The organism is Marinomonas piezotolerans, from assembly GCF_003362755.1.
In the GTDB taxonomy this organism is placed as follows: domain Bacteria; phylum Pseudomonadota; class Gammaproteobacteria; order Pseudomonadales; family Marinomonadaceae; genus Marinomonas; species Marinomonas piezotolerans.
The window spans coordinates 459,750-514,259 of sequence record NZ_QKRA01000003.1; the positions used below are offsets into that span (position 1 = coordinate 459,750).

Below are 54,510 nucleotides of genomic sequence, written 5' to 3' on the forward strand. Positions count from 1 at the left end.
CCTATTGGAAGTGTTATGTAAGTGTATCAAGTCCGAAAAGATAGCGGTATCAAGCAGTTGCTTGATTGCTCGGACGTTAAGTGAGATTTATACTTGCTGCCATGAAAAAACAATCCCCCCAAGCCTCCAAAAAACGCACAGCTAAAGCCCCTCAAAGTCGTGGTAAGCAACGACCTAAGAAAAAGCCTAAAGGGAAGCGGTTGCCTTGGTTACGCTTTTTATTGAAGTGGCTTGTGCTGCTTGGGGTTGTTGCCAGTATTCCTTTTGCTTTATGGGTTTGGTGGTTAGATAGCCAAGTTGTTGCGCGCTTTGAGGGGCAAAAATGGCAAGTGCCCGCTGAAGTGTACAGTGCACCAACAGTTCTGCGTGATGGTTCACCGTGGCGCAAGGAAGACTTAGAGTCATTATTGGAAGATGTAGGGTATCGGTTTGGACGGAATAGTCAAAACGTTGGTTGGGCAGCGCGGAGTGCTTCAAAGGTTAGCGCTCACCTGCGTCCGTTCACAGATCATGATGGCTACCATCCACAATCAAGGCGGATTTTCTCGTTTGAGAATGGATTATTGCGAATTTCAGGCCTGAATGGCGAGCGATATGAAACAGCGGTATTAGAACCTCAAAAAATTGGTTATCTCTACAGTGGTAATACGGAAAGCCGAGATATTCTTTCTTATGAGCAAATCCCCGAAAGTCTTATCAATATTCTGATTGCCACAGAAGATAGAGATTTTTTTGATCATATCGGCATTTCTTTTACAGGGATAGCACGTGCCGCAATGGTGAACATGACCTCGGGGGCTCGTCGTCAGGGTGGGTCAACGTTGACTCAGCAGTTGATCAAAAATATGTATTTGACCTCTGAGCGTACCTACACCCGAAAATTAACGGAAGTGATAATGGCGTTGTTATTAGAGCGCCATTACAGCAAGGAGGCGATACTAACGGCTTATGTAAACGAGGTGTATTTGGCCCAAGAAGGTAACAGTGCTTTGCACGGTTTTGCTGCAGCGAGCCAATTCTTTTTTGCACGGCCATTGAATGAGCTCAATATTGATGAGCAAGCACTGTTGGTGGGGATGGTTAAAGGGCCGTCTCTGTATAATCCGCGGCGTAATCCGGAACGCTCGAAGCAAAGGCGTAATGTGGTTTTAGACCTGCTTTATCAACAGGGTAGATTGTCCAGTCAAAGTGTCGCTGTATTAAAGAAACAACCTATCCGTCTAGCGAGCAAAACCAAACGTAAAACGATTTTTGGCGATTATTTAGATTTAGTCGCGATGCAGCTGGAAAAAGATTTTAGTTCGGCTGAGCTGGCAACGGAAAACTTGCGAATCTATACCGGGCTAGATGTCAGAGCACAAAAGGCGGCAATAGACGTCATGCATGCTCAGGTTGCTCAATTAGAGCACCAAGACAGCAGTTTAAAAGGATTACAGGGCGCTATGGTCGTCACGGATCGCCGCACTGGACAAGTGCGAGCAATAGTTGGTTCGTCGGACGACTATTACAGTGGCTTCAATCGTTCCCTTGCAGCGGTTCGCCCAATTGGCTCATTGGTAAAGCCGTCTATATATTTGGCGGCAATAGCCTCTGGTCGATATTCATGGTGGGACCGTGTACAGGACGAGCCAAAACAATTTAAGGTCGGCAATACGCTGTGGGAGCCTCAAAACTATGGTCGTACTTCTCATGGTACTGTTCCCCTTTATTTGGCTCTTGCAAAGTCCTATAACTTAGCGACTATTGATTTAGCAAATCAGTTAGGGTTTGACCGGGTGGGGGATACTTTGCGTCAGTTAGGGGTCAAGCGTCCATTTACAATGTACCCATCTGTTGCTTTAGGTTCTATTGAGCTCTCACCATTTGAGGTGGCTCGTCTGTATCAGCCCATTGCATCGACTGGTGCAAGCAGTGAATTAGGAGTCGTGCTTTCTGTCATGGATCAAAGTGGAAAAATCTTAAAGCGATTCGACCGTAAAACAGATGTACCGTTTACGGATGCGTCATTGGCGGTCACATTGGCTGGTATGACAAAAGTACCACAAATCGGCACGGCGAAAGCATCGCAAGCGGTCTTTCCCAGCTTGCGATTTGCGGCAAAAACAGGAACCACGAATGATCAGCGCGATAGCTGGTTTGTAGCGATTACAGATGAATATTCATCAACTGTTTGGCTAGGGAAAGATGAGAATGTCCCGATGAGCATTACAGGTAGTTCTGGAGCGCAGCGTGTATGGATTAATTTTGCTAAACAGCTTCCTCAGGGCTCATTGCCACGAGCATTACCGACAGGAGCTCGATACTTTACTGTGGCAAACGATACGTTTGAATTAGCAGCGGAGCGATGCGACGATAAAATAGAATTGCCGTTTATCCGCGGGACGGAGCCACGGTCTTCAACCTCTTGTCTTTGGCCTTTTTGATCTCTATCCAAATTTGGCGCAGGAGTGTTTGTAATTTACTGATATATATGGTTTTCTGTTAACTTGATTGTTACTTAATTTAAGTGATTTGCCATCTCGCTTTTTACGGCGTAAGTGAAGTATATGTCAGCCATCGTCCAAAAAATAAATGCCTTAATTCTAGTTTGGTTTATGTTGGGCCTCAGCTCTTTTTCGGCAGCGGCCGCTCCTGCATCGGCCTCGTGCAACTCCCTAACTGCGACGGGCAATGCTGAGTATCCACCTTTCTTATGGCGTGCCGATACTGGGCATGCTTTGGACGGTGCCGTTTCCCATTTGTTGGAGCGCTTAAGCGACAAAATAGACATTCCCATTGTGACAAAATATGTTGGTCCTTGGTCTCGTTCTCAGCAAGAAGTGCGTAGCGGGCGAGTGGACTTAATGGCGGGTGCGTTCTACACCTCTGAGCGAGCCGATTACATGGAATATTTTTCCCCTGCTATAATGTTTACTAAGAGTGTGGTTTGGCAATCAAAAGAGAGTCGGTTTGACTATCATTACCGAGAGGATTTGATTGGACGCTGGGGGGTAACGGTAATAAATAACAGCTTTGGCCAACGATTTGATGACTTTGCTAAAACTAACCTCAACTTATTGACTGTTGCCAGCTTGAAACAGGCATTTGAGATGTTGGTTAACGGTAGAGCAGATTACGTTCTATACGAACTTGCTCCTGGTGAAGCGTACGCTGAACGCTTAGGCATCGCAGATCAAGTCATGGCTATGACGCCTTCAATTAGCAGTGAAGGGCTGTTTTTAGCGATATCAAAATTCTCTGACTGTAATTCTCCAGAAGTAAAGCAGCGTATTGCGGATGGTTTGAGAGAGTTAGTTAATGCAGGTACAGCGCAAGATTCTCTATTTTACGGCTTGGATGGTTGGAAAAGAAGTTCTCAATAAGGTTGCCTGAAGCGTTGAAGCAAGAAAAAAGAGCGCATACTGCGCTCTTTTTTATTATTTATTCTCTAAAAGCTTTCTGTAAAGTGTGATCCATTGCTCTGTAACACTTTCCCAGCTGTGATCTTTACTCATAGCGCGATGCTGTAGGTCCCGCCACTGACCAAGGTTTTTAAAGACGTGAAGTGAGCGTTCTATCGCTGCCGAGAAGTCTTCGATATTGGCTTTGTCAAAGACAAATCCATTAGCGTCCTCTCCTGTCTCAAATACCGTGTCGGCAAGGCCCCCAGTACGACGCACTAACGGTAATGTACCGTATTTCAATGCGTAGAGTTGAGTTAGGCCGCACGGTTCAAATCGTGAGGGTATTAGAAGGATATCGACCCCAGCTTGGAGACGATGTGCATAGGCTTCATCATAACCTATTTTGATAGCAACTTGTTCTGGGAAGCGTTTTTGAAGTGCTAAGTACTGCTCTTCTAGAGTTTTGTCACCGGAGCCTAGAAGAATAAGCATGGCACCTTGTTTGAGAGCGGTCTCCATCGCCGCGGGAACTAAGTCTAAGCCTTTTTGCTCTGTTAGGCGGCTAACGATGCCATAAACGGGTACGTCGTCTTTTTCTGGGAGGTTGTTTTCCCGTTGAAGAGAGCGCTTATTGGCAAGCTTTTTATCCAATGAATGTATATCGTATGAACATTCTATATGGGGGTCTTTCTCAGGTGACCATTCATTGTAATCAACACCATTTAAAATGCCTGATAACCGATGACTGAGAGCGGTCAATGTGCCATCTAAACCATCACCGTAATCTGGTGTTAATATTTCTTTGGCATAGGTAGGACTCACAGTGGTAATGGCGTCAACAAAAACCAAGCCAGCTTTTAAGGCAGAGAATTGTCCATAGAACTCCATTCCGTGTAATGATAGTAAATCGTTGGGTAAGCGGACGTCGCCGTAGCGTTCTATTGGGAAACTACCATTGTAGCGAAGGTTGTGAACCGTCGTGACAATTGGAGGGTGTTTTAACTTCCAAGCAGCTAAATACGCCGCGGCAAGACCAGTTTGCCAATCATTTAGATGAAGCAAATCGGGTTGCCAGTTGAGTATGCGTCCGTATTGAGTGATAAAAGCGCAGACCCAAGAGAATGCCGCAAAGCGAATATGGTTGTCATTGTAGTCATATCCGTAGCTATCCAAATAGGGGCCAGCGTCACGTTCAAATAAACTTTTGCATTGGACCAGATACATGGGAATATCAGAATTTGGTAAGGAGGTTTCTAGTAGTATCAGATCACCGACCCCAAAAGGGTCACCTAAGTTGGTTGTGTTAGTAATTGCGCCTACTTTATCGACCATGCCAGTATAGGCAGGCATGATGAGTTTTACATCAATACCTTTATTGCGTAGGGCAATCGGAAGTGAGCCAGCAACATCTGCAAGCCCGCCAGTTTTAATAAGAGGATGTATTTCGGATGCAGCGAAGAGGACTTTCATAATTCCCTTTTCATGTTGATTTACTAATATGACCAGAGTATACCTAATATACGCCTATTTTAGTGTTAGGCTTGGATAAAAAGTAAGGGTTAGATATGGATTTAAATGCCGCGCGTATGAATACCCTTTCGCTAATTCTAGCGGGAGGCAGAGGTTCTCGACTTAAGCAACTTACTGATCATCGTTCAAAGCCCGCGGTCCCTATCGCTGGCAAATATAAGATAATCGATTTTCCGCTGTCCAACTGTATTAATTCAGGGATGAGAAAAATAGCTGTTCTAACACAGTATCGCTCCCATACATTGAATCAGCATGTGCAGCGAGGCTGGAATTTTTTGAGGTCAGATTTCAATGAGTTTATTGAATTGTGGCCTGCTCAACAGCAAACGGGTGAAGAGTGGTATCGCGGTACGGCGGACGCTGTCTATCAAAATCTTAAAATGATCAATGAGCTCAACAGTGAGTATATTTTGATTTTGGCAGGTGATCATGTATATCGCCAAGACTACAGTGTTATGCTTCAAGAACATATTGAAAATGGCGCAGACGTCACTGTTGCCTGCATTGAGGTGCCGATAAAAGAGGCCGATCAATTTGGCATCATGCATGTTGATGAAGAAGACAATATTATTGCGTTTGAAGAAAAGCCAAGTGCCCCCCCAACGATGCCTGGTAAGCCAGAGGTGTCACTTGCGAGTATGGGGATATATATTTTTAATACTCAGTTCTTACGCGACAAACTGAGGAATGACTCCGCGGATGACGATTCAAGTCATGACTTTGGTAAAGATCTAATACCACTATTTGTAGGCAACGCTCGTATAAAAGCGCATCATTTCAGTAAAAGTAGTATTCCTAATGAAAGCTATCCTGACCAGCCTTATTGGAGGGATGTTGGTACGTTAACGGCTTATTGGGAATCAAATATGGACCTGACCAAGTTGGTTCCAGAATTGGATTTGTACGATGAGTCATGGCCAATACGTACTACACATTACCAACGACCTGCCGCTAAGTTTAATTACAACTATGAAGAGCGTATTGGTACGGCATTGAATTCGGTTGTTTCTGCAGGCTGTATTGTCTCCGGTTCTACGGTTGAACAATCAATATTATTTAATAATGTCCGCGTAAACTCATATTCATATGTTAAAAAATCGGTCGTTTTACCGCGCTGTGATATTGGTCGTCACTGTCAGTTGACAAATGTTGTCGTGGATTCGGATACGAAAATCCCTGCTCACACCGTTATCGGTGAAGATCCAGAGTTAGATGCTAAGCGCTTTTACCGTAATTCTGATGGGATTGTACTGGTAACGCAGGAAATGATTGACCAGCTAGAAGAATAAGCTTAGATATCAATAGTAAAGCAATAGAAGCCTCTCATGCGTGAGAGGCTTTTTTCGTTTAAGGTGGCGGTGTAAACATAGGGTGCGGGGAAAACCCCTTTTGTTTGAGTTCAACGAGTATGCTGTTGGGGCCACTTAAGTGCAGGGCGCCTACTATCACAAACGTCGTTAGAGGCTTAAGCGGGGCTTGTGTAAGATATAGGTTAATGATGTCGGCCATATGACGATTACGTCGATCAAGTAGTAGTTCTAGCATGGGTTGCAATTCGGGTTGGCGTTCCACATCTTTGTATACAAAATGATATAACTTGTCGGGTTGAGCTGTTCGCCAATATTCAACCATTTGATGCATGTAGTCCAAGTCTTCCAGTTGATCTAGACTGCTTTCGAGCATGGCTAGTTGTGCGTTGAAGGGTGCGCCCGCCATCGCGTTAATTTGCTCTGCCAAGCTCTCTAATTCTAGTATTGGCTTATTTTGTTGTTTGGCTCGCTGTATAAAGTGAAGATCTAAACCAAGCTCTGTTTTGTACCGACTTTGGGTAAGCTGGAATTGTGTTAGCGTATCAATCAGCATCCATGGACGTAGCCTCAACATCTGTTGGTAATCAAAGCCTTCTTTTGAGGCGATTGATTGCAGTAATGTAAGCTGCTCATCTGATAGATACTGCGCGAGTGTGATGCCTTCCGGTAACCACATATGCTGTTGTACCAGGCGTTTTGAGGTATATGGATCAAATGAGGTTGGATCAAGTTCTACCGCTATTCGGTCTGATTCGGAGAAGGCGGAGTAATAAGCGGCTGGTAATGGATAATAGTCTTCTGTTAACGCGTGAATAGAACCCACTAGATACACTGTGGCTCGCTGATGCTGAACTTGCCACATAAAAGGTTGATAAGGCGCTGACAGGCCTCTTACTGATGCGAAGACAACAAAGAGTACAGTGATCTGCTTGAAAAGAGAGATTAGAAGACGCATTTATAGAAGCTCAGCTAAACAAAAACGATAGAGTATTATCCCCGTCGCTTGTGGATAACCCTTGTAGAGATGCCGTAATAACTTCCTCTAAGCCGTGTCATAGAAGGCTTGAGTCGGTATAGTATATAAAATCTTCAGTCGTTTCATGGTTGCCTAGTATTTGGACAACCACAACACAAAATATCGTAAGAGAGGTTCTATTTTATGTTCACTGGTATTGTTCAAGGTATGGCGGAAATTGAATCCTGTCAACCTCAAGGACGGAATAGACGTTTGCGCGTGCGATTTCCTCAGGGAGTTATGCATGATCAACAGCTAGGCGCAAGTGTTGCAATCAATGGTGTTTGTTTAACAGTGGCAGAGATGGATGCTGAGTCGCTTACCTTCGATGTAATCGATACGACATTACAATTGACCAACATTGGTTTATTGGTGGAAGGTTCAATAGTCAATTTCGAACGTGCTGCGAAAATGGGAGATGAAGTGGGTGGTCATGTCATGTCTGGGCACATAATGACAACCGTTACAATTAGTAAAATAGAGCAAATTGATGAGAGCTTCCATATCCGATTTACTGTAGCGAATGATGCTATTAATGCGCGCCGTTACCTATTTGATAAAGGATACGTCGGTTTAAATGGCGCTAGCTTAACGATTAGCGCGATTGGAGATGACTGGATTGAGGTTTCACTCATTCCTGAAACATTACGACTAACAACATTTGGTCTACTGGAAGTCGGTGCGCAAGTTAACCTTGAAATTGATGCACATACCCAGGCAACCGTTGATACGGTTGAGCGCGTTCTAAAACAGCGTGGAATTGTTTTACCCTAAGGCTGGTAAGTAATAGCGCGATTCTAGTGAAAGCAATGGAGTCTAGGATGGATATTCGGTAGAATGCGCGCCATATTTATCCCCGAGAACCTGTTTATAAGTCATTTATTTCCAGATTACAGCTGAGAGCTGTTTTTTGGGCATACCCTGATGCCAACTTAGTTGACTTATCAACAGGTACTCTTATGAGAATCGCTTTTTAAGTGTGAGTGTAAAGTGTCAAATAATTTAAAGCACATCCGAAATTTCAGTATTATCGCCCACATCTATAATCAGCCATATTTCACCTCTTTTCACTCCCTTTCTAATATCCTCTAAGCCCTTTAATTACGTGGCTTTAAGTCTTTCTTTCTGTTTTGTTTGTCGCATAGCATTTCATTGGTTATCATCGCATTTAAGTACATAGTTGAGTACATGGATTTTATGTACTCAACTTTTCGTAATTAAATTACACATAAAATTACAGGCATGGCGATGATTTCAAATGCGTGGCTCAAAGCGAATGCTGGCCGTGAGCGGGATGGTGTCGAGGTGTTCTCCGATCGGGATGGTTTGGGGGTTCGCGCTTCGTCTAAGGGGAAATTGGTTTTTCAGTATCGATATCGATTTGGCGGGAAGCAGCATCGTATCGATATTGGTCCCTATCCAAGTATCTCGTTAAAACGCGCTCGAGAGATCCATGCAGAGTTGCGTGCAGAGTTAGCCGAATCCAGAGACCCTAAAAAGGTGCTTCAACAACAGCGCCTTGGTGCTGCACCTACGAATACCGTTGAGCAGCTTTATGTCGATTATCACAGCAAGTTTGCGTCACACCACAAGAAGAGTGCCGACCAGGTGTTGCGCTCTATGGAGCTGTATGTCTTTCCGATGTTGGGAGAGCAGCAGGCCGAGAATGTAGAGACACATCATTGGATGGCATTGCTGGAAGATGTAGCAGAGTCAGCCCCTTCTATATCTGAGCGTATTCTAAGTGCTGTTAGTCAGATGTATGCGTGGGGAATTCGGATGCGCAGAGTGAGTGTTAATCCGGTATCTGATGTCTCAGCGAAGTACGATTTGCGAGTTAAGCGCAAAGTGAGGGTGCGTAGCCTTGATGATCGGGAACTTAGGCTCGTATGGCAGGCCATTCTAAAGAGCAACTTGCGCCCTCGAAACACTGTCATGCTGCAATTGCTTCTTATGTGGGGCGGTCGAGTAGGTGAGCTGAGACTCTCTGAGAAGGCACATTTTGATTTGCACAACAATGTGTGGACTATCCCGCCCGAGAATCATAAAACAGGTGCTAAAACAGGTAAGCCACTCAAGCGCCCCATCTTGCCTGAGATGGCGGAGCTTATTAAACAATGTCTGCAGCTTAGTCCGCCAAACTATCAATACATGTTTCCTAAAGAGGGGGCAGACGAGCCGACATCAGAGACTAGTCATTTAGGGATCAGTGATAATCTCAATAAGTGGATTAAGCGTCGGCTGGCTCAAGATGTGGAGCATTGGTCGCTCCATGATTTACGATCGACGGCGCGGTCGCGTTGGTCGCAACTTGCGCCGCCTCACATAGCGGAGATCGCCTTGGGCCATGCGTTACCAAAAATGTGGCAAACGTATGACTACTACGATTATTTAGATGAGCAACGAGAGTTGTATCGTGCATGGCTGTCTAAGCTTCGTGAGATTGTTGCTTAGCGTTCTCCCATTGCACTATATCCTCTAATGCCCAGCGGGCGCTTTTGCCGTCCCCGAAACGAGGATCAGGCAGTTTGTGGGGACAGTCAGGCTGTCTCCAACGCCAGAAAGTCGCTGGGCTTATGCTGTAGCGCTTCTGCAAATCTGCGCCGCTAAAAAAGCACGACGGTGCGCCTGCTGCGGCGAAAACATCGATCATGGTTGGTGCGGTTGGTGTTAATGATTGCTCACTCATACTGCCTCCGTTTGCGTTTTGAGTTGTGCTTTTAGCTGCTTGTTTTCGTCATGCAGCATGCGGTTCTTAGCTTCTACCATGTCGATCACGGCCCAAAGCAAACCGCTTTTAATGTCCGCTCCTGACCCGTGGCCAACTGTCACATCGTCGAATTTCTTGATGGATTTGTATTCGCTGGCATCCATCACTTTGGCAAGCTGGTTGGCGATGTTTCTAGCGTGGGTGCTGTTGCCCGTTTGTTGCCAGAGTTGTAGATCTCGTTCTAGGCTCATGACTGTAATACCTGCGTTGCGATGAAGGTCATTTTGACGCTGAACATCAATATGATTGTGAATGAAAAGACCGCTCCTTTAGTGGCGAGCTTGTTGTCTCGACCAGCTATCGGTAGCGCTAATAAAAATAGCGTCAGGGCAAATGCCAGCGCAGCAAATCCGTATAGCTCGATAGCAGCCCAAACGGCTAGAATGTAAAACACACTTCTCATTGCTTATCTCCCTTTAGCGCTTCGATCGCTAGCGTGCGCATGATGCGTTCGCGCTCAGTTTGCGGCACGAAGCTTTTAATCTTTTCCAGCCCGTCACGAAGCGGGTTGGTGGCTTGTTCGTGTAATTCCTGGGCACGGTTGCAGAACGTTCTTACTGTGTATGCGCTGCCTTTTTCACTTGCGGCAAATGCCTCTAGCAGAAGTTTTCCGCCAACATCTAATGACTCAGACATGCCGCCTCCCGATAGCTCGGTGAGCGGCTATGATTTCTTGCATTCTCATACGTGCAATAGCTTGGTCACGAATGACAATGCCCCCTTCATTGCGGGTAGGAGTAAATGTTTTTTTATCCGCCTTGTTGTTGCTTTCTAGGGCTTTGATTTGGCTTGGTGTTGCCAGCTCACGGACGCGCGTCGTTGAGGCTCCTGCATGAAGCGAGCAAGCGGTCAGGCTGTGCCCAAGTCGCAGGGATTCTTCAATGCGCGCCTTAATCCGCTCTTCCGATTGCTGCTTTACCTCGTTTAGGTTTGCTTCACCGTTGCGTTTAAGGGCTTTAAGCTGCTCTTTGGTCGCTAGCCTTTTCATTCTAGCGACTCCCACTTTTATGAATTGAGCGGTTTTGAAAATGCCAAGCCCGTTCTCAATTGCTTTTTCAATGCCTTTCTGCACTTCTTCATCGCTGGGTTTTCTATTCTTTGGCATGCTGAATTCCCCTAAGCTGCTATATCTGATTTAGCTGCGTCGTAGCGTTTGATGATTTCAACGATCGCGTAACAAATCCAAAGAAAATGATGTGTGTACTCAGTACAGTCGTATTCATAAAAGCTATCGAACTGGAAGTCGTGCTTATCAAAATTGGAGATAAAGTCGTTGGCCTCTTCCTTGTGGGAAATGGACTTAAGAGATTCTTCAATTTCTTCGCGAATAGATCGATTAATCTCAGCTTCTTCGCCTTCTAGCTCTTCTAGGGGCTCTAGGTTGCCTTCTAGGTAGTTACTCACGTCACGCTTGAATGCTTCCTCGGACCATTTTTTTCCATATTCTGAGCCGCGAGGTTCTGCCACCAGCTTTTCGCCCCAGTAACCTGGATTGATGCTGGCCTTGCCGCGAAAGAATTCAAACATGTCGCTTAATCGCGTAAATACAAAGTCCCCCATATCGCCAGTCACAGCTAAGTACCCAGGCCAAGTGGTGATGTTGATTGCGTAAAAAGAAGATCCCTTCACGCCAAATCTGATATGGCGATATTTGCCGTCATCCTTGAGAATGGTCAGCTCATGCTTTGCTGTATTTTCTTGGAAGATTTCAAATACTTCTTGTCGTAGTAAATCAGTCATGTCGTTCTCCCTAAGCTGCTGTTTGTTCGTTTAAGCGAGCGGTGGCATGGTTAAGCCCCGCTTCAAGCTCTGCGACTTGTGTTTGAAGTGCGCGAATGGTTTCGGCGCTGGCGTCAAGCGAGTATTGTTGGCCTTCAAGTGCAGCAACGAGCTGAGCAACGGTGATTGGGTTGCTGTCTTCGTCGTGGCCAGCGATAACATCGAGGTTCCAGTTGTGCTTGGTATTCATGCTGCTTGCTCCTGTTCAAAGTCCGCCGCAATCTCAAACCACTTCGCGAAGTGTTCGTTGAAGAACTTTCGAACTGTCAGGGACATGAGTGCGAAGTTTGCATCAAGATCGGACATATCACCGCCTTGGGAATTGTTGAAAGCGGCTTCTTTCAGCATTTCGTCCCACTTCACCTTTTTGATGGTCAGGTCATCATTAAGAACGAATGACGCTTTGTCGCTCCATTTGAGGCCGAGCGATTTCACTTGCATGCCTTGGTCAAGGTGACGGGTAACATCTTCTGAAAGTGGCTCAAGGTTCTTAAAACGAGCCTTGGCTTTGTCTTCGCTGTTGTCAGCTACTTCGCATTCGTCGCCCGTTTCTAAGATCGCTGGCAAGTCGTTTTTCACTAACCAGTCAGTCATGATGCCTGCAGGTGATGCTTGCGCCTGCAGGGGTACCATTGGGAATGATCCGCACATAGTTTGGAGCAGCTTGAACGCTTGCTCTGTCATGCCTGCGTTGGTGGTATTTAGCACCAGTAGGGCTGCTTTCTTATCGATGTAAAGCCAGATGTCAGAGCGCTTGGCGAAGGCTTTCGGGCGCAGCGTAAAGACAAGCTCGTCCTTGATGTCGCCTTTCTCTTTGCGACCAATCTTGCGGCCTTCTACCAGCTCGATTTCTGCGATTTTGGTGTCTAACGCCTCGCGAACGACTGCAGCAGGAAGACTCTTTTCTTCCTTGCCGAAGCGGATCAGCATGCAGTCGTTGCAGACAATGGACCAGCACTCTGAGTTGCGAACGAGTGGCAAGGTGCCAAACGTGAACCAGTCATTTGAGCCAACTTCTTTTAAAGCAAATTCAGGCAATACTGCAGTCATGGCTTCAAAGTCGATGCTTGCAGGCTCTTTGAGCTGGAAGAATTGAAATGATTTGAAAAACATTAGTATTCACTCCAGCTAGTTTCGTAATCGTGAGCGTATTCGCCTTGATCAAGTGCGATCTGGCCTTTCATTGCGTATATGTTGAACAGAATTTTTTCAAAGCCATATAGCGTTCCCACGCATAAATGTTTTCCGGACTCTTCGCCGTTAACTCGTAGATTTAAGATTTCCCATTTCCCGGTCTTTTCATCTTCATAGAGGTGTAGTCTGTAATCACAATTACGATCAGATACCCCTTCATTTTTATCTAGGTAAACCATCATGAAGCGTCCATGGGTTCTCTCTTCGATAATTAGCGTGATTTCACCTTCTGGATCGTCATTGTATGATCTGGCTCTTTCGGTGAGTTTCTCAATAAGCCAAGACAGCGTTACTTCTTCTGGCAGCTCTGTCATGATTTCTTTTAGCTCTGCATCCACGACATCTGCTAGGCGACTGTCGTAGAAATTCTGCGCTGCCAGCTTCAAACGGTTCATAACGAAGTCATGGTAAACGGGTAAATCTTCAAGGCTTTCAATCTGCGGCATGATGGAAGCCGAAAGCTTTTCTTTTAGCGCCTTGCCAACTTCGCCGTATGAACGAAATAGATCGTCCGCAGTCTCTTCGATCAACTTATCAACTCGCTTAGTGATCGCTTGCTCTAACGCTCCAGAGGCTAGGCGCTCATGCAGGACGGCTGTAAACATATCCTGAGCAGTGTCAGTTGCCGGGTTTGTCATTGGTGTGAATTCTTGGTTTTCAGTTGTCATGGTTTGTCTCCTTACATTCCTGCCGCTTTTTTGACGGCTTTTTCAGATGCAACGCTGTAGCTTGACGGCTTTTCTAAGAACACCAGCGTCACGGCGTTAGGGTTGTCTGTTGATTTCTCTAGGCGGATGACCAGCGGGCCGATGTTCATCGTCTCGCCATCGAGGCGGCGGCGTTTATTGCTCGTCGGTTTGCCTTCGATGACAGAGCTGATGGCAATCGTGTTGTCATGCCCGTGTTGTGTGAAGATGCGGCTGGTCAGCGCTAGGCGGAAACGTGGGTCGTTATTTCCATCTAGAACATACACAGCTTGATCCTGAGTAAGAGTGGTTCGGTAATGGTTCACCTTGCTCATGCTGCGTCTCCTTCCTTTGAACTTTTCAAAATCTCGTCTCGGATGATGCTGGTGTTGTGCGGTGCTGCGATGCGCAGGCGCGCACGCGAATGTGTGCATGACAATGTGGTGACGTGCACGATGGTTTCTGTATCAGAGGGCGGTACCTTGATGGTGATGCCTTCATCTTTTGTGCGACTGAGGATCAATCCGCTGTGCATTACTTTTCTCCTATCCAATGATGAAGTCGGTTAGTTCACGGCGGTTACCGCGAACCTTAACCGTGCGAGCGGCACGGGTTGTGTGATGTCGTGCTAGATCAAGGTCTGCGTCGAATGTAAAAGGTGTATCGAGCGCAGTTGTTGTCATGGCAGCTAGCACCATGGCGATCGCTGTCGCTCTTCGGTACGCGGTCTTGATTTGGACTGGCTCGACACAAAACAGGATGTCGCCAAGCGCAATGGCCTTTGCAACAGCTTCAGTTAAGTTGCTGGCGTCGTAGTGCTTGCGAGCTTTGTCTTGATGGAAATGAATGGTTGGAACAGATCTACAAACAGTGTTGGCAATCTGCTTAGAGCGAAGCCCCTGAGCAGTCATTGCCAATATCTCAAGTGCATGAGCGCTTAGCTCTGATGTGTGGCTGGAAGGGTAAAAACTTATTTGTTTTGCGTCTTGCATGATTCGGCCTCTTGCCTATATTTCGATCTGTTGACTGAAATATAGTACAAGATATTGTTAAGCGTCAACAATGAATATAAAATAAAGATAAACAAATATACTGTATGTGTGTACAGTATATTTGTTTAGTTGTTATCGATGAGCTTTGTTAGGCTTGAGATGAGATTGACGGCGTGATCCCGTCGCTGTGAGGGAATTTTGTTAAGGGTGATTTCTAGTTGCTTTAATGCTTCTTGTATTGTGAGTGGTCCGCCGCATAGCTCGCCAGAACATAGATCTAGTGCTAGCTCTACGTTTTGTAGTGTGTGTTTGCTTGGACGATTTCGACCGATCTCCCACGCCTTTACGGTATGCTCAGATCGCTTGACCTTTTCGGCTAACTCTTTCCTTGATAGTCCACGGGCTTTCCTTGCAGCTTCTATCTTTAGGGCTAGATTCATATGCTGCTTTTATGATTTGCGTCAGGGGAAAAATATATTGAAATCAACGGAATGTAGCTGTTTATCATTCGTAAAAAAATGCAATGGAGAGTTTATTTTTCTATTGCTCTCCATATGGGTAGAGTTTACCCAATATTGGATAGACATAGTCCCTTGGGCTTGTAACAACGTTGTGAAACGCCGTTAATATGCGGGCTGGAGCTGTAATATGGAAGACATGGATTTGAAGCTGCAAAGGGAACAATTAGTCGAAAAACTAAAGATTGCTCAAGAACAAGGCGATCGAGGGATGGTTGCGTACTATCGAATTCAGATCAAACTTATTGAGCAGGAAATTATATGTGAAGAGCAGGGGGCTCATAGTGGTCTACTACTACAGCGTAATTAAGTGCACTCCCTGCCGTAAGAGGTGTGAAACAATCAATATAGGGTTAGTGGTTTTCGATCAAGGAGATCTTCAAGTGCATTTGGATACTAATACCAGTAAATTCTTGGCGTTAGAAAATGACCTTATACGTGATGAGCTGGGTGATCTTTATGAGAGATGGAGCTTCTTCACTAGTCATCACAGTTCACCTAAAGAAAAACATGCCGCTATAACTAGCCCTGAGCGCATTGGAGTTTGGTGTGGCGGTCTTGGCTTTTTTACTGTTGAAGGTGCAGATGAGCTTGATCGCAAGATACAGGATTTAATGTTTACACTTGTAGCTTAATCATCCGCCAGCTTTAAATGCATCATCAATTGTTCATAGACACGCGAGAAATCCACAGCATCATCTTGCGGGGTTCTACCTTCCTTCATGGCGATGCGCGCATTGTAAAGCTGGCAAATGCCAATAATGCTTGCATAAAGCTCCTGAGAGTGCATTTTTCGGCCGTCCGCTTCAACAGATGCTACCAGTTCTTTTGCTGTTCTTAGTATTAAGTCGCTATCGATCTGTGATGTTTCAGGGGCTTTATTGGGTTCTTTATCTAGGAAGCCATCAGGTAAGGATAGGGCGTATTCAATTTGTCGGGCAGCTTGGCTGCTGATACGCTTTTTCCCATTTAGAGCATAGCTTAGCCAGCTTGGGCTAAAGCCCAGCCTGTCGGCGACAGCGTTGCGAGAGATTTTGTCGTTGTATTCGATAGCTGCCACTTGGCGTTCCAGTGCCTTTCTTCGCCATTGATACACCCACGCGTTTTCAAACTCGTGCTGGCTCATTCCCGCAATGCGCATAGCCTCATCTATGGTAACGCCCAGGAAATCACAAATCGCTTTAACTTCATGAAAGAGAAATGGTGTCTGGCCTAGTAGTCGTCGATTTAGCTGGTCCATGGATAGCTTGAGGTGGTCCTTGATATCGGACCTATCAAATCGAGAAGCGTCGATTAGCCGCTTGATGGCTTCAGCAGTTTGTTTGACAACATCGTCTTTCTCAGAGGTATCAAGGGTTTTGCTGTCGACGGTCATTATTGAGTCTCTATGTTGATTTCTGTGTCTAGCTAAAGCGGATTGAGATCCGCTAGTTATGGTACTTATTGGAGAAATGAAATAAGTGCATTAATTCTATTACTTAATTTTCCGAAATAACACGATATACGCCTTTTTTAGAAAATTGAGAGCGTCCTTTTAGAGGCTCTGGTGATTGTGCTGATCATATAAAAATGAACGGTTTTATTTTTTATTGATTTTGTTGACCGTTTTGGTGGACTGAGTGGCTTAATATGGTCTATTATCGTTTTTGCTGCCACTATGAAGTTTCATAGTTTTGTATGTGAAACGTAAAAATTTGTGGCAATCAACCATCGTTAGATGGCTCTTAGTCGGCACGCTGTGAAGCGCCCGAGCAGAGTAAAGGGGATGTCCTTGTGAACCTACTGCGCCCATCTGGGTTTAGTCTATTGAATAGTCGTTGCAGTAGTGGAACGACTGACCCGCATTCAGGTGTTACCCTTTTTGTGAACGACTGACATTGCGCCCCTCCGGGGGCTTTTTTAGCAAAGCGCGAATTCATGGATTGGGATGACCCTGAACTTTGTAGTCTCGTTGAGAAGATCAACGAGCGATTCGGACAACTGAGAGATAACATCGAAAGGCAAGACGCCGATCATAAGTAAGACGCTGACGAATCGATGTATCTGTAATTTTTGACAGGTACAGAGCTATGAGTAATAATTTGCCCGTTGCTGCAAAATCGGCAACCTGGATTACCACCCAGTTTTTAAGAGGAGAGCAGACACACCGCTCCGAGCGGTTTTTTTGTGTCTGTTGTATGCCTGTACCTACCATTTATGGTCGGGTTCTTGGCTATGGAGCCGTCTTCGGATGGGCCAGTTCTCCTTTTACTGGTTGTGGTAACTCCTACGCTTTGAATCCGGCCACCCTAATTTCGAAATTACCACTTCGATTGGGTGGCTCCAAAATTAAAAGGAGACCACTCATGGCACAATTACGCCTATTGGTTGACGATCGTTTGAGTTCTTATGCTCAGGCTGTTCGCGACACCATTCAACTTTACGTTCCTATCTTTGGCGATTCGCCACGCTTCTTGCTCGATGAGCAGGAGCTTTCTGAACTATCTCAACTTCCAATCGAAAAAGTACGTTTAGCCATCGCTGAGTTACAGCGCGAAGGCTGGATCGCGCCGTTTTTTAATGGCCGCAAATCCAAGAGCCACGTCTACGCCTGCCAGAACCCAAGCTTCAAAGGTACAGCTATGGAGGTGTGGGCATGAGTTATACCAATTTTCACGCAACCACTTGGACTTGCCAAAATTCTGGCATCAAGATCCAAGTAACAAAAATTTATCCTGATAACTCTATGGCCTTTGCTGTTAGAAACGAGACAGGCAGTTGTTGCCTTGATAACCATACCTCCCTAGCCATGTGGGCGGAGCCAATGCCATCTAATCGATCAGATGAATGGCTTTCCAAACATCGATTTTATGGCTTTGAAGATGCTTTAAAAGCGGCTGATAAGTTTGTTTCCAATAACCTCCAGTATGTTTATGGGGGTGAGTCATGAGTGAAGTAAACGTTATTTCCATAAGCGGTGGTAAAGACTCCACCGCTCTTTCTTTGCTTTCTATAGACCGTGATGTACCAAACAGAATTTATGTTTTCGCAGATACTGGTAATGAGCACTCGATAACCTATGAGTACCTAGACTATCTAGAAGAAACGCTAGGTATTGAAATCATTCGTGTTAAAGCTGATTTCACTAAGCAAATATTACGCAAGAGAAACACTGTTAAAACAAAATGGCGTAAAGAGGGGATATCTCTGCGGGTTATCGCAAGAGTGCTTACTCTTCTTAAGCCTACTGGAAACCCGTTCCTAGATTTATGTATCTGGAAAGGGCGATTCCCATCTATGAAGGCCCGGTTCTGCACTGAGTTTCTTAAAGAGAAAGTCATAGAAGAACAAGTTATCGAGCCATTGATTGGTAAATACAGCACGATTATTAGTTGGCAGGGGCAGAGAGCTGATGAATCTGCCAGTCGTGCCAAATTACCAGAAATGAGCGCTGTTTTTGGGGATATGGAGACCATGAAGGGAATCTTTAATTACCGTCCGATCCTGAAATGGACTGCTGAGGAAGTTTTTGCATTCCATAAGAAGCATGGAATCAGGTGGAACCCATTATATGAGAAAGGCATGTCCCGCGTTGGGTGTATGCCATGCGTGAACGGTAACAAGGGGGAGCTAAAAAAAATCGCTGAGCAGTTTCCAGAAGTTGTAGAGCGTATACGCCAATGGGAAGAGATCGTTTCACAGACATCTAAGCGAGAGTCAGCGACATTTTTCCCAGCTGTCAATGACCCAACCGTCAAAACAGATGACAAGATCTTTTTCCGAACTCACGGCATCAATCGAATGATTGATTGGGCGAAAACATCGCGAGGGGGCCGACAGCATGACTTCCTAAATCAAGAACCTACTGATGCCCAAGTGTGTCAGTCTGTTTACGCGATATGCGAATAGGGGGGTGAGGTATGATCAAAGATACGATTACTCACTTTCATTTTTGCTGCGGCCTTGGGGCCGGTGCAAAAGGTTTTAACATGGCTAACCCTCGTGTTGGGAATGTTGAGGCGCGGTTCGAGTGCCTTGGTGGTATCGATGTTGAGCCCGCTGCGATCCGTGACTTTAAAACGCTGACGGGCACGGATGGCACCGTGATGGATTTGTTCACCCGCGATCAGTACACACGATTTCACGGTGTGGAGCCACCAAAAGAGTGGAAAGAAGCCACTCCTGCAGACGTTCGTGCTGCGGCTCAAAATCGCACGCCTAATGTGGTGTTTATCAGCTCCCCTTGTAAGGGGGCAAGCGGTTTGCTATCTCAAAAGAAAGCGGTCACACCCAAGTATCAGGCGCTTAATGAGCTGACGCTTCGTTGTGTTTGGCTGATGGTTGAGGCATGGAAAGACGACCCAGTTGATTTGATTGTGTTTGAAAACGTGCCTCGCTTAGCTTCTCGCGGTCGTCATTTGTTGGATCAGATTAACCAAGTGTTATCTCACGCTGGCTACGCAGTCGCTGAAACGACCCACGATTGTGGCGAGATCGGTGGCCTTGCGCAGTCTCGCAAGCGTTTCCTATTAGTGGCTCGTCATGTTGAGAAGGTTCCGCCATTCCTATACCAGCCAGCCACTAAAGGGCTTCAAAGTGTTGGCTCTGTTTTAGAGCGCATGCCGTTACCTGGTGATGAGGCTGCTGGCCCAATGCATCGCGTAAGGCCTCTGCAATGGAAAACATGGGTGCGCTTGGCATTTGTTGAGGCGGGTAAAGATTGGCGATCGCTTGAGCGTTTGGTGGTTGAAAACGGCCATCTTCGAGACTTCTTAATTATGCCTGAGCGTCGTAACGGCTTTATCGGGGTAAATGATTGGGAACAATCTATGGGGGTGATAGCAGGTAAAAGCTATGCGACCAATGGGGCGTTTTCAGTAGCCGACCCTCGTTCTCCTCGATCATTAGGTGGTTATGGTGCATACGGAATAATACCGTGGAATGAATCAATGGGTGTGGTGACCTCTCAGTCTGCAGTGGGAGGTGGGCGCTTTGCTGTGGCCGATCCTCGACCAAACTTGAAACGGAAGAAAGGCGATAATTTCTACGGAGGCGGTCACTATGGTGTTTTGCCTTGGGATAGCTTTTCTGGGGCTGTTTCTGCTGCTGCATGTCATGATAATGGCCGCTGGTCTGTGGCTGATCCGCGTTTGCCTGAGGCTAGCGATAATGTCGTAGCGTACATCAAAGCGCTGGATGGGTGTTGGCACCGTCCCTTCACAACACTTGAGCTTGCTGCTCTGCAATCCCTAATCGAGCCAGAGGAATATTTGCTGCTTGATGGCTTAAATGATCGTGAATGGCGAGAACGTATCGGTAATGCGGTACCGCCAGCGGCTTCTCGTGCGATCGCTGAGGTGATGGGTACGACGATCCTGCTTGCTCGACAGGGCGAGACATTCCTTTTAGACAACGCGCCTATTTGGGTCAAGCCTATGGCTGCGGCGTTGAGCGTAGGGGGTGTGCAGTGAGTATCGAGAAGCTTTTAGACCGTCCTATTGCGTTCCAGCGTTCTTTCATGGGATTAGGAGCAGGCGCCTCTGGTGCCTTGTTCCTTTCTCAGGCTGTTTACTGGTCAAACCGTACCTCTAACGCTGATAAATGGTTCTATAAAACCATTGAAGAATGGACCGAAGAAACGGGTTTATCACGCCATGAGCAGGACGGAGCACGTAAAAAACTGAAGGCCAAAGGCGTCCTTGAAATCGTTAAGAAGGGCATCCCTTGCAAAACGTATTATCGCGTTAATTTCGAGAAGTTAGCCGAAGTTCTAGGGGTTATCTCTACAACAAACAAGAATGCCGAAATTCGGCAAACTGGAATGCCAGAAAGCGGCAAACTAGATTGCCAAGAATCGGCAAACAGTTGTGCCGAAAACCAGCAAACTATTACAAAGATTACTACAGAGATTACTACAGAGAATACAACAGAGATTACTTCAGTAAATAACTTGTCCGATTCGGTCGAATCGAACGAAACCGCTCCGGTGGTCCCTGTTGAAAAATTCGATGCCAAAGCCAAACGCGAGTTGTTGGCCCAATCGTTCGATTTGTTCTGGAACGCCTACCAGCGCAAGGACAACCGTAAGGCGGCTGAGACGAGGTGGCTAAAAATCCCATTGCCGAGCGATCGTGAGCAAGCGGTCGTGAAAATTCAATTCATCATCGACCAAGCGCAGCGCTGGGGGAATCTCTACGCCGCGGCACCTGCCGACCAGAAACAATTCCAGCCTCTGCCAACGACTTGGATTAACAACGAGCGCTGGAACGATGAGCAACTGCCAACTATCCGCCAGCAGGCTAAGCCAGGCGGTGCGATTGATTGGAACGATGTGTTTGATCCGGAGGGCTTCTGATGCGAAACGTAAGCGAATTATTACCGACCCAGCAACGCAATTTCCCTGTTAGCCGCCCTGTGGTCCATGAGCAACCGCGACAGTCGGCCGATATCGACGCTGATGCCTTGGCTGCGATGAAAAAGACGATCGGCAAGCTTTTTAGCACCTTGAAAGCGTTTTATCCAAATTACGGCGCATCGATGAAGACGCCAGAAATCGAGGCGGAGATTCAGAAGCAGTGGGCTCGTGAATTGATCAAGGCGCGAGTGAGTGGCGATATGCTGCGCACCGGTGCTGCTCGCGCAAAGCGTTATGCGGTTGAGGATAAGTACACCAAGTGGCCCGTTATTGCTGAATTTATTATGTGGTGTTACGGCCTACCGAGTGTTGACGAAGCCTACCGCGAGGCGGTTGATCACAGTCACGACATCGTGAGCTGGACGCCTAGCCACCCAGCGGTTTACGCCGCTGGCAAGATTGTTAGCTGGCACAAACTCCGCCGATCGGATACTACAGCGGGTAAAAATGCCTACCGCAAAGCCTATGCCGATATGTGTGCCGCTGTGATTCGAGGCGAGAAGATCGTCGCGGATAAACCGCAAATGATTGAGCAAAAGAAACTGACCGAAAGCGAGCGCGCTGAGCTGAAAGAGCTGGGCCGCGCGAACATCGGCGCACTGAAAGCAGCGCTTAAGGGGTAGGGGATGTTTAAGAATGGAGCAGAGTGCGAAAAGGGTGTTTCTAAGCAATATGTGCAGAATCGAAGAGGCAAAGGGCTTAGTTTAGCCGAGCGGTTTCACCTTCGTCGTCAGGGCGCGACGTTAAACCGCCCGACTCATAAGATGGACCGTAAGATTCGTGCTTGTTATCCCCGAGGTAAGGCGTTTTTAAAAATCGTTGATTTACATACTGCGCAATGGTTAAGCGGTGATGGGAGAGTGAGATGAGCACACATTTAGCTGAGTTAATAGACCGCTGGGAGACGGGGGCGATTAGTTTTTCAGAGGCTGAGGCTTTGATCAATATGCTGGTGCGCGAGGTAAAACCACTTGATATTGAAAAGGTCTCCCTATCGGAGGCGTTTAAGCAGGCTCGCGCCGCTCGTGGTGAGACTTTGGATGTGGCAGCTAAGGCCATTGGGGTCAGTAAGCCGCATCTTCATTCCATTGAGTCAGGTAAGAGCAGTAACCCGGCGATTAAAACAGTCGTGCAAGCCGCAATGCATTATGGCGTTTCGATTGAAGTGCTGGCGGGATTAAAAGAAATGACGGGGCGTGTTAATCCTAGCGTCAATACTGGCTGTGTTGTGAAGTTGCCGAGCCCTGAGAACATGCAACGTGTTGAAACTGGTGCTGTGCAGTTTGGTGATGATTGGCCGGGAGTGTTTATTCGCGGGGATAACGCTGCACATTACAGCATGGCTATTGATGGTTTGCTTAGAGGGGAAATTGACCCAATCGCATTAGGCGTTCTTTCTGGGCTGAATGAATTGCTCAAGAGTTGCGATGTACGAACTTAGTTAGCCGGCTGGCTTCGGTCAGCCTTCTTTCACTGTTGAATAATAGCGGGGTGGTTATGGATATTTATGGAATTGGTAGCGCTTTGCGTGGGATGTTTGGTGTTGTGAGTGAAGGTGCTCGTCGATCTGGCCGCACCAGTCGAATGCTTGATTTAGTTCGATCTGGTGATGTGATCTTGTGTCTAAGTACGAGAGAGGCGGAGGGCCTACGCAAAGAGCTAAAGAGACGTGAAATTTCTGATGTACGTGTGATTGATAAAAAGGCTTTTTATGAGGGCGCTGGCCGCGCTAATGCTCGACGTGATATTGGTCGGGTGCATTTTACTCATGAGTTTGTAGAGGATCATTACCACTATGCTTTGCATCGTGCAGATGAAAGCCTTCGTGATATTGAGTTGATCTTGTATCGCAGACCAACGCCGCCACCAGGCCCACCTCCACTAAGAGAAGTTAGATACTGGTAAACATCGCAAAGCGCGTTCTATGAGCGCGCTTTTCAATGCTAACCCATCATCGCCGTGAGGCGAGGAGTCAATCATGCGCTGGATCGATCGTCACAAGCCGCTGTCCCTTGGTGGCATCTCTTGGAATGTTATCAACAGACACATCAATTATCTGATCAGCCCTTCTAAAGACGCTGGCTGGCACGGCCAATCCAATGCGGGAAAGATTTGCGATATGTTGGAGACGGGCATTCAGCCTGATTTTCAGGGTGGGGGTAACTCCAACGCGAAGATGATCCGCGAGGTTGAGAAGCTGACTGTTGGTGATTCGGGATATGGGTATCTGCTGTCGGGGTTGAGCGATATGCAGTTGCTTTGCTTGCTTGCTGCAGTGTTGGCCCAAGGGCGAGTGAATGAGCGAGGAACGCCACCGACTAATGCCGCGATCGTAGCAATGCTCCCACAATATGCGGCTGAGCTGCGGTTAAAGGCCCCACATAAAACACTCCAAGTAAACCGTTTTGAAAAGCATGTGGCTGAAGGTAAGTCACGCTTTGTTAAACGTGTTGAAAAGGAGTTGATCGCGCGTGACATCTAAACGAATTACGGACACGTTGATTAAGGGCTTCTTATCATCTGGTGATAAGGAGTGGTTGTTTGATGCGCGTCGGGTTGAGTTTCGCGCTAATCCGAGTCGTACGGGGGGCACGTTTTACGATGTGCGTTATCAGGGAAAGCGAAAGGTGCGCACGGTGTTGGGCAAGTGGCCAGCGCTGAAGGCGGCAGATTTGTTTAAGCGATTGAGTGCGATTCGTTCGCAGACGATGGCAGGTGAGCGTAACTCGGTGACGGTGGAGCGGATCACGGATGTGCAGTCGCTATTGCTGTGGTTCTCAGGCCACATCGAGGCGGATAAGTCGTTTAGTGATAGTTATACGGCTACGGCCCATGGCTGTATTTATAACCACTTGATGGGGTCGCTGGGCGATGTGGCGATTAAGTCACTGTCTAAGACGGATTTCTATAAGCGGGTGTATATGCCCAAGCAAGAGACGCTTGCGGTGTCCACTCTTCATAAGGTTTGGGGGGTATTGAAGCGTGCGTGTTCGTTGGCGGGCAAGCTGGGTTTGATTGCGCGTGATCCGCTGATGGGGGTGGGCTGGCGTGACTTTACGCAAGATAAAGAGGTTGCGCGATCGGGGCGCCTTAAACCGTATCAATTGCCGGAGCTGGCTCAGTGTATCGGTGATAGCCAGTTTTGGCGGCGTTTGTTCTTTTCGATGCAGTTGTGCCACGGCACCCGCATATTAGAAACAAGTTTAGTGGAGTGGTCCCATATTTCCCTCGATAACGCGGTTTGGTATATCCCAGCGGCGAACACTAAAACGGGGGTAGAGCATAAGGTTCCGATCGCACCTGCAGTGGTGGCGATGCTTCGTGAGGCTAAGGCCAGGCGCGGTGGTCGGTTTGTGTTTTCGCAAAATGGTAAGAAGTCAGTTCATACGAGTACTGCAAGTAAGTGGTACCAAAAGCTTTCGGCTGAGTTCGGCCAGAAGTTTACTAGCCATGATATGCGTAAGCTTGCGCGTGATTATTGGCAGGAGAGTGGTGTCGATAGTCGTGTCGCTGAAATGTTGCTGAACCATGCGCAAAGCGATTTAGAAGGGCGGTACCAAAGCCGCTATGCGTGGCCTGAGATGGTTAAAGCAGTGAGCGCGTTGGCAGGGGCGGTATTCGGGTAATAAAAAGCCCCGCTGGGCAGGGCTTTAGAGAAATCCTGATATCAAACTCACGAAATACGAGAGTTTACCACTTCCATCGCTTTCGCTAATTTAGATTCGGTCTCAGCTGTCCATTCTGCTGAATGTAGGCGAGGCGCTGGGGCAGAAGGAACGGTTTTTCCAGATTTTAGCTGGGCAACTACCTCACTGAAAAGAGGGTGCTCACTAAGTTTAACTGGTTTACTAACAGCTACTTGATTCAATTCCATTATGTATCCCCTTGAAACTATTGCCTCATTGATGATGTTCATATCATAAATTGTAGGCGATAGATTATTTTGTTTAGTGGTATTACACACAAACTTCACTTCTGGGCTTGTGCAATAATCCGAAAAGGCTGCAATTTGAATGGAGGTTTTAGCACATCCACACTCAAATAAGGCTGCCGCTGCAAACTCTCCTCCGCTTCCAGCAGAGAATGCTTTTACAATCTGCTCATCTTGACAATATAGGGCATGACCTAGCCCAAAATCAAATAGAGTTCTACTATCGGCTAGGTCAACTATAGCCAAAGCAACTTGAGGAGTGCCATTCTCGTCGCACACCACAGGTGCGCTTGCCATGTCTCTCGAAACTAACCACCACTCTTTCCACTTAGCTATATACAGAGAACTACCTGCAGTCATCAAGACAAAAGTATCTTGATATGGCGTTAGTTTGTCGAATCCAGTGTCGTCGCAGTAAATCAAGTAGCGCTTTTGGTCTGACAGTATTAATGGAGCTTCAGGGTTTCCGCCAACTGACCATCGAGTATCCGAAGTTACGATTGAATTAGCATAGTCGCATAAAAGAGTTGTCATTTACTTTCCGATGTCGTCCCTGAAATTGGTTGCGAATCCTACTTTATTGAGCGTGATGTGTCTATATTTTCCGTCACAGTACCGTCACGATAGTGCATATGCGTTAAAGGCTAAAGCCTTTTGCGGCGCGGCTTTGCGCTGTGTTGTTATAGAGTTCTATTAAGACCATAGAATTTCATTTTCGCGCGCGCAAGGGTGGAAAAAGGGGAAGTTAGCGGTTACAGTTTGTTCATGCTGTGAGAGTTGTGCTTACTGAGTGAGAAGTGTGACCTGACAACTTTTATCTATGGGATTTCAGTGTGATCAGATGCTGTAGGTTCTGCCGTATTCAAAATAATGGATTATTATATGAGTTCACCAATACTTGAGTTACTACCTTCTATTCACGTGACAATTGTAGGTGTGGTGGCTGCATTTTTTTCAGCATTTGTAGTTTTTGCTTTTCAAAAAGTTCAAGATGCAGAGGATAAAAAAAAGAGGGTGCTTAAAGGTGTTGAGGAATTTGATACTCCCAATAAATACTTAGGATCACCTGCGACTAATGTAAGGATTAATGATGGTCTTCTGAATTGGAAAGAATGTCGGCGTGAAGTATTGTATAGAGCGGCAAGAATGTTTTCTGATTTAGATAAGAAGGCAAGTCATGGAATTAATATCCGTCAGTCAGATGAGCCATCAGATCAAGAAGTTAAAGAAGTTGTAGGTGATCTTATGCTTATGCTTTATTACGTATTTACTACGTATCCTTTTTCCGGAATATCGATGGTCTCCACGAGAGATTTAAATAGAATAGAAGAGCAGAAGAGTAAGCCATTTGATGAAAGTAGGATTACAGAACTTCAAAATCGTATTAATTTCTTAAAGTGGAACTGGGAGAGTGGACGATTATCAATCATTGAGTTAGCAAAGCGTTATGATTCAATCAGGTATAATGAAGAAAAGGAAATAACAGAAAATCTAATTTCTGAAATGAAAGAGAGTTTTTCCGGCGAAGTTTCTGAAAATGATATTGAGGAAATGGTTCAAGATATCAAAAACCGCCCTGTAACTTACTCAAGTGACTCAGTCAGAATAATAACCGATTATTTCGAGAAAGTTTTCCAGTACGAACAACGGGTGATTCCAGCTTTATTCGAAGCTTTGTCTGAATATAAAATGTATAACGAACGTTTCAAAATTAAAAAATGGAGCTTAATCGTTATTAAACTCGTCATCTTCATTTTAACATTGGGAGTTTTTATTCCACTCGTAACGTTAGAAGTTCTTGAAGGGGTGCCTGACTTTAATTGGAATAATTTGCTAATGGGGTGGTTTGAGTTTTTTGTTTTAGTTTCGACTTTAACGCCATATTTTTATGCCTGTTTGTATTTTTATAGAAAAGTAAAGGGTTTAACTTTTGATTGATGATTTCTGTATAAGTTGAGGAACTGATTTTCCTCAAAATTTAATTTTCGGCCTCGCTTTGTGCGGGGCTTTTTCGTTTCTGGATTCTTATATGAAGATGCTACCGGATGAACTAATGCAAACTGCCGTGTTCGTCGTGGTGGCTTCCCTCGGTGGGCTGGTTAAATACCTTCGTCAAGTTCAACAAAACATACGAAATTTCTCGGTAATTCAGATGCTTATCACTGTAATCACTGGCGGTTTCCTTGGGATGCTTACGTATTTCTTAGGTGTGTCTGTGGGTATGGATGGCCCCATGATTGGTTTTATGTCTGGTATGGCTGGCTTGATGGGGGATGAAGCAATCAAGGTATACACAGATAAGTTTAAACGCGGGGGTTAGCATGAGCCTGAACTACTCACAATTACGGGAGTGTGTTGTTGTCCCCGCTTTAAGTCAGCTTGGGTTGTATTCGGAAGCCGCTGAGCAACTGGTGATCGGCACGATAGCTCAAGAGTCTAATGGCACATACATCAAGCAGATCGGAGCAGGCCCAGCGCTTGGTCTGATCCAGATGGAGCCGCTTACCCATAAAGATCTCTGGCTTAACTTCATTAACTACAAGCCATGCTTTCGTGATGCTCTTTTGCAGATGACATCAGATAGCGTTGACGTGAACTACGACCAGCATGGTTGGCCAGATCATCAGGCATTGGTTTGGAATCTTCGGTATGCGTTCGCGATGTGTCGAATGCACTACTACCGCAAGCCTGAAGCATTACCCAAAGCCAATGATATCAAGGCATTGGCTCAGTACTGGAAGATTCACTACAACACAGTGAAAGGCGCTGGTACCACAGCTGAATTTCTCCATAACTTCCCGTATGACATGTACGGGCTTAATCGAGGTGACTACCTATGAGACATGTATTAGCACTGCTTGGAATGTTGGTGGCCTTGTTGGTCATGCCCACAGCGGCTTATGCCACGGAAGTGGTAGCAGATGACGGTGGCTTTATTGCCATGCTGGTTGGGGCGCTCCCGACACTTATAGAACTAACGCCTGCTTGGGTGGGGGTTGTGATCGGTGTGGTGTATGCCCTGGCACATGCTGTGGCTATGTTGCCCACGAAGTTTACTAGCGGCTGGCCTAGTTGGTTGAAATCATTGATTAATTTATTAGCTGCCAACTATGGCAAGGCTAAGAATAAAGATGGCTAGCTTACTTAAATTGATGCTCATTCTGATGGAATGGGCGGTGCAGGTTAAGAGGCGTGATGATGAAGCCCAGAAGCAAGAGCGACTACGTAAGGCGCGCACTGATCCTGCTGGGTATCTGCGTCAGTTTGGCAGGGTGCGGCATGTTGAGTCCAGTGGCTCAGCCGATCCCGTGCCCCGCGATCGAACCGGTACTGATAAACACGACGGTCAATGACCAGGTGTTCATAGTCCCAATAGATGAGATGGGACAGATAACTTCTTACATCGAGCAGCTTAGGCAGTGCGTTAACAATGAATGAAATCGGCTTCAATATCTCCAATGACTTCAAGAGAATGGAGAAGATTCTCCATGGTCTACAAACGGACGTTATTCAGAAAGCCAAGATTCGCGCGCTTAATCGAACCGCTGAACGAGTGAAGGAACACACGGTACGACAGGTGTTGCCAAAGTATATTGATCGCCCGACACGTTGGACGCTGAACTCAGTAATGGTGCGGAATGCGAGCCGAAAAGGCGGCATGGAAGCGAGGGTGTTATTCAAGGACTGGCGATACGTTGCCAAGTCTGCATCGGCAGCGGCGGACTACTTAGACCCAATGATTGAGGGTGGCGATCGTAGGCCAAAGAACTTTGAGCGGCGCCTAAAGAGAAGCGGGTTGATTCGCAAGGATCAGTTTGCATTGCCCGGTGGTGATATACGGCTTGACCGGTTCGGCAATATTCCTGCTCGCGTCAGTGACCATATCTTGCGAGACCTTAAGGCATACAACGACGGTGGCTACGATCGTAATACCAAACGCCAAGCGTTGAAGTATTTCTTGTTACCCCGTTACCCGCATAAGCCGATAGGTGTCTATTGGCGTCAGGGTGGCAAGCTTAAGCAGGCAATTGTATTTGCTGAGGACGCGCCCAACTACGAGGCTCGATTACCATTCTATCTCGAAGCTCAAAAGATGACCGTACGGGTCATAAGTGAGGAATTTCGGGAAGCGGCTCAATATTACGCCGCGCGTATGTCTAAGTAGTTGAAAATTAAGGCTTTGGGTCCTTCCTAGACATAAAACCAATGGGGGTTATTCAGGTCCCATGCTATCTCTAGCTATAAAAGGTTCCTAGGACTTCCTTTCTTTTTGCCGCCAACCAAAGCTTTGTTGGGGGTCTTTTTAAGTTGGGTTTTTAAAAACTCTTTAAATTCATTTGGTTGCAAATTGTCGAGTGCAAATGGCACACGCTCAGGTTGGGTGTTTTAAGCTTTTCAAAAAGCCTAGGGTAATATTTTTCTTTTTATGCAGTTGTCTGCTTCTGCCCGACAGATTCTTTTTGATTTCAGTTGGTTAGTAGGTTTCACATGGGAAAGAAAGTCCAAAAAAAAGAGCTGGCCGACATACTTGGAGTGACTGAAAAGACGCTCACCACGTGGCAAAAAAACGGCATGCCAATCGAAGTAGTTGGAGGTCGAGGTTCGCGAAATATCTACGATACTGAAGCCGTAGTTGAATGGCTTGTAACTCAGCGAATGATGAAAGCCGGAGTGGGGCAGGGTAAGGAAGTTTCGAAGGTCTTTGATGAGAAGATTGAAGGCGCTCGGTTAAAGCACTGGCAAGCCAACGAAAAAGAGATTGCGGTGCGAGAAGAAGCCAAGCAATTGCTGCGCCGCCAAGAAATTGAATTCAAATTAGGTCAGATTATAACCGCCGCAAAATCGGGGCTTATGAACCTAGCTCCACGACTTTCACAGCGATTGGCTCTCACTAAAGAGCAAAAAGCGATCGTAGAAGATGAAGTTAAGTCAGCATTGGTAAGCATGGGTGAACAGAATGTCATTGAGCAATGATAACTTTTTGCCTGAAATCAGCTTTTCGAGCATGGACGAAGTATACAAAGACCTGCAAAGCCTTTGGTTTCCGCCACCAGACGAGAGCATCACAGAATGGGCGGAGCGATACCGCAAGTTATCAGCTGAAAACAGCGCCTTGCCGGGTGACTATCGAATATCGGTAACGCCCTTCCTTAAAGAAATTCAAGATGCTTGCTGTGATCCTGATATCCCGCGTGTTGTGTGTCAAAAGTCCGCGCAGGTTGCTTGGACAGACGGCATTATAAATAACGTGTTGGGCTATCACATACACCGTGATCCATGCCCTGCGTTAGTTTTGTTCCCAACCGAAGATATGGCAGAGCGATACTCAAAAGAGAAGTTCGGCCCCATGATTCGTGATAGCGAGCCACTAGCAGAACGCATCAATCTGCAGTCACGCAATGCAGGCAATACAATTCTAAGTAAGCACTATCGCGGTGGGCACCTTGAGTTAGTCGGCTCGAATGCACCATCTAAACTTGCCTCATCACCGATTCGATTGATCTTAGTTGAAGAACCCGATCGCTGTTCACGAAACTCTGGTGGTGAAGGTAACTCGCTTAAACTTGCTTATGAACGTGGTAAAACCTTCTACAACCGAAAAATCATTTTAGGTGGCTCCCCGACGCTAAAAGGAACCAGCGAGATAGAGCGTGAAATGGCCCTCAGTGATAAGCGTCATTTTTACATCCCATGCCCTCATTGCAGTGAATTTACTCGCCTGCAATGGAACATGGTGGTTTGGGAAAAAGCTGATAAAGAAATTCACGAAGTGTACGAAGAGCACTTGCCAGAAACTGCAAAATTAAAATGCCCGAACTGCGAAGAGCTGTTTACCAACAACCAAAAAAACGAAGCGCTGCAACTTGGAGAGTGGCGAGCAACCGCCCCCTTCACTGGCGTAGCGGGGTTTTACATAAACGAGCTATACAGTCCGTTCCCTAATGCTCGCTTACAAGATGTCGTCGAAAAATTCTTAGAGGCTCACAAGCTCGAAAAATCGGGTGATCATACGCTCATGACAACGTGGAAGAACACTTCCATGGGCGAGACGTTTGAAATAGAGAGCGAAAGTGTAGACGCAACAGGGTTTGAAAACCGCCGCGAAGTTTACCAAGCCGACGTCCCACACGACGGCATCATCATTACCTGTTGGTTTGATACTCAAGACGATCGCTTAGAAGGTGAATTCGTTGCGTGGGGGCCAAACGAAGAGACGTGGTCACTAGACTACGTGAAATTGCATGGCGATCTATCCCGTCCAGAGATTTGGAACGAGTTAGAAAAGCACATGAACCGTGATTTTATCAGTGCGACAGGCGTCATACATCGTGCTCGTTTGTGTGGCATCGATGCAGGCGGTCACTTTACTGGCGAAGTACACGCATTCTGTCGACGAGATATATTTCGCTATATACCGACATTTGGCTCAAAAGAGAACGGATCAACTAAGCCTGTTGCAAGCTTTCCACAAAAAGCCAACAACAAGCACAAAACGTACCTCACAGAGCTTAATACAGTCACAGCCAAGCAGGTCATATACGCACGGATCAAACACCAAAAAGTAGGCCCCGGCTACTGTCATTTTCCACTCAAAGAAGTCTATGACGAGCGGTACTTTCACGGCCTAGTGATTGAAAAAATGATCAAGAAATACAGCAAAGGCCAAGAGTACTTCACGTTTGAAAATCCGCCGGGTGGTCGAAATGAGCCGCTGGACTGTCGTGTTGGAAACTTCGCAATGATTCGTATATTGCAGCAAAACTACGGTATGAATCTGCGGTCACTGCAAAAGCTCATGGAGCAAACAATGCCAAAAGTCGAACCATCAGCACCACAATTTGTGCAAACAGAGATTGAAGCGGAAGAGGTTGTAACTTCAAATCAGCCAGTTCCAAAGCCAGCACAAAAAAGCGAAAAGCCAAAGCCTAAAAAGCGCTCGTTCGGAAAAGTCGGGAGTATCAAAACGTGACAGAGCTACAAGAAGCGGAAGCAGAGCTAGCTGTGCTCAAAGCGGCCAAATCAAAACGCCTGCTAGGCACAGCAACACAAAGCGTATCGGGCGATGGGGATAGTATCTCCTTCGCTGCGGTGTCAATTTCACAAATGAATGCCGAAATCACCCGTCTTAAACGTCGTATTCGTGCGCTAAGCGGTGGAGGTCGAGGCATCACAGCTAATCCGGTGCCACGATGATACTTGACCACACAGGAATGCCGTTTCGTAGTGAGCCTGCGTATCGCGGAGCAAACAACGACCACCATAAAAACTGGCGACCAAGGAAACGCAGTGCGGATGCGGATTTACTCCCTGAAAAAAGCACATTAGACGCCCGCCAAGCGGATCTTTTCCGCAACAACGGCGTAGCCAAAGGCGCAAAGCAAACCATGACCGACCACGTTGTCGGCTCCATGCTCATGCCCACGCCAAAGCCGAACTATCAAGCACTTGGAAAAGACGCTGAATGGGCGCGCGAATGGGCGCGAAAAGCAAAAAACCTGTTTAAACTTTGGGCGAACTCGCAAGATGCATCGCTAGCGCGTAACCAGAATTTTCACTCAATGACGCAGCTGACATTTATGCAGTCGTTTGATGCAGGAGAAAGTTTTGCGATCCCGCGCTGGAAACCCATGCGGGACAATGCATTTTGCATACAAATAATCGACCCTGACCGAGTATGTACGCCATACGGGAAAACGGACGGCGCAGGCATGCGGCGGGGTATTGAGAAAAACAGTGACGGTGAGGCGATCGCATATCACATCGCCAACCGCCACCCAATAGACCTATCTCGAGACCTACTGAAATGGAAAAGGGTGCCAGCGCGAACCCCTTGGGGGCGCCGCAAAGTCATCCATACTTACGACATAACACGGCCAGAGCAATCTCGCGGTGTCGGGGCGCTGGTATCGGCGTTGTCAGAGTTCAAAATACTGGATGACTACTCGCAAGCGGAACTAAAAGCCGCTGCAAACAATGCGTTAATCGCGGCGTTTGTAAAATCGGATATGCCTGATGAACTGATTCGGCAGATATACCAGCCGCCATCAAATGGAGACAACCCTGATGCCACGGTAGCCAGTGAATACTTGGACGCACGGGACAGCATGGATTACACCATGAGTCCTAACTCTGTTATTCCATTGCTACCGAACGAAGACGTTACGCCGTTTTTGCCAGGGCGTCCGAATCCATCTTATAGCGCCTTTGTGGAAAATATCTTTCGTCAGATCGGCGTTTCGTTCGGCATGCCCTATGAAATGCTGATGAAGGATTTCAGCAAAACCAACTACTCAAGCGCCCGCGCCTCTATGCTAGAAGCATACAAATTCGTGAAAAATCGACGGGCTTGGCTTATCTCTGCATGGGCACAGCCTGTGTACGAATTATGGTTAGAAGAGCAAGTCAACAAAGGCGCCCTAGAGGCGCCTGATTTTTATGCAAATCGCGCCGCTTACTGTCAGTGCGGCTGGATTGCCAGCGGCAAAGGTTGGGTTGATCCAGTAAAAGAGGCCCAGGGTGCGAAACTTCGCGTCGAGTATGGATTCTCAACCTATGAGGCAGAGTGCGCAGAGCAGGGCCTCGATTGGGAGGATAACTTAGAGCAAATCGCTCACGAACGCCAAGTCATGGCAGATAAGGGCGTTCAGCTCTCCGATATTTATCAATTAATAGGTGATACAAATGACGCAGAAGAAACAGCACAACCGAATAATGCTACTGCTGGATGAGATTTTTAACCGAAACTTAGCCATCGATCAGCAGTATTTATTGGTAGCTCTTGGTGCGTTGACCAACCTCGGAAAAATCGACTTTTCCATGCTGGAAATGAATGGGGAAATATTCGAGCCAGCTCAATTGGTGGGCATGGCTGCTGAGTTCAGTCGAGAAACCGTTCGGCCTTACCACGTTCGAGATGGAGCGGCCATCATTCCTGTTCATGGTTCTCTGACACACCGCTACGGCAGTCTTCGGCCTTCTAGCGGTATGACTGGTTATGATGGTATTCGTCTCAACATTGAAATGGCACAAGACGACCCGCAAGTCAGCGGCATCATCTACGACATTAACTCGCCCGGTGGGTCGGTCGATGGCCTGTTCGATTTAACGGATTGGGCTAAGGGGTTCGTTACCAAACCAACCCGCGCGATTGTCGATCCGCAAGCATGCAGTGCGGCTCAATTGTTTGCTTCGGTTGCTGACAAGGTCACGCTCTCGCGCACCGATCGCATGGGTTCTATCGGTGCAGTTTCGGCACACACCGATGTTTCTAAGATGATGGAAGGGCGCGGCCAAAAAATCACACTCATCGCTGCGGGCGCAAAGAAAATCGAAGGGAACCCATATGAGGCCCTATCTGAAGAGGTTTACAACAGTCGAAAAGCCTCGCTTGAAGAGTTGCGTACGATGTTCGTGCAAACCCTTGTTGATAATCGTGGCTGTGACTTTGATGCATTGATGGCCACCGAAGCGGCGGTGCTCAGTGCAAAGCAAGCAGTCGAGCTAAAGCTAGCCGACAAAATCATGTCTCCAGCGGATTCGTTGGACGAATTCATTGATCAAATCAACCCAACAAATACCGGAGTAATCCCAATGTCAAAACCAGATACCAACGCAAATGCTCAAGAATCACAAGGTCCACAGCTAGACGAAAGCGCTATTCGCGCCGAAGCAGCGACAGCTGAGCGCGCACGAATCAAGGGTATTATTATGTCGGAACAGAGCGAAGGCCGCTCAGAAATGGCTCAGCATATTGCGTTTAATACCGACATGAGCGCAGAGCAGGGCGTCGCCATGCTGGGTGTCTCGCCTAAAATGTCCGCAACGCTTGAAACAAAGACCGAACCAACGGCAACAACCGACTTCGCCACAGTCATGGCAAACCATGACCCGCAGGTGCCATCGGATGATCAAGATACAGGTTTAGATGCTGAGGCAGCAGCATCTAAAAACCCGCTGATTGCGGCTCACCAGTCCATGCACGCCTAATCACTGGCCGCGCACTTACTTAACTTAATTAGAGGAAAGTTACCATGTCAGATTATGGTATGGCGTCAGTCACTGACGTGTCAGAAAACTTTGTGCCGTTTATCACCGGCGAAAAGCCACAAATCACCGACACCGTTACGATTGCCAGCGGCCACGCTGTTGCGCAATACACGGTGCTAGGTCGCGTAACGGCCACAGACAAATACATTCCATGCGTCAAAACTGCGACAGACGGCTCACAGGTGCCTCGTCGTATTGCTATCTACGCCGTCGACTCAACGGGCGGTGACGCATTAGGTCCGGTCTATTGTGAAGTGGAATGCAACCCTGATGAGCTTGTGATCGACGGTTCGTGGGGGGCACCAGAAGAAATGAAAGAGCTATTCGCAGACCAAGGTATCTACCTGCGTCGCCCGATGTAACGGCAAGCCAACCAGAAATTAACCTTTAAGTTTATAAAGCGCCTCCGGGTGCTTTTTTTGTGGAGAAACCACCATGTCAGTATTTGATCGTTATGAGCTTGCCCAATACATTGAGGAGCAAGCTCAAGTTCCAACCTTTTATTTAAACCGCTTTGCTTCGGCGATCGTCGAAAGTGAAGATGAAGAAGTATTGGTGGAAATGAAGTTTGCCGGTAAAGAAGTGGCACCACTGGTTATGCCAATGGAGCAGGGCCAAGTTATTTACGAGCGACAAACTTCAAGCAAGAAGTTAACGCCGGCTTACACTAAGATGAAAGACATCATCACACCAAAACATGCCATGAAACGTCGAGTGGGTGAAAAGGTTCGTGATAAAGTGACCCCTTTGCAACGCTTGAATGCTGCAACAGTTGATCAATTTGTTACCCATGACCAGCGTCTAACACGTCTGCTTGAGTATATGTGCTCTCGCGCATTTACGGACGGTAAGATTACTCTAACTTACAAAGATGATCGTCAAGCTTTGGTTGATTTCGGCCGTGATGCATCTCTAACGGTTGTTCTTGATGACTCTGCTGGTAACGAGTTCTGGAGTAACGAAAACACCAAAATCGTCGATCAGATCGATACGCATATGAAGCGCATGTCTGATGCAAAAGGCGGTGTGGCGGCAACCGATATGGTGATGCCTTTGGATGTGTGGCAACACTTCAAAAACAACGCCCAAGTCAAGGACACCCTTAACACTGATCTAGCAGGTCAGACTGGAGCCCTTGAGCGTGGGGTCACCATGCCAGATGGTATCGAGCTAAAAGGCACGCTTGGCAACAATCTGCGCGTATGGGTGGATACTCGTACTGTTTCAATCAAAGGTGTGCAAACTGCGTTGCAACAAGCTAAGAAAGTCACCTTCTTGTCAGATGCCGTTGAAGCAACTCAGTACTTTGGGGCCATTCTTGATGTTGAGGCTATGCTTGCCATGCGCATGTACTCGAAGCACTGGAATGAAAATAGCCCGTCAGTTCGTGTGGCTGAGTCTCAATCAGCCCCGCTGGTTGCACCAGGCAATCCAAACGCTACATCCAGCATGACGGTTTTGGCGTAAGCCTAGCGTCTTAATCATAACCACTTAAAGCGGTACCAGTTCACACTGGCGCCGCTTTTTATTGGGGAAATATCATGACTCAAGCTCAAAAAACAAAGGCTGCAGAAGCCAAAGCAGCGGAAGAAGCCAAAGCAGCGGAAGAAGCCAAAGCAGCGGAAGAAGCCAAAGCAGCGGAAGCAGCGGAAGAGGCCAAAGCGGCGGAAGCAGCGGAAGAGGCCAAAGCGGCGGAAGAAGCCAAAGCAGCGGAAGCAGCGGAAGCAGCGGAAGAGGCCAAAGCGGCGGAAGCAGCGGAAGAGGCCAAAGCGGCGGAAGCAGCGGAAGAGGCCAAAGCAGCGGAAGAAGCCAAAGCAGCGGAAGAAGCCAAAGCAGCGGAAGAGGCCAAAGCAGCGGATGCAGCGAAGACCTCTGGTTTGGATATGATCGCGATCAATACGATCGGAAACCACAAGCCCGGAGACAAATTCAAGGCCAAAGATAAGGCGGCATTTGATCGTTTTATCTCTTTAGGCGCCGCGAAAAAGGCGTAAACCATGAAAAAAGTCGAGCTATTTCGGGTCATGGCGGAAAACCTAGGTGAACCGGCTTTTCACGAAAGCGCCCCAGAGACAGAGCTTCAAGTGCGTTTCAAAAATGACTTTCTGGATGGCGGCGACTTCGTTGGAGAAGGCAATGTGCTGACCGTTGCGGATGAGGACATTCCGCCAAACCCGATTGGCTCGATGATTACTGTAGGCGGTCAATCCTACTACATCCGTCAGCCTGTCGGTGGCGGCGCGGGCGTCACCAAGTATCAAGTTGAAAAGGTCGCGTGATGCATAAGATCGAAACCATATTAGAAGCCATCAAAACGGCCCTTTCAGCAGACCTAGCGCCCACGCTTGTTGAACGTTCGCCCGTTTATAAATCTGATAAACCACGAGTCTTGATTCGCCAAGGCTCTGAAAATACAGAGTCCGAGGCTTTTTTTACCGATGCCTCGTTTGAGCTGATTATAGGTCAAATCGTATTAGCGCAGTCGGATCAACTGGAAAGCAAAGCGAATGAACAGCGAGCAGTGGTTCATAAATGCTTGATGTCATTGCAGGGCATAGTACCAGGCATGATGGAGATCAGCGCTCAGCGAGTCGAAGACGCCAATATCAACAGCGAAGCGCCCGCGCTGAGCCGTGATCTTATCTATCTCGTCCGTTATCGCTACAACACGAAGGACCCAAGTTTATGACTAAGAAAACCAAGCAGCCGCCAAAAATGACGCATAAACCGCGTAGCGGCGGCACCGTCACCAAGCCAAAACCAACCCAACCAACACAAAGCGAGGCGGTAGTCGATGAAACTAACAAAGCGTAGTGTGATCGCCCTTGGCATCGAACCAACACAAGGCACAGAAACTGTGCTGTCGGAAGCCACTCATGCAAAACTGGTAGAAGACCTGAAATGGTCGCCAGCCAACGAGCGTATGGCAGAGCGCAAGCCGACCAGAGCAACCTTTGGCGAGCTGAAGAAGATCTATGCAGGTCATCTAATCGAAGTGTCATTTAGCATGGAGATCAAAGGCTCAGGCGTAGCGGGTACCGCTCCAGAAATTGGCGATTGTCTAAAAGCCTGTGGATTGTCTGAAACGATCACAGCCGACACATCTGTTGAGTATCAGCCAGCCACCACAGGCCAACAATCCGCAACGATTTACGTCTGGGAAGATGGCGACTTAATCAAGCTGGTTGGTTGTATGGGCAAGGTGACGTTTGACTTCAGCACGGGCGCGATCGGCAAAGCGTCATTCACGTTTACAGGCCACCAAAAGGGCAATATCGCGGCAACATCGCTGCCCACGCCTTCTTACAGCTCCATGGTACCAGTGCCATTGATTGGCGTTGCGTTTTCGCTCGGCGGCACGGTTGATGTGTCTAAATTGTCCATAGATTTAGGCATCCAAGTGACCACGCCAGACAGCATGACCAGCGCAGACGGCTATGGCGATGTCTTCATCGCTGATCGCAATGTCACAGGCTCCATTGACCCGTTGGCTAAGACCGCTGATGCCAAAGACTATCTTGTCGATTGGAAGGGTGGCACCGAGTCCGCATTGACGACAGGCGGCATTGGTACGCAAGCAGGCAATATTTACACGGTTTCAATGCCAAAAGTGTACAACGCCTCAGCGCCGAAAGCAGGTGATCGTAACGGTCAAGTCAGCCGAGATCTAAGCCTACATGCATTACCGACAAACGGTGATGATGAATTTTCTATTACATTCACGTAGAGGCACACATGGTAACTATCAACCCAGACAGCAAACTGGTCCCCACGTGGTACCAATCCAAGCTGGATAAAAATGATCCTATTGAGTGGCTGTTGAAGCCGCTCACTGGCATGGAATTCATGCAAGTGCAAAGCGGCGCTCGCATGACAGAAGAAGGTGGCATTGTTTACTCTGCTCAAGCTCAACGAGACGCCATGCGCTTCGCGATACGCGACTGGAAAGGCGTTCAGCACGAGCAAACAAGTGAGCCGATTGAATACAGCTATTATCTACTCGAAACACTGCCAAGCCAGTATCTCATCGAAGTATTTCGAGAGATCGCAGACCGAGCAATGTTGCGTGAGTACGAACGAAAAAACTCCTCATCGCAGTCGCAGTCTACAGCAACGCAGAGCAATTCAACTGCGGCAGCTGTGTCTGGGGCCGGCACTGCGATCGGAGCAACCCAGCCCCAATAAAACAATGGAGCATAGAAGGCGTAATCGAATCTGATATTTGCCTAAAGCCCATGATATCCGAGCCATCAAGCGAGTTGATTGGTTTGTATAAACATTTTAAAGACAATCGCAACCCGCTCAGCGGTGGTTTGCTTGATCAGCCACAAGCGTTTTTGAATGCGATGAACGTAATAGAAGAGGCTTTGAGCAACGATGAGTAATACACGCCACGAGTTCGTATTGACAGCTAGCGATCGCACGAAAGCTGCGTTCGCTTCGGCTGTCTCCTCTGTCAATCATTTGCGTCAATCTGCGCTCACAGCAAGCAATCTCATTTCAACAGCGCTTGGCGGCGTCGGTGTCGTGGCGTTCACGACAGAAATGGCAGATATGGGCGAAAACGCGCTATTAGCGTCAGATCGCCTGAATACCACAACCGAACAAATCACCTCTCTGCAGTACGCAGCGAGTAAGTTTGGTGTAGATGGCGAGTCCATGAACGGCATATTGCAAGACATGTCAGTTCGTATCCAAGAGTTTGCAACCATTGGTACAGGTGAAGGCGCCGACTTCTTTGAAACACTCAGCCTCGATGCTAAAGAATTCGCAAATTTAGAGCCTGATCAGCTCCTATATCGAGTAGCCCAAGAGCTAGAAAACGTAAGTGACGCCAGTGCACGTGTATACCTAGATCAACTGGGTGGAGATAACCTAGTTTCGTTATTGCCTGCGTTGCGTAACGGGGCCGCGGGCCTCAAAGAGTTACAGCAAGAGGCATACGATACCAACAAAGTTCTGTCGCAAATTGATGCGGTTCGGCTGGGCAACATTGCCAACGAAATCAACATCATGAAAAACTCAAGCAAAGCCCTATCTTTGCAGCTCGCGGCAGAGTTTGAGCCAGCGGTAAAGGCGATCGGCGCCCGGTTTAAGGAGTTCGCTAGCGATGAAAACGCTGTGTCAGATACGTTGGATAAATTGGCGATCGGCGGCACTCTGGTAGCCAGCGTCTACGGTGGGCGTATGGTTAGTTCGTTGGTCGCATCAACCCAAGCGAAATACGCCGATATGATCGCGGCACGTCAAAGCGCCGCCGCAACATTGGCTGAAGCCGAAGCGGGCCTTGCCAATGCGCAGCAAAAACTAACGATGGAAATGCAAGCTCATGAAGTGAGTATTGTAGAGAAACGTAAAGAAGCCGCCGCGAGCGAGTTGGCCGCCAAAGCCGATCTTGATCGTCTAAAAGCGTCGCGGGCTGCCGCAGTGCAAGATGTTGCCAGTGCGGAACAGGCTAAAGCCTATGCAGCTCAGCTTACGCACAGCAAACAGAGAGCCGAGAAGCTTAAAGAGGCTGAGGCTAATCTAGTCGCAACTAAGAAGACTTTGGCAGCGACAACCAAGCAGGTTGAACGTGCAGAGCAAGCGCATACAGCGGTCGTTACGAGAAACGCGGCCTCAATTCAGGCGGCCACCGATAACACAAAAGCTCTAGATCGAGCGAAACGAAATGTTGAGAAGTCCACTAAAAGCCTGACTAAGGCGCAGTCCCTCTACAACAGCACCGTCAAAGCAGGAACCGTTGCAACGCGAGGCCTAGGGGCTGCGATGTCATTCCTTGGTGGTCCGATTGGACTGTTAACAATGGGCGTCTCTACTATTGCCATGCTGTCCCTGACATCGGGTGAAGCGGCGGGCAATATGAATGCCCTCAATATGAGTGCAGATGAGCTGGGAGAAACGTTTAAAACCAGCGGGACAAGCGATCTTGAAGCAATGCTTCAATCAGTGCGTGGTGAACTCGCGGCAACATCAGCAGCTATAGAAGACTACGACAATCGCAAGGTTGTTGAAGGCTCCATGGCAATGGTGCGAGATCTAGAAAAGTTAGCACAGAAGCAAAATGCGGAACGCCTCACTCAGCAAAGTGAATTGGCTGAAAAAGAGGCGCTGATTACGTCAGAGCTTGAGCGTAGAAAGTCTATTGAGGCTTCACAGCAAGCAGAAATCCGTAAGCAGATCCTGAAACAAGAGCAGCTCGCAAATTTAGAGACGATTCGCACCTCAGCGCAATCAGCAGAGCAACTACAGAATGATGCTCATGAAAAGAACATGGAGACCATTCAAGCAGCGCTGGCCAGCAACGAAATAGATTTTAAGGAAGCGGAGCGACTAAGAGAGTCAGAAACCAATCGGCATGAGCTCGCGAAGAATGCTGCAACATACGCAGCACTTCAAAAGCGTCAATCCATGTTTGCGGATCAGTACACGAAAGAGGAGCAGCTTCGCGTCGAGCATGAGCAACGCATCATACAGTACATGCAGGACAGCGGTATTAATGATCGTGATGACCAGCGTGTACAAGATTTTGCGGCGCAGTCGTTTGCAGAGAAAGAGAAAGCGTACAAAGACTACAAAGAGGAGATCCTTGATCACTATCGTGACCTAAACCGCTCTGCAGTAGAGATAGAACAAGATCGACTCACGGAAGAGTTGGTCCAGCTTAAGAAGTACCAGGCTGATGGCGTACTTTCTACCAATGAGTACAACGATGCAGTAAAAGCAGCCACAGAGAAATCGGAGAAAGCGCAAACTGACCTTTCTAAACGAGAGTGGCGTGAGCGCCTTCATTCTTATGATGAGTTCTCTAACCTGTTTGTAGATATGCAAGACAGCTCTAGCCGCGAACTAGCCGCAATTGGTAAAGCTGCCGCCTTGTATAACATCGGTGTGCGTACTGCTGAAGGTGTCATGACGGCATGGGCAACATCAATGCAGTTAGGCCCTATAGTTGGCCCAATCGTGGGCTCAACCTTGTCAGCGGCGTTAATCGGTTATGGGCTTGAACAAGCCGGGCGAGTAAACAGTCAGACTTACCATACTGGTGGTATCGCTGGTTATGACTCTGATAATTACTCACAGCAGCTCGCTCAAAACGAAGTGCCAACGATACTGCTTCGAGGAGAGGAAGTCCTTACCGAGCAGGATCCGCGACACCGAAACAACCTACAGCTGTCTCGTGAAAGATCGACCTCTCAAACCGAAGGCGCAGTAACCAACACGGTGAGCGTTGGGGATATCTACGTCACCGTACCTGAGGCGAACTCATCAGCTGACCAAATAGCCCAGACGATTGGTGAAAACATCGGCAACATGGTGCTAGGGGTCATTAATACCCGACAAGGCCAAAAGGCCGTGTACTCAGGTGTTGGTGCAGAGGCGCGAAGGAATGGCGGGAAAATTAAGGGCGTTAGTTAATTTTCTAACCTAAAACTTTCTGCGATTTGTCCTACTGCTTCCATTAATTCATTGCTTTCCTGCTGATCATGGGCGGGAGGTTCCAAGACAGCTATGAGTAAGTAGCTGTCTGAGTCAAAGAAGCCGGGGCAGTAAAGTAAGGCCTTATCGCTTTTTCGTTCATACTGAGCTCTAATTTTAGGCCATTTCCTAAAATGAATAGGTAGGTGTGCAAGGTGGATATGGTGAACTTCTTCTTGCAGGCAAATTAATGGATAACGATTATCACCGTCCCGACCAAAGTCATCAGGAGGTATACCAGTTTCCTTGTATAAAGCGAACTTCTCGGTAAGAAGATTAGCGTCTGGGTGGCTGTTTAGGAGGTCACTTAAATAGACTTTAACTTTCCTTGTCATCTGATTTTCTAAATGACTCTAGTCCAGCCAGGTGTTGTTCCATCCTGAATAGCTTTTTCAAGGCCTTCACGAGATAGTTTTTCTAGACCATCAACATCTAAATGGCGAGTCTGCTTTTTAGCCGCAACGAGACTTTCTCTTAATGTCTTGCGCTTTGGCTGTTGTTTATTGCTGACGTTTGCACGTTCAAGGGTTGCGGTACTCATATGTATCACCATTAGTATTGCGTTAGTGAGTTTTTAGTATTGCATTAACTCGATTGGGGCGCAAATCTACCAGAAGGTTAAATTGTGATCAATTGAAACAATGTGAAAAGAATGAAAAGCGTGTTTGCAATCTCTGATTTCCTGATCTACTATCCGTTTTGAGGACTCAAAACCTCTTACAAGCGGATAGAAGCCAACCCCGTCAGTGTTGGATTTTTTGTGCCTGAAATTTATCCGGCGCAAGGATTCTCCTGTTAAGTCGGGAGGGCGACAGCCATACAACACCTTAGGGGAAAACTGTCCGCGGTCTCTTGTAGCCGTTTTGAGCCTCCTGACACCTATCAGCAAATAGGTTAACTCAAAAAAATACAAGGGGATCATGATGATCACAACAGGCAAGAGGCCGACTCTAAACAAGCGTTTTCGCTTAACCTCAACTCATCTTGGAGTCAACGACCCAGCGTCAAACTGGGATGTCACACCAACCGATAACTACCGCTTAGCGTGCCTAAATGGCCGCAGACTGGCGGCATGTTACTTATTGCAAATTCAATCCGATCCGAGTCTCGCTGGCACTGGCCTATTAGGTCATATCGCGGGTGATATTGATTTTCAGGATCAAACGGCCACCAAAGGCCACTGGGTAGGCTTCTTTAGCTATCTCGAAGAGCAGCTTTATAAGGCTGCATCCATTTGCGACATTTATTTAGACCTAGCAAAAGCCCAACAGCAATGGGACGACATCGCTGCGCAGCGCGTACAGCTCGAAAAGCAGGAGGAAAACCTATGAACATTATGCCGTTTCAATTTCATTCTGCACCGGTTCGGGTGGTGGAACGCGAAGGCGAGCCATGGTTTGTTGCGAAAGATGTGGCGGATGTTCTGGGGTACTCCAATACATCTAAAGCGGTTAATACGCATTGTAAGGCAGTTGAGACCTGTCCTACCGAAACGGGAGGTCAGGTGCGTCATGTTCAGGTGATACCAGAAAGAGACGTCTATCGACTAGTTATGCGCTCCAAGATGCCAGAGGCTGAAGCATTTGAGGAGTGGGTGGTGGGTGAAGTATTGCCTGCGATCCGAAAGCAGGGCTCCTACTCGCTAAATAAGCCCGAAGACCTCAGCAAAATGGACGTGCTAAAAATGGCACTAGAGTCCGAAGAGCAGCGGCTAAAGCTGGAGCAAGAGAAACAAGACCTCATCGCCCAGATAGAAGAGGCCGCACCAAAGGTCTCATTTACTGAACAAGTTCAACGAGCGCCCGATACGATCAGCGTTGCCGAAGCCGCTAAGATCATAGGCACTGGCCAGCGGCGCTTATTCGACTTTCTCCGCAATATCGGCTGGATTTCACGAAGAAACGAGCCATACCAAGAGAAAATCGAACAAGGTTTACTTAATGTGAAGCTCAGCAACTTTCAGCACCCAGAGCACGGATTAAAACAATCCGTGACAACTGTGGTGACCGGAAAGGGGTTAACGAAGCTCAAGCAATTGTGGGATAAGCACCACCCGCAGCTTCATTAGGTAATGCAGCGCCCTACGGGGCGCTAATCATTTTTGAGCAGTGTCTTTTATCTTTGTTATGATTAATGGGATGTATGTTAGATTAATTGTGAACAGTGCGATATTTGAATTGAATTGAGTATGCAACTAAAATATAGTTGCATACACCGAAGGGACGACACCTGCTTATGGGAAAGCAAGAAAAAATACAAAAGAAGATCTTCGCTAAACCAACGTGTGCAAACCTAACATGGAGTGAAGCGAAGAGTTTTCTTGAATCAAAAGGGTACAGGGAGTTACAGGGGGACGGTTCAAGAGTGCGTTTTGTTCATGATGAGACGCAGGATGTGATCAGACTGCATAAGCCCCATCCAGGCAATGAATTAAAAAAATATGCAGTTGAGCAGCTTCAAGAGAAGCTGGAATGGATTCGCTAGAGGGGGTTACTATGGCTAGTAAGTATTTTGAGTACAAAGGTTATACAGGAAGTTTAGATTTCGATATCGAAGATAAAATCCTGTATGGCAAAATAGAGTTCATCAATGATTTGGTGAATTACGAAGGGACTACTTTAGAAGAGCTGGAAGCGGAGTTCCGTTTAGCGGTGGATGATTATTTGGAGACTTGCGCTGAGATTGGTAAGGCTCCTGAAAAGACTATGTCGGGAACATTTAATGTTCGAGTAGGTGCGGATTTGCATAAAAAAGCAGCTAAAGCGGCCTTAAAAGAGTCGAAAAGCATAAATGATATAGTTAAGACCGCGTTAACCTATTATTTAGAAAAAGATAGTAAAGAATTTCACCTGCATATTCATAAAGAAGAAAAAGTAGGTGCTAATCGAAATGTTCAAGAGCGCGAAATCCCTAGATGGGCTTCTGATATGAATAATATTGTTGCAGAATCAACAATCAATTGGAGGCACTAAGCTATGCTTGATCAGATTCGATACCTTGGTTACGTATTGAAAGAATCTACGTTTAAAAACCAAGAGGTTGTTTCGGAAGGCGGATTTATCAACTTAAGTTCAACATTGCGTGATGAGGTTGAAGGGTACATAGATGAAGATAAAGATCATTTATTTACGTTAACAGTTGACGCAATGTTACAAGGTATGGATAAAGATAAGGTTACGGTAGTATTTCAATGCGAACAAACACTTCAGCTAGAATTTGTGTGTTTCGATGGACCTTCAAAAAATACTGAAGACGACATTAAAAAATGTGTACAAGATGAGTCTTGGTTCTTTCAGAACTTCGTTGATCTTGCTGTGAAAACATCAGTAGAAAAAACACTTTCCGATACCAGCTTCGAAAATATATCTATTCCTCCGTTCTCAAGGCGTTCGTCAGAAAGCTAGAGGATATTAACCAATCAAATTGAAAACCCGCCCTGTGCGGGTTTTTTTATGCCCGAGAGGTGGCGATGCTCCCATACATTCAAGAAGCGGAGGTGTCGATCATCTCCAATGATCCCTCTGTTGTGTCGCGCTCCCGATCAGGGCGCAAGCATGTGCGCAACTTAGAGCGTCAGCATTGGTTACTGGATATTAAGTGGCCAGATTACCTGCGCGATAAAGCAAACGAAATCACAGTGCAGCTCGATGCAATGCAAGGCCAAGCCGAGACAGCCGATGTCATTCATCCAGTGCAAAGCTACCACCCCAATGCGGGGGCAGATTTTACCGCCACATCTGGTGTGGCGGCAGGGGCTGACTCGGTAGCTGTGTCTGGTACGGGCGCATTAACGATCGGCCACCTAGTTCGCTTTCGTGACCACTCTAAAGTGTACCGAGTTATTGCGTTATCTGGCTCCACCGTGACGCTTTACCCCAAGCTACGCCGTGCTTTGTCGGCTGCTGAAACCATCACCACGCAGTCGGTTCCCATTACTGTGACGCGAATAAACGATGAATTAACAGCCAAGCAAAAGGGGCCGTTGTCGTCTTTGTCTGCAAGCTTTGAAGAGATGTTGTAAATGATCATTCGCAATCTAATCAAAATGAACTTCACCAATGGCGGCGAGCTGGCCATGACAGATGGCGGTGTGCCGGTGCAGTTTAATGGCACGCTATACGAGCCTGATTTGTATCTCGATGAAGACGGCATCACTGAGGTTGAAGAGTCTCTAGAGATCACAACCAATGATTGGAATGTCTCGCTTAATGTCTTATCACCCGATGATCCGGTGCTATTGGCCTTCACGAGCCATGCGTACTTAAACCAACGCGTGAGCTATTACCGTCAATACGTTTGGGATGATGGCACAGAGCAGATCCGCAAGCTGTTTGAAGGCTTAATGATCGACTTTGAAGCTATCGACGCGGAAGACGGCTACACCATCCAAGTGACCGCCAGTGCCAACATCGTCCATTGGCAGCAAGTGCGCGGCCGCACGACCAATAGTGACTCACAGCAGCAGCTCTATCCAAACGACAAAGGCTTTGAATTTGCTGGCACCGAAACACAGGATATTAAATGGGGTAAAAGCTGATGAGTATTGTGGATAAAATTAAAGAGAGGGGGCGTAAGTTTGGGAGATGGGCTGGTAAGACTGTTACTGACCCTATAGGTGCATGGCAGGATGTTGGTGAAGGGATTTACCACGCTTGGAAAGACGTTGGCGATTGGATCGAGCAGCTTTGGAACCAAGAAGAGCCTACCGAAGGGCTTACGACCAATAAAAGCTCCGCCTCGGCCAACATTCCTATTGCCTACGGCACTGTGAAGCTGGGTGGAACGCGTGTATTCCTATCAAGCACCGGCAGTAAGAACAAATATCTAAACTCAGTGCTGGTACAGTGCGAAGGCCCAATCAAAGGTACTAAAGAGGTATTCATATCCGATAAGGCAGCGAGCACCTACGGCAATAAACTGCGTTATAGCTACTACACCGGTACGCCAGACCAAGCGGCCGACGCAAACTATGTATCAGAACTAAGCGAATGGACCACTGACCACCGTTTGCAGGGCTTGGCATATGTGGCGGCGCGGTATGAATACGACAAAGACAAATACAGCGGCTTACCTGTATTCACGTCTATTATCGAGGGTAAGTTAATCTATGATCCACGTACCGAGAACACAGGCTTTAGTGACAACTTTGCATTGGTAGTGTTGGATTACTTTCGTGGTTCTTATGGCGTGAATATGGACGACGACCTGATAGATTTTGAGTCGTTCAAAGCCTCCGCTGATCTAGCCGATGTCGAATATGAAAGCCGCTCTGACAGCGGCGTCATGGTAAAGCGTTTCGCGTGTAATACTGTTATTAAGACCTCCAAGCCGCCGCTAGAAAACATCAAAACGCTTGTCAGCGAAAGCCGCGCATTTCTCGTGCAGACCGCTGGCCAGTGGCGTTACGTCATTCAAAACGATGCGACGGCAGATCATACGATCACCTACGATGATGTGATCGGGGAGATCTCACGCCGCCCAAATGGGGCGCGTGATAAATACAATCGCGTTACTGTGAAATATGTCGATCCAGATACTCAATGGAAGACCAACGAAGCGACCTACCCGATTGATGATTCTGAATATCAGGCGTTGCTTGAAGAGGATAACTGGGAAGAATCCCACGAAGACATCACCGTCTCATCCTGCACTAATCGTTACCAGGCATTAGATATTGCCCGTCAGGCTCTTCTTGAGAGTCGAATCGGTGGGCAGGTCGCGTTTAACGGCCAACCGTGGCTAATCGATGTGCGCTGTGGTGATTTGATCGTGCTTGATATCCCCGGCTTGAATGATGGTGTGTTGTGGCGTGTGTCGTCCCGTACAATGGATGCCGACGGCGGCATTGCATTTGAATGTGCTGCGTACGATCCGAGCATTTTTCCTTGGATTGATTTGCCAGACCAAAACACCGTAACACCGCCCACGGTGGCTGATGCGAGTGAACTGCCCGCACCAACTTCCTTTGCGTTCGTTCCTGATTGGAGCGCTAGCGCCGTGGGAACGCTACAGTGGGCGCAGTCAGACAGTGCCTTTGTGCATGATTACACGATTGAGATCGTAGACGCGGGTTCTGTGCCGGTGCTCAGCACGACACTAGCGCATTCTAGTGACTGGGCGGATGCCTTTGTTCCAGCGCTCGCATTGCCTACTCTTGCAGCGGGGAGTTATACGGCCTATGTCCGTGCTCGCAATGCATTGACTCGATCAGAGCCAGCGACTTTGACCTTTAGTGTATCGGTGCCTGTTACCGATCGTGTGACGGGGTTAGCAATGGTGGGGGCGTTTGATCGCTCATTATCGATCGCTTGGAGCCATTTAAACACCGAAGCACTGAGCCACTATCAAATCCAGCTTTGGGATACAGCGGCGGGTACGAGTCTAGCCACACTTTCTTCAAGCATTAATACTGCAACGGTTGACTATGAAGTGTTTCAGTCTCTTGGCTTCCCTCGCTCATTTGATGTGCGGGTAGCGGGTGTCAACGTCAGCGGTGAAGTAGGTGAATCGGCAGCGATAGCGGTCTCAAAGCCTGCGCCTGTTGCACCAGCAACGCAGCTTTGGGCGTCAGTAGATGAAATCAAATTAACTTTCAATCGCCCTACAAATGCTCTCGGCGTTGTTGTGTATTTGGACGGTGTTGAGCAGTACCGAGGCGAGTCATTATCCGCTGTGCTATCGGGCCTAACGGCTCAAACCAACTACAGTATTGATGTTGCCTCTTACGACTCCTTCGGCCTCGGTGCCGTGGCGAATTACTCAGCTACAACTCTGCAGGACGTTGTGGCTCAGTCTATCCAGCAGCTCACAGACCGTGATTTGTCGATTGAGCGCGAGTTACAGGCCCGTGAGATTGATCGAGCAGCGGCACAAGAGGGTACTGACGAAGCGCTTGCGCTGGCGTTCTTTCACTCTGCTGAGTTGGAGCGCAATCAGCAATCGCAAAACGATGAGTATTACCGCATTCTCAATGCAGTGATAGAGATCGACCCGACAACGGGGACGATCACAAACCGCGCGTATGAGTACACGAACGACAAAATTAGTAATGTTCAGTTGCTCATCGATGCGGTTAACTCGTCTGTCATGATCGAAGCGCAGCGTATCACCACTGCAGAAGGTCGCATCACAGATGCTGAGTCAGAGCTGCTGGTACAAGCGGGTCTGATTAATAGTCGTGTCACGTACACAGAGCTGGATGAAACCATCGCAGGTGCGATTGCCGCGATACAACCTGCTTATGCGACAAGCTTCAACACGGGGCTTGATGGCTGGTCAGCGCAATCCGGTACCGCTGTTTACAATGCGGGTGCCTGGGTTGATATGACCTTGGGTGATGTGGCCAGTGACATGAGCTTTGATGGGGCTGAAAACCCTGTCATTCAGTTGGTAATCGCGCGCGATGCAGGTGCTGTCTGGGCGGGTAAAATCCAATGGTCCACTGCGTCGCACGGTTACTCATCGAGCCATGAGTCGGATATATCAGAGATCACGGATGACGGCGAGCAATACACCGTTACCATTGATCTTGGCAATGAAGCGGACTACGTAGGCAATACGATCACAGGTCTTCGTATATTGTTGGGTGCAACGACTGCAGACGTCTATCGCTTGTATTCTGTGCAAGCGGGTAAGCGTAATGCTGCACAAGCAGCTCTGGAGGGTTTACAGGGGCGAGTATCCACAGCAGAGCAATCTATTAGTGCTATTGAAGGGAGTTTAACTAACTACGTATCAACGACTTGGTATGAGCAAAACGCTCTGACCGTGACGGACGTTCAGCAAGAGCTGAGCAGCTTTGATGCGACTTACTCCGTTAGTGCAACATTAACTCAGTTGGACGAAGATGGAACGATCGTGAAAGCCAATAGTGCCGCCACTTGGATCGATGTAGCGGATACAACAATCACCAATATCGCTCAGTCTGTTGTAGCGCAAGAGACAGGCTCTCGCTTTACGCAAATAGAGCAAGAGTTGGATGCGCAAGCAGGGACGATCGCACAGCAAGTTGGCAGCGTATTTCTAGCCGACGCTAAAGCCGAGGAAGCCAGTGCAGAAGCGGTGCGCAATGCCTTTTCTGCATTAGAGAATGAGCGTGAAGCGCTGGGCGCACAGGACGGTGTCGCCCTGGCACGAGCGGAAACCAAGGCTGTGGCCGATGAGCAATCTGCATTGGCGCTATCTGTCGAAGAGCTCGATGCGCTAGTGGGTGACAACCACGCTGAATTCAACGACTACAAGCGTGCGGCCATCGGCTACTGCGTTGATGCAAACGGCAATCCTACCAGTCATGAAACCGCTGCGGCTTGTGAGCTGGCGGGTAATACGTGGGTTGGGGAGCAACCCTTAGCGGAAGCACTGCGAAGAGTGCGCCTTACGGGCACGGATGCTGAAGGTAACTCAGTCGAAGCAACAGCAGGAACCATCCTGCAGGCGTTGCTTGATACCGACGGTAACCTCGCCGTGACCGCTTCTTTGCTTGCCACTTACGGCGAGCAGCTCGCGGGCATTTTCGCGAATGTGGGCGAGAACGGAAGCGAGCTTATCGCGTTGGCCAACGCATTCAAAGTCCAAACTGAGAATGGTTCCAAAACGCCATTTAAAGTGGTGGGCGATGAAGTCATTGCAGACAACTTGGTCGTTGAAACCCTGCGTATACCAGCGAGCGATTCGGACAACACGCCCGTTGACGTCACGACGTTTGAGCAATTGAAGGGGAATCAAGGTGAACAAGGCCCACAGGGTGAGCAGGGGCCGATAGGGTCGCAGGGACCGCAAGGACCAGAAGGAGAGCGGGGTCCACAAGGTGAGCAAGGGCCGCAAGGACCTGAGGGAGAGCAAGGCCCACAAGGCATGCTGCCTGCTCCAACTGGTGCTGCTGGCTTGTTTGCGAGCAATGATTATTTAGGCTATCACAACGGCACAAACTGGCGGTCTTACATTAATAGTGACGGTGGATTCTACTTCGAAGATGCTGCAGGGAATTACATCACCAATTTGTTCCACAACGGGACATTGACTGTAAAAGGGCGTGTCGAAGCGACAGAGGGCGAGTTCTCGGGGGAGGTGAATGCGTTTAAGTTTGAGGATACGCAGTGGGAACGTCCGGCAACGATTAACTACGTTACAAACACCGACTTAACACAGAAGGACTTTGGTTATGGTGGCTATGTCAGTAACTATCAATTTATTAATTTGCCTGACTCTGGTCGATTTTATGAGAACTCTGAAACTGAAATTTTCGACATATCTGTGTGGGTCTATTGTGACAAAGATTACTGGCCAAACTGGATAAAGTGGGATGCGCCGTGGCCGTTCCCGAATGACGAATGGGGGCAAGATACGCTGCAAGGCGGGGTTTATGCCGAGGAATATTTGAAGCGTCAATGGATTCGCGTACCTGAGAAATGGTACTGGATATACAAGCATGGGGTTTCTAATGCATCTTTACTGGTAAATACCTACCGTATCAAAGAGGCGATGGGTAACCCTCCTGACGCTACTCCTATGAAAGTCGTGCTTTCAGTTCCTTCACGAACGGGTGGAGATACCGGATTCCATTGGTATAACGGCCCTTATCAATATCAATACTAGCGAGGCATCAATGAAGCAACTCATAATTTTGGCGATGCTGTTCATGCTCGCTGGGTGCGCACATCAGCGCTTTCAAACGGGCTTGGCCGTACACGATCGAGGGCGGGATTCACCCGAAATTGATCTCAATCCAACACTCGGATACATACGATTCGAGACACTCAATCAAAGGCGCGACAGCGCCTTTTTTTGTGAGCATGTATCAGCGATCGATCAGCAAGAAGATGGCTACGGGCTTAATGCTTGTGGTGTCCTGTTCAATATTAATATCAGATAAGGAAGACCAATGGCCTTTCATTACATCGACAATGCCAGCGTGAACAATGGCGACTCTACCGTAGCAATCACAGGCAATCATGACTTATCGGGAGTGCTAAGTGGGTGGGCACTACAAATAGGTGGTTTGCTTGCAGAAATCAAGCAGGGCACCGCGCCTGACGGAAGTGGTAACAGCACGCTAACACTTGCCGCGCCGTGGGCGGGCTCCAACATCAGCGGTCAGCCTGCCCAAATCATCCCAATGGGCGGCTCGGCACTGAATACAGCCACTGAGAAAGCAGCGGATCTTCAAGCCTATGCAATAGAAGTGCATAAAAAACTCGAGGAGTACGCACTTGAAGACAAAGACGTCACTCTGACTGCCCCAGATGGAGAGAGCGCAACGTTTTACAGCCTCCCTAAGGTTGATCGCCTGTTTCAGGCAATGGTCGATAGCCAAGGTACGGCGGCTGGGTATGATGTGACCAGCTCTAGCACGGATACATCAAATGGAGTGAATGGTCAGCCGAAGTTATTGAAACGGGGGGATTTTGGAATTGGGGGGATCGCTGGGGTTGCAACGGTAGACTATGACCTATTGCCTGAGTCGGAATATGTTAATCGAGGAGCTGGCTTTTGTACTGTTGTAGTACTAGCTAATAGCCCCAATCGTCCGGCAAATGCAGACATGTATGTTCTACATTTATTCTATACGAATGGGTCTATCTATAACTGTACACAAATAGCAATTCCATACAGTAGCGCAAGCCCCGATTTATACACCCGCCACAGGAGCGGCGGGGTATGGTCTTCTTGGCTTAAGACGCTCAACACAGGCAACATGGTCGCCACTGTCTCTCAATCTGCAGGCATACCTACTGGGGCTGTTATTGAGCGCGGCAGTAATGCAAATGGTGAATATACAAAGTTTGCTGATGGGACGCTGATTTGTACTAGAAAAATTGTTATTACATCCTCATCATTGAGAATAACGTTTTCATCTGCTCCTGAGACAAACAGTAGCTGGAGTTTGCCGGCACTGTTTATTGATACAAATTATACCTTGTTATTTTCTGGAACCAGAGACACGGCAACAGGAGCAGATAGGAGTGCAGAAAACTACGTACTGCATCAAAGCGATATAGTTTCACAATCCGAATGCTATTGCGTGTTCCAGTTTGATTCTGCTGTTTTGGGTGAAAGAGTTATGTTCGGTACAGCTATCGGCCGCTGGTTCTAAGGAGTACACATGAAAATCATTCTTTCCCCTGTGGCATCTGACCACACAACCAATGTATCTCTTGCGGGTATGATTTTGACAATTGACGAGCAAGACTACGATCTATCTGTTATTCCTGAAGGTGGTCAAGCGGAAGCTGATTTACCATTCATCGGCATAGTCACTCGCGATGAAGTAACTATTCAATATCACTACGATAGCTCTCTAGCAGAGCCTAGTCAGCCTACTGACTGGGCCGACTACACTTTTGAATTAGAGGAAGGTGAAGTGCCGTGTCCCATTAATTGGAAACCTATAGAGGAGGCTGTTATTCATGACATTCAAGAACATTAAAACAGCAGATGATTTGGCGGCAGAGCAGTTAGCCAGAGAAAAGGAGTTACAGATTAA

69 protein-coding genes (1 of these 69 cut by a window edge) are annotated in these 54,510 nt (G+C 47.6%); 50 read left to right on the plus strand and 19 right to left on the minus strand.

Translation table 11 applies throughout. The features are described 5' to 3' along the window. Window positions 1-80 precede the first annotated feature (80 nt). Both DN730_RS09650 and DN730_RS09655 read left to right on the plus strand, forming a co-directional pair. On the plus strand, window positions 81-2,423 hold the full coding sequence (locus DN730_RS09650; protein ID WP_245957935.1) for a transglycosylase domain-containing protein: 2,343 nt from the start codon (window positions 81-83) through the stop codon (window positions 2,421-2,423). Between the two features lie 123 nt (window positions 2,424-2,546). Beyond that, entirely contained in the window at window positions 2,547-3,362 is an 816-nt protein-coding gene (locus DN730_RS09655; protein ID WP_115467903.1) for a substrate-binding periplasmic protein, read from the plus strand. Between the two features lie 54 nt (window positions 3,363-3,416). Here DN730_RS09655 and glgA read toward each other — a convergent pair whose 3' ends face one another. Further along, a complete protein-coding gene (gene glgA, locus DN730_RS09660; RefSeq protein WP_115467904.1) occupies window positions 3,417-4,853 on the minus strand; it encodes a glycogen synthase GlgA in 1,437 nt (478 codons plus the stop codon). Window positions 4,854-4,948: 95 nt separating this feature from the next. Between glgA and glgC the strand changes: the two genes are divergently transcribed. Next, window positions 4,949-6,202: a glucose-1-phosphate adenylyltransferase gene (glgC, locus tag DN730_RS09665; RefSeq protein WP_115467905.1), complete on the plus strand. Its 1,254-nt coding sequence runs from the start codon at window positions 4,949-4,951 to the stop codon at window positions 6,200-6,202. Window positions 6,203-6,260: 58 nt separating this feature from the next. On the opposite strand, the gene DN730_RS09670 is transcribed toward glgC, so the two are convergent. Then, the gene (locus tag DN730_RS09670) at window positions 6,261-7,178 is read right to left on the minus strand and encodes a TraB/GumN family protein (protein ID WP_115467906.1); all 918 of its coding nucleotides are present in this window, start codon (window positions 7,176-7,178) and stop codon (window positions 6,261-6,263) included. Between the two features lie 204 nt (window positions 7,179-7,382). On the opposite strand from DN730_RS09670, the gene DN730_RS09675 reads away from it, so the two are divergent. Both DN730_RS09675 and DN730_RS09680 read left to right on the plus strand, forming a co-directional pair. After that, window positions 7,383-8,012 (plus strand): riboflavin synthase subunit alpha, encoded by a 630-nt coding sequence (locus DN730_RS09675; protein WP_115467907.1) that lies wholly within the window; start codon window positions 7,383-7,385, stop codon window positions 8,010-8,012. A gap of 474 nt (window positions 8,013-8,486) precedes the next feature. Then, on the plus strand, window positions 8,487-9,692 hold the full coding sequence (locus DN730_RS09680; protein ID WP_158541197.1) for a tyrosine-type recombinase/integrase: 1,206 nt from the start codon (window positions 8,487-8,489) through the stop codon (window positions 9,690-9,692). Here the strand turns inward: DN730_RS09680 and DN730_RS09685 are convergent. The 13 genes from DN730_RS09685 to DN730_RS09745 form a co-directional block, all read right to left on the minus strand. After that, the gene (locus DN730_RS09685; protein WP_115467909.1) at window positions 9,667-9,927 is read right to left on the minus strand and encodes a hypothetical protein; all 261 of its coding nucleotides are present in this window, start codon (window positions 9,925-9,927) and stop codon (window positions 9,667-9,669) included. The genes DN730_RS09680 and DN730_RS09685 overlap by 26 nt on opposite strands. Then, a complete protein-coding gene (locus tag DN730_RS09690; protein WP_115467910.1) occupies window positions 9,924-10,199 on the minus strand; it encodes a hypothetical protein in 276 nt (91 codons plus the stop codon). The genes DN730_RS09685 and DN730_RS09690 overlap by 4 nt, the downstream gene beginning before the upstream one ends. Beyond that, window positions 10,196-10,411: a hypothetical protein gene (locus DN730_RS09695; protein WP_115467911.1), complete on the minus strand. Its 216-nt coding sequence runs from the start codon at window positions 10,409-10,411 to the stop codon at window positions 10,196-10,198. Before DN730_RS09695 ends, DN730_RS09690 begins: the two co-directional genes overlap by 4 nt. Continuing rightward, on the minus strand, window positions 10,408-10,644 hold the full coding sequence (locus DN730_RS09700) for a hypothetical protein (protein WP_115467912.1): 237 nt from the start codon (window positions 10,642-10,644) through the stop codon (window positions 10,408-10,410). Before DN730_RS09700 ends, DN730_RS09695 begins: the two co-directional genes overlap by 4 nt. Then, the gene (locus DN730_RS09705; protein WP_115467913.1) at window positions 10,637-11,113 is read right to left on the minus strand and encodes an aldo-keto reductase family protein; all 477 of its coding nucleotides are present in this window, start codon (window positions 11,111-11,113) and stop codon (window positions 10,637-10,639) included. The genes DN730_RS09700 and DN730_RS09705 overlap by 8 nt, the downstream gene beginning before the upstream one ends. Window positions 11,114-11,124: 11 nt before the next feature. Continuing rightward, entirely contained in the window at window positions 11,125-11,748 is a 624-nt protein-coding gene (locus tag DN730_RS09710; RefSeq protein WP_115467914.1) for a hypothetical protein, read from the minus strand. A 10-nt stretch (window positions 11,749-11,758) separates the two neighbouring features. Then, complete coding sequence (locus DN730_RS09715) at window positions 11,759-11,977, minus strand: hypothetical protein (RefSeq protein WP_115467915.1); 219 nt, start codon at window positions 11,975-11,977, stop codon at window positions 11,759-11,761. Beyond that, entirely contained in the window at window positions 11,974-12,900 is a 927-nt protein-coding gene (locus DN730_RS09720; RefSeq protein WP_115467916.1) for a recombination-associated protein RdgC, read from the minus strand. The genes DN730_RS09715 and DN730_RS09720 overlap by 4 nt, the downstream gene beginning before the upstream one ends. Next, a complete protein-coding gene (locus tag DN730_RS09725; protein ID WP_115467917.1) occupies window positions 12,900-13,649 on the minus strand; it encodes a hypothetical protein in 750 nt (249 codons plus the stop codon). Before DN730_RS09725 ends, DN730_RS09720 begins: the two co-directional genes overlap by 1 nt. An 11-nt stretch (window positions 13,650-13,660) precedes the next feature. Next, complete coding sequence (locus DN730_RS09730; protein ID WP_115467918.1) at window positions 13,661-14,002, minus strand: hypothetical protein; 342 nt, start codon at window positions 14,000-14,002, stop codon at window positions 13,661-13,663. Continuing rightward, complete coding sequence (locus DN730_RS09735; protein ID WP_115467919.1) at window positions 13,999-14,202, minus strand: carbon storage regulator; 204 nt, start codon at window positions 14,200-14,202, stop codon at window positions 13,999-14,001. Before DN730_RS09735 ends, DN730_RS09730 begins: the two co-directional genes overlap by 4 nt. A 10-nt stretch (window positions 14,203-14,212) precedes the next feature. Continuing rightward, the gene (locus tag DN730_RS09740; protein WP_115467920.1) at window positions 14,213-14,659 is read right to left on the minus strand and encodes a LuxR C-terminal-related transcriptional regulator; all 447 of its coding nucleotides are present in this window, start codon (window positions 14,657-14,659) and stop codon (window positions 14,213-14,215) included. A 125-nt stretch (window positions 14,660-14,784) separates the two neighbouring features. Further along, window positions 14,785-15,099: a helix-turn-helix domain-containing protein gene (locus tag DN730_RS09745; RefSeq protein WP_115467921.1), complete on the minus strand. Its 315-nt coding sequence runs from the start codon at window positions 15,097-15,099 to the stop codon at window positions 14,785-14,787. A gap of 208 nt (window positions 15,100-15,307) precedes the next feature. Here DN730_RS09745 and DN730_RS19065 point away from each other — a divergent pair, with 208 nt between their 5' ends. Together DN730_RS19065 and DN730_RS09750 are read left to right on the plus strand one after the other, a co-directional pair. Next, on the plus strand, window positions 15,308-15,487 hold the full coding sequence (locus DN730_RS19065) for a hypothetical protein (protein ID WP_158541198.1): 180 nt from the start codon (window positions 15,308-15,310) through the stop codon (window positions 15,485-15,487). Window positions 15,488-15,533: 46 nt separating this feature from the next. Beyond that, on the plus strand, window positions 15,534-15,812 hold the full coding sequence (locus tag DN730_RS09750; protein ID WP_245957939.1) for a hypothetical protein: 279 nt from the start codon (window positions 15,534-15,536) through the stop codon (window positions 15,810-15,812). On the opposite strand, the gene DN730_RS09755 is transcribed toward DN730_RS09750, so the two are convergent. Continuing rightward, window positions 15,809-16,552 (minus strand): helix-turn-helix domain-containing protein, encoded by a 744-nt coding sequence (locus tag DN730_RS09755; RefSeq protein WP_115467923.1) that lies wholly within the window; start codon window positions 16,550-16,552, stop codon window positions 15,809-15,811. The genes DN730_RS09750 and DN730_RS09755 overlap by 4 nt on opposite strands. A 970-nt stretch (window positions 16,553-17,522) precedes the next feature. On the opposite strand from DN730_RS09755, the gene DN730_RS09760 reads away from it, so the two are divergent. The 11 genes from DN730_RS09760 (at window position 17,523) to DN730_RS09810 (ending at window position 25,197) form a co-directional block, all read left to right on the plus strand. Then, window positions 17,523-17,816, plus strand: a complete 294-nt coding sequence (locus DN730_RS09760) for a hypothetical protein (protein WP_115467924.1) — start codon at window positions 17,523-17,525, stop codon at window positions 17,814-17,816. After that, window positions 17,813-18,106: a hypothetical protein gene (locus DN730_RS09765; protein ID WP_115467925.1), complete on the plus strand. Its 294-nt coding sequence runs from the start codon at window positions 17,813-17,815 to the stop codon at window positions 18,104-18,106. Before DN730_RS09760 ends, DN730_RS09765 begins: the two co-directional genes overlap by 4 nt. Then, on the plus strand, window positions 18,103-19,065 hold the full coding sequence (locus DN730_RS09770; protein ID WP_115467926.1) for a phosphoadenosine phosphosulfate reductase domain-containing protein: 963 nt from the start codon (window positions 18,103-18,105) through the stop codon (window positions 19,063-19,065). The genes DN730_RS09765 and DN730_RS09770 overlap by 4 nt, the downstream gene beginning before the upstream one ends. An 11-nt stretch (window positions 19,066-19,076) precedes the next feature. Beyond that, window positions 19,077-20,627 (plus strand): DNA cytosine methyltransferase, encoded by a 1,551-nt coding sequence (locus tag DN730_RS09775; RefSeq protein WP_115467927.1) that lies wholly within the window; start codon window positions 19,077-19,079, stop codon window positions 20,625-20,627. Continuing rightward, window positions 20,624-21,511, plus strand: coding sequence for a hypothetical protein (locus tag DN730_RS09780; RefSeq protein ID WP_115467928.1), 888 nt, complete (start codon window positions 20,624-20,626; stop codon window positions 21,509-21,511). The genes DN730_RS09775 and DN730_RS09780 overlap by 4 nt, the downstream gene beginning before the upstream one ends. Next, complete coding sequence (locus DN730_RS09785; protein ID WP_115467929.1) at window positions 21,511-22,194, plus strand: replication protein P; 684 nt, start codon at window positions 21,511-21,513, stop codon at window positions 22,192-22,194. Before DN730_RS09780 ends, DN730_RS09785 begins: the two co-directional genes overlap by 1 nt. 3 nt (window positions 22,195-22,197) lie before the next feature. Then, window positions 22,198-22,440: a hypothetical protein gene (locus DN730_RS09790; RefSeq protein ID WP_115467930.1), complete on the plus strand. Its 243-nt coding sequence runs from the start codon at window positions 22,198-22,200 to the stop codon at window positions 22,438-22,440. Further along, the gene (locus DN730_RS09795; RefSeq protein WP_115467931.1) at window positions 22,437-23,012 is read left to right on the plus strand and encodes a helix-turn-helix transcriptional regulator; all 576 of its coding nucleotides are present in this window, start codon (window positions 22,437-22,439) and stop codon (window positions 23,010-23,012) included. The genes DN730_RS09790 and DN730_RS09795 overlap by 4 nt, the downstream gene beginning before the upstream one ends. A 56-nt stretch (window positions 23,013-23,068) precedes the next feature. Next, window positions 23,069-23,476: a hypothetical protein gene (locus DN730_RS09800; RefSeq protein ID WP_115467932.1), complete on the plus strand. Its 408-nt coding sequence runs from the start codon at window positions 23,069-23,071 to the stop codon at window positions 23,474-23,476. A 73-nt stretch (window positions 23,477-23,549) separates the two neighbouring features. Then, window positions 23,550-24,053 carry a hypothetical protein gene (locus tag DN730_RS09805; protein ID WP_115467933.1) on the plus strand — a complete coding sequence of 168 codons (504 nt, stop codon included), beginning with the start codon at window positions 23,550-23,552 and terminating at the stop codon, window positions 24,051-24,053. Then, window positions 24,043-25,197, plus strand: a complete 1,155-nt coding sequence (locus tag DN730_RS09810) for a tyrosine-type recombinase/integrase (protein ID WP_115467934.1) — start codon at window positions 24,043-24,045, stop codon at window positions 25,195-25,197. Before DN730_RS09805 ends, DN730_RS09810 begins: the two co-directional genes overlap by 11 nt. Before the next feature lie 47 nt (window positions 25,198-25,244). Here DN730_RS09810 and DN730_RS09815 read toward each other — a convergent pair whose 3' ends face one another. Beyond that, window positions 25,245-26,036, minus strand: a complete 792-nt coding sequence (locus DN730_RS09815; RefSeq protein WP_115467935.1) for a hypothetical protein — start codon at window positions 26,034-26,036, stop codon at window positions 25,245-25,247. Window positions 26,037-26,384: 348 nt separating this feature from the next. On the opposite strand from DN730_RS09815, the gene DN730_RS09820 reads away from it, so the two are divergent. The 20 genes from DN730_RS09820 to DN730_RS09910 all read left to right on the plus strand — a co-directional run bounded on the left by DN730_RS09820 (window position 26,385) and on the right by DN730_RS09910 (window position 42,968). After that, the gene (locus tag DN730_RS09820; protein WP_115467936.1) at window positions 26,385-27,440 is read left to right on the plus strand and encodes a hypothetical protein; all 1,056 of its coding nucleotides are present in this window, start codon (window positions 26,385-26,387) and stop codon (window positions 27,438-27,440) included. 91 nt (window positions 27,441-27,531) lie between these two features. Beyond that, on the plus strand, window positions 27,532-27,822 hold the full coding sequence (locus DN730_RS09825) for a phage holin family protein (RefSeq protein ID WP_115467937.1): 291 nt from the start codon (window positions 27,532-27,534) through the stop codon (window positions 27,820-27,822). Between the two features lies 1 nt (window position 27,823). Continuing rightward, a complete protein-coding gene (locus DN730_RS09830; RefSeq protein ID WP_115467938.1) occupies window positions 27,824-28,342 on the plus strand; it encodes a hypothetical protein in 519 nt (172 codons plus the stop codon). Beyond that, window positions 28,339-28,641, plus strand: a complete 303-nt coding sequence (locus tag DN730_RS09835) for a hypothetical protein (RefSeq protein ID WP_115467939.1) — start codon at window positions 28,339-28,341, stop codon at window positions 28,639-28,641. The genes DN730_RS09830 and DN730_RS09835 overlap by 4 nt, the downstream gene beginning before the upstream one ends. After that, window positions 28,634-28,855 (plus strand): hypothetical protein, encoded by a 222-nt coding sequence (locus DN730_RS09840; RefSeq protein ID WP_115467940.1) that lies wholly within the window; start codon window positions 28,634-28,636, stop codon window positions 28,853-28,855. Before DN730_RS09835 ends, DN730_RS09840 begins: the two co-directional genes overlap by 8 nt. A 77-nt stretch (window positions 28,856-28,932) precedes the next feature. Continuing rightward, window positions 28,933-29,667 (plus strand): hypothetical protein, encoded by a 735-nt coding sequence (locus DN730_RS09845; RefSeq protein WP_115467941.1) that lies wholly within the window; start codon window positions 28,933-28,935, stop codon window positions 29,665-29,667. A 323-nt stretch (window positions 29,668-29,990) separates the two neighbouring features. After that, window positions 29,991-30,476, plus strand: a complete 486-nt coding sequence (locus DN730_RS09850; RefSeq protein ID WP_115467942.1) for a terminase small subunit — start codon at window positions 29,991-29,993, stop codon at window positions 30,474-30,476. After that, window positions 30,460-32,472 carry a phage terminase large subunit family protein gene (locus DN730_RS09855; RefSeq protein ID WP_115467943.1) on the plus strand — a complete coding sequence of 671 codons (2,013 nt, stop codon included), beginning with the start codon at window positions 30,460-30,462 and terminating at the stop codon, window positions 32,470-32,472. The genes DN730_RS09850 and DN730_RS09855 overlap by 17 nt, the downstream gene beginning before the upstream one ends. Further along, window positions 32,469-32,696 (plus strand): gpW family head-tail joining protein, encoded by a 228-nt coding sequence (locus DN730_RS09860; RefSeq protein ID WP_115467944.1) that lies wholly within the window; start codon window positions 32,469-32,471, stop codon window positions 32,694-32,696. The genes DN730_RS09855 and DN730_RS09860 overlap by 4 nt, the downstream gene beginning before the upstream one ends. After that, window positions 32,693-34,231, plus strand: coding sequence for a phage portal protein (locus DN730_RS09865; RefSeq protein WP_115467945.1), 1,539 nt, complete (start codon window positions 32,693-32,695; stop codon window positions 34,229-34,231). Before DN730_RS09860 ends, DN730_RS09865 begins: the two co-directional genes overlap by 4 nt. Continuing rightward, window positions 34,185-35,489, plus strand: a complete 1,305-nt coding sequence (locus tag DN730_RS09870; RefSeq protein WP_115467946.1) for a S49 family peptidase — start codon at window positions 34,185-34,187, stop codon at window positions 35,487-35,489. The genes DN730_RS09865 and DN730_RS09870 overlap by 47 nt, the downstream gene beginning before the upstream one ends. Before the next feature lie 44 nt (window positions 35,490-35,533). Beyond that, the gene (locus DN730_RS09875) at window positions 35,534-35,911 is read left to right on the plus strand and encodes a head decoration protein (RefSeq protein WP_115467947.1); all 378 of its coding nucleotides are present in this window, start codon (window positions 35,534-35,536) and stop codon (window positions 35,909-35,911) included. Window positions 35,912-35,984: 73 nt separating this feature from the next. Next, on the plus strand, window positions 35,985-37,016 hold the full coding sequence (locus DN730_RS09880; protein WP_115467948.1) for a major capsid protein: 1,032 nt from the start codon (window positions 35,985-35,987) through the stop codon (window positions 37,014-37,016). Between the two features lie 74 nt (window positions 37,017-37,090). Next, the gene (locus tag DN730_RS19165) at window positions 37,091-37,543 is read left to right on the plus strand and encodes a hypothetical protein (RefSeq protein ID WP_211313861.1); all 453 of its coding nucleotides are present in this window, start codon (window positions 37,091-37,093) and stop codon (window positions 37,541-37,543) included. Window positions 37,544-37,546: 3 nt separating this feature from the next. After that, on the plus strand, window positions 37,547-37,828 hold the full coding sequence (locus DN730_RS09890) for a head-tail joining protein (protein ID WP_115467949.1): 282 nt from the start codon (window positions 37,547-37,549) through the stop codon (window positions 37,826-37,828). Next, complete coding sequence (locus tag DN730_RS09895) at window positions 37,828-38,238, plus strand: hypothetical protein (protein ID WP_115467950.1); 411 nt, start codon at window positions 37,828-37,830, stop codon at window positions 38,236-38,238. The genes DN730_RS09890 and DN730_RS09895 overlap by 1 nt, the downstream gene beginning before the upstream one ends. Further along, window positions 38,235-38,363 (plus strand): hypothetical protein, encoded by a 129-nt coding sequence (locus DN730_RS19355; protein WP_281270514.1) that lies wholly within the window; start codon window positions 38,235-38,237, stop codon window positions 38,361-38,363. The genes DN730_RS09895 and DN730_RS19355 overlap by 4 nt, the downstream gene beginning before the upstream one ends. Continuing rightward, entirely contained in the window at window positions 38,344-39,276 is a 933-nt protein-coding gene (locus DN730_RS09900; protein WP_115467951.1) for a phage tail tube protein, read from the plus strand. Before DN730_RS19355 ends, DN730_RS09900 begins: the two co-directional genes overlap by 20 nt. An 8-nt stretch (window positions 39,277-39,284) precedes the next feature. After that, complete coding sequence (locus tag DN730_RS09905) at window positions 39,285-39,734, plus strand: hypothetical protein (RefSeq protein ID WP_115467952.1); 450 nt, start codon at window positions 39,285-39,287, stop codon at window positions 39,732-39,734. A 192-nt stretch (window positions 39,735-39,926) separates the two neighbouring features. Further along, a complete protein-coding gene (locus tag DN730_RS09910; RefSeq protein ID WP_115467953.1) occupies window positions 39,927-42,968 on the plus strand; it encodes a hypothetical protein in 3,042 nt (1,013 codons plus the stop codon). On the opposite strand, the gene DN730_RS09915 is transcribed toward DN730_RS09910, so the two are convergent. Then, a complete protein-coding gene (locus DN730_RS09915) occupies window positions 42,965-43,363 on the minus strand; it encodes a type II toxin-antitoxin system YafO family toxin (protein ID WP_115467954.1) in 399 nt (132 codons plus the stop codon). The two genes, DN730_RS09910 and DN730_RS09915, sit on opposite strands and share 4 nt — an antisense overlap. Window positions 43,364-43,371: 8 nt before the next feature. Next, the gene (locus DN730_RS09920) at window positions 43,372-43,569 is read right to left on the minus strand and encodes a hypothetical protein (protein ID WP_115467955.1); all 198 of its coding nucleotides are present in this window, start codon (window positions 43,567-43,569) and stop codon (window positions 43,372-43,374) included. Window positions 43,570-43,948: 379 nt separating this feature from the next. Here DN730_RS09920 and DN730_RS09925 point away from each other — a divergent pair, with 379 nt between their 5' ends. The 12 genes from DN730_RS09925 to DN730_RS09980 form a co-directional block, all read left to right on the plus strand. Next, entirely contained in the window at window positions 43,949-44,359 is a 411-nt protein-coding gene (locus tag DN730_RS09925) for a hypothetical protein (RefSeq protein WP_147290573.1), read from the plus strand. Continuing rightward, window positions 44,356-45,096, plus strand: coding sequence for a phage antirepressor (locus tag DN730_RS19070; RefSeq protein WP_211313862.1), 741 nt, complete (start codon window positions 44,356-44,358; stop codon window positions 45,094-45,096). The genes DN730_RS09925 and DN730_RS19070 overlap by 4 nt, the downstream gene beginning before the upstream one ends. Before the next feature lie 167 nt (window positions 45,097-45,263). After that, window positions 45,264-45,512 carry a type II toxin-antitoxin system HicA family toxin gene (locus DN730_RS09935; RefSeq protein ID WP_115467957.1) on the plus strand — a complete coding sequence of 83 codons (249 nt, stop codon included), beginning with the start codon at window positions 45,264-45,266 and terminating at the stop codon, window positions 45,510-45,512. Window positions 45,513-45,523: 11 nt separating this feature from the next. Next, window positions 45,524-46,000: a type II toxin-antitoxin system HicB family antitoxin gene (locus DN730_RS09940; RefSeq protein WP_115468044.1), complete on the plus strand. Its 477-nt coding sequence runs from the start codon at window positions 45,524-45,526 to the stop codon at window positions 45,998-46,000. A 3-nt stretch (window positions 46,001-46,003) separates the two neighbouring features. Further along, complete coding sequence (locus DN730_RS09945) at window positions 46,004-46,432, plus strand: hypothetical protein (protein ID WP_115467958.1); 429 nt, start codon at window positions 46,004-46,006, stop codon at window positions 46,430-46,432. 65 nt (window positions 46,433-46,497) lie between these two features. Then, window positions 46,498-47,049: a hypothetical protein gene (locus tag DN730_RS09950; RefSeq protein ID WP_115467959.1), complete on the plus strand. Its 552-nt coding sequence runs from the start codon at window positions 46,498-46,500 to the stop codon at window positions 47,047-47,049. Then, entirely contained in the window at window positions 47,050-47,565 is a 516-nt protein-coding gene (locus DN730_RS09955) for a hypothetical protein (protein WP_115467960.1), read from the plus strand. Continuing rightward, a complete protein-coding gene (locus DN730_RS19360; protein WP_115467961.1) occupies window positions 47,565-52,622 on the plus strand; it encodes a phage tail protein in 5,058 nt (1,685 codons plus the stop codon). The genes DN730_RS09955 and DN730_RS19360 overlap by 1 nt, the downstream gene beginning before the upstream one ends. A gap of 10 nt (window positions 52,623-52,632) precedes the next feature. Next, complete coding sequence (locus tag DN730_RS09965) at window positions 52,633-52,899, plus strand: hypothetical protein (protein WP_115467962.1); 267 nt, start codon at window positions 52,633-52,635, stop codon at window positions 52,897-52,899. Between the two features lie 9 nt (window positions 52,900-52,908). After that, window positions 52,909-54,120 carry a pyocin knob domain-containing protein gene (locus tag DN730_RS19170; protein ID WP_211313863.1) on the plus strand — a complete coding sequence of 404 codons (1,212 nt, stop codon included), beginning with the start codon at window positions 52,909-52,911 and terminating at the stop codon, window positions 54,118-54,120. Window positions 54,121-54,129: 9 nt separating this feature from the next. Beyond that, the gene (locus DN730_RS09975; protein ID WP_115467963.1) at window positions 54,130-54,453 is read left to right on the plus strand and encodes a hypothetical protein; all 324 of its coding nucleotides are present in this window, start codon (window positions 54,130-54,132) and stop codon (window positions 54,451-54,453) included. Continuing rightward, on the plus strand, window positions 54,434-54,510 hold the 5' portion of the coding sequence (locus DN730_RS09980) for a hypothetical protein (protein WP_115467964.1). Its footprint extends 160 nt past the window's final position; 77 of the gene's 237 nt are visible here — the first part of the coding sequence; the start codon lies at window positions 54,434-54,436; the stop codon falls past the right edge of the window. Before DN730_RS09975 ends, DN730_RS09980 begins: the two co-directional genes overlap by 20 nt.

Coding starts and splice junctions, on each gene's coding strand:
- DN730_RS09655 (WP_115467903.1), top strand. CDS start 2,547: ATGTCAGCCATCGTCCAAAAAATAAATGCCTTAATTCTAGTTTGGTTT.
- glgA (WP_115467904.1), bottom strand. CDS start 4,853: ATGAAAGTCCTCTTCGCTGCATCCGAAATACATCCTCTTATTAAAACT.
- glgC (WP_115467905.1), top strand. CDS start 4,949: ATGGATTTAAATGCCGCGCGTATGAATACCCTTTCGCTAATTCTAGCG.
- DN730_RS09670 (WP_115467906.1), bottom strand. CDS start 7,178: ATGCGTCTTCTAATCTCTCTTTTCAAGCAGATCACTGTACTCTTTGTT.
- DN730_RS09675 (WP_115467907.1), top strand. CDS start 7,383: ATGTTCACTGGTATTGTTCAAGGTATGGCGGAAATTGAATCCTGTCAA.
- DN730_RS09680 (WP_158541197.1), top strand. CDS start 8,487: ATGATTTCAAATGCGTGGCTCAAAGCGAATGCTGGCCGTGAGCGGGAT.
- DN730_RS09685 (WP_115467909.1), bottom strand. CDS start 9,927: ATGAGTGAGCAATCATTAACACCAACCGCACCAACCATGATCGATGTT.
- DN730_RS09690 (WP_115467910.1), bottom strand. CDS start 10,199: ATGAGCCTAGAACGAGATCTACAACTCTGGCAACAAACGGGCAACAGC.
- DN730_RS09695 (WP_115467911.1), bottom strand. CDS start 10,411: ATGAGAAGTGTGTTTTACATTCTAGCCGTTTGGGCTGCTATCGAGCTA.
- DN730_RS09700 (WP_115467912.1), bottom strand. CDS start 10,644: ATGTCTGAGTCATTAGATGTTGGCGGAAAACTTCTGCTAGAGGCATTT.
- DN730_RS09705 (WP_115467913.1), bottom strand. CDS start 11,113: ATGCCAAAGAATAGAAAACCCAGCGATGAAGAAGTGCAGAAAGGCATT.
- DN730_RS09710 (WP_115467914.1), bottom strand. CDS start 11,748: ATGACTGATTTACTACGACAAGAAGTATTTGAAATCTTCCAAGAAAAT.
- DN730_RS09715 (WP_115467915.1), bottom strand. CDS start 11,977: ATGAATACCAAGCACAACTGGAACCTCGATGTTATCGCTGGCCACGAC.
- DN730_RS09720 (WP_115467916.1), bottom strand. CDS start 12,900: ATGTTTTTCAAATCATTTCAATTCTTCCAGCTCAAAGAGCCTGCAAGC.
- DN730_RS09725 (WP_115467917.1), bottom strand. CDS start 13,649: ATGACAACTGAAAACCAAGAATTCACACCAATGACAAACCCGGCAACT.
- DN730_RS09730 (WP_115467918.1), bottom strand. CDS start 14,002: ATGAGCAAGGTGAACCATTACCGAACCACTCTTACTCAGGATCAAGCT.
- DN730_RS09735 (WP_115467919.1), bottom strand. CDS start 14,202: ATGCACAGCGGATTGATCCTCAGTCGCACAAAAGATGAAGGCATCACC.
- DN730_RS09740 (WP_115467920.1), bottom strand. CDS start 14,659: ATGCAAGACGCAAAACAAATAAGTTTTTACCCTTCCAGCCACACATCA.
- DN730_RS09745 (WP_115467921.1), bottom strand. CDS start 15,099: ATGAATCTAGCCCTAAAGATAGAAGCTGCAAGGAAAGCCCGTGGACTA.
- DN730_RS19065 (WP_158541198.1), top strand. CDS start 15,308: ATGGAAGACATGGATTTGAAGCTGCAAAGGGAACAATTAGTCGAAAAA.
- DN730_RS09755 (WP_115467923.1), bottom strand. CDS start 16,552: ATGACCGTCGACAGCAAAACCCTTGATACCTCTGAGAAAGACGATGTT.
- DN730_RS09760 (WP_115467924.1), top strand. CDS start 17,523: ATGGCACAATTACGCCTATTGGTTGACGATCGTTTGAGTTCTTATGCT.
- DN730_RS09765 (WP_115467925.1), top strand. CDS start 17,813: ATGAGTTATACCAATTTTCACGCAACCACTTGGACTTGCCAAAATTCT.
- DN730_RS09770 (WP_115467926.1), top strand. CDS start 18,103: ATGAGTGAAGTAAACGTTATTTCCATAAGCGGTGGTAAAGACTCCACC.
- DN730_RS09775 (WP_115467927.1), top strand. CDS start 19,077: ATGATCAAAGATACGATTACTCACTTTCATTTTTGCTGCGGCCTTGGG.
- DN730_RS09785 (WP_115467929.1), top strand. CDS start 21,511: ATGCGAAACGTAAGCGAATTATTACCGACCCAGCAACGCAATTTCCCT.
- DN730_RS09790 (WP_115467930.1), top strand. CDS start 22,198: ATGTTTAAGAATGGAGCAGAGTGCGAAAAGGGTGTTTCTAAGCAATAT.
- DN730_RS09795 (WP_115467931.1), top strand. CDS start 22,437: ATGAGCACACATTTAGCTGAGTTAATAGACCGCTGGGAGACGGGGGCG.
- DN730_RS09800 (WP_115467932.1), top strand. CDS start 23,069: ATGGATATTTATGGAATTGGTAGCGCTTTGCGTGGGATGTTTGGTGTT.
- DN730_RS09805 (WP_115467933.1), top strand. CDS start 23,550: ATGCGCTGGATCGATCGTCACAAGCCGCTGTCCCTTGGTGGCATCTCT.
- DN730_RS09815 (WP_115467935.1), bottom strand. CDS start 26,036: ATGACAACTCTTTTATGCGACTATGCTAATTCAATCGTAACTTCGGAT.
- DN730_RS09820 (WP_115467936.1), top strand. CDS start 26,385: ATGAGTTCACCAATACTTGAGTTACTACCTTCTATTCACGTGACAATT.
- DN730_RS09825 (WP_115467937.1), top strand. CDS start 27,532: ATGAAGATGCTACCGGATGAACTAATGCAAACTGCCGTGTTCGTCGTG.
- DN730_RS09830 (WP_115467938.1), top strand. CDS start 27,824: ATGAGCCTGAACTACTCACAATTACGGGAGTGTGTTGTTGTCCCCGCT.
- DN730_RS09835 (WP_115467939.1), top strand. CDS start 28,339: ATGAGACATGTATTAGCACTGCTTGGAATGTTGGTGGCCTTGTTGGTC.
- DN730_RS09840 (WP_115467940.1), top strand. CDS start 28,634: ATGGCTAGCTTACTTAAATTGATGCTCATTCTGATGGAATGGGCGGTG.
- DN730_RS09845 (WP_115467941.1), top strand. CDS start 28,933: ATGAATGAAATCGGCTTCAATATCTCCAATGACTTCAAGAGAATGGAG.
- DN730_RS09850 (WP_115467942.1), top strand. CDS start 29,991: ATGGGAAAGAAAGTCCAAAAAAAAGAGCTGGCCGACATACTTGGAGTG.
- DN730_RS09855 (WP_115467943.1), top strand. CDS start 30,460: ATGTCATTGAGCAATGATAACTTTTTGCCTGAAATCAGCTTTTCGAGC.
- DN730_RS09865 (WP_115467945.1), top strand. CDS start 32,693: ATGATACTTGACCACACAGGAATGCCGTTTCGTAGTGAGCCTGCGTAT.
- DN730_RS09870 (WP_115467946.1), top strand. CDS start 34,185: ATGACGCAGAAGAAACAGCACAACCGAATAATGCTACTGCTGGATGAG.
- DN730_RS09875 (WP_115467947.1), top strand. CDS start 35,534: ATGTCAGATTATGGTATGGCGTCAGTCACTGACGTGTCAGAAAACTTT.
- DN730_RS09880 (WP_115467948.1), top strand. CDS start 35,985: ATGTCAGTATTTGATCGTTATGAGCTTGCCCAATACATTGAGGAGCAA.
- DN730_RS19165 (WP_211313861.1), top strand. CDS start 37,091: ATGACTCAAGCTCAAAAAACAAAGGCTGCAGAAGCCAAAGCAGCGGAA.
- DN730_RS09890 (WP_115467949.1), top strand. CDS start 37,547: ATGAAAAAAGTCGAGCTATTTCGGGTCATGGCGGAAAACCTAGGTGAA.
- DN730_RS09895 (WP_115467950.1), top strand. CDS start 37,828: ATGCATAAGATCGAAACCATATTAGAAGCCATCAAAACGGCCCTTTCA.
- DN730_RS19355 (WP_281270514.1), top strand. CDS start 38,235: ATGACTAAGAAAACCAAGCAGCCGCCAAAAATGACGCATAAACCGCGT.
- DN730_RS09900 (WP_115467951.1), top strand. CDS start 38,344: ATGAAACTAACAAAGCGTAGTGTGATCGCCCTTGGCATCGAACCAACA.
- DN730_RS09905 (WP_115467952.1), top strand. CDS start 39,285: ATGGTAACTATCAACCCAGACAGCAAACTGGTCCCCACGTGGTACCAA.
- DN730_RS09910 (WP_115467953.1), top strand. CDS start 39,927: ATGAGTAATACACGCCACGAGTTCGTATTGACAGCTAGCGATCGCACG.
- DN730_RS09915 (WP_115467954.1), bottom strand. CDS start 43,363: ATGACAAGGAAAGTTAAAGTCTATTTAAGTGACCTCCTAAACAGCCAC.
- DN730_RS09920 (WP_115467955.1), bottom strand. CDS start 43,569: ATGAGTACCGCAACCCTTGAACGTGCAAACGTCAGCAATAAACAACAG.
- DN730_RS09925 (WP_147290573.1), top strand. CDS start 43,949: ATGATGATCACAACAGGCAAGAGGCCGACTCTAAACAAGCGTTTTCGC.
- DN730_RS19070 (WP_211313862.1), top strand. CDS start 44,356: ATGAACATTATGCCGTTTCAATTTCATTCTGCACCGGTTCGGGTGGTG.
- DN730_RS09935 (WP_115467957.1), top strand. CDS start 45,264: ATGGGAAAGCAAGAAAAAATACAAAAGAAGATCTTCGCTAAACCAACG.
- DN730_RS09940 (WP_115468044.1), top strand. CDS start 45,524: ATGGCTAGTAAGTATTTTGAGTACAAAGGTTATACAGGAAGTTTAGAT.
- DN730_RS09945 (WP_115467958.1), top strand. CDS start 46,004: ATGCTTGATCAGATTCGATACCTTGGTTACGTATTGAAAGAATCTACG.
- DN730_RS09950 (WP_115467959.1), top strand. CDS start 46,498: ATGCTCCCATACATTCAAGAAGCGGAGGTGTCGATCATCTCCAATGAT.
- DN730_RS09955 (WP_115467960.1), top strand. CDS start 47,050: ATGATCATTCGCAATCTAATCAAAATGAACTTCACCAATGGCGGCGAG.
- DN730_RS19360 (WP_115467961.1), top strand. CDS start 47,565: ATGAGTATTGTGGATAAAATTAAAGAGAGGGGGCGTAAGTTTGGGAGA.
- DN730_RS09965 (WP_115467962.1), top strand. CDS start 52,633: ATGAAGCAACTCATAATTTTGGCGATGCTGTTCATGCTCGCTGGGTGC.
- DN730_RS19170 (WP_211313863.1), top strand. CDS start 52,909: ATGGCCTTTCATTACATCGACAATGCCAGCGTGAACAATGGCGACTCT.
- DN730_RS09975 (WP_115467963.1), top strand. CDS start 54,130: ATGAAAATCATTCTTTCCCCTGTGGCATCTGACCACACAACCAATGTA.